We start from the raw sequence: 57,671 nt of genomic DNA, 5'->3' as shown, positions 1-57,671 counted from the left end.
AACACAATCGGGACACCTTGTTCACGCAGTAAAATCAGCGCGTAAGCCAGCGGTTTAAACCAGGGTTGGATCGGCGCTTCAAGTGATTGCAACGGCTGGGTATCATGGTTAGCCACCAACGTAACAGCGTGCGCCGGATCGGCAGAGACCAACGTGTTATCAAAGATTTTACTGAGATCGTAGTCTGCCCCATCGCGTGAAGCGTGATGAAAATTGAGCTGTAACGGTGCGTCAAACAGCATCGTTTTCCCTTCAACCTGGTGAATATATTGTTGCAATATTTCAACGTCATGTGACCAGTATTCCGCCACAACAAACATCGGTTGTTCAGCTTCAGCCTGAATGTGATCGATCCAGTCTTTATAGAACCAGGCCGGAATATGTTTCACTGCGTCCAGACGGAATCCGGTACAGCCCGTTTCCGTTATCATCCAGCGGGCCCAGTATTTGAGTTCCTCATCCACCGCCCTATTCCGGAAATCGACATTGGCCCCCATCAGATAATCATAATTACCGAATTCAGCATCTACCTCGGTATTCCAGCCCTCTGCCGTGTAATCGTTGACGATCTTAAACACGCCGTTTTCGTCCGGATTTTCAATGTGGTCCACACCGCTGAAACAGTGATGATCCCAGATAAACTTGGAATATTTCCCCTGCCGTGCTGGAAAGGTGAAACGCGTCCAGGCATCAGCTTCCAGCACCTCTTCGTCAATCTGGTCGCGGTTATCCTCATCAACGCGGTTAACCTGAATGTGTTCTTTCTCATCGGCTCCCATCTTATGGTTGAGGACCACGTCCATGATCACACCGATTTGCCGCTCTTTCAGCGCATGGATCGCCGTCAATAGCTGCTCTTTATCGCCATATTTGGTGGCGCGGGAGCCTTTCTGGTCGAACTCTCCCAGATCGAATAAATCATAGGTGTCATAACCGACCGAAAACCCGCCTGAAGCCCCTTTATAGGCGGGGGGTAACCACACAGAGGTGATGCCAATTTCTGCCAGGTAGTCGGCACGTGCAGCGACTTCTGACCACAGCTTTCCGCCATCCGGGTAGTACCAGTGAAAGAATTGCAACAGTGTGGGATTTTGCATGGCCATATTCCATATATCATGACAGGGAAATGAAGTATGGAGCAGGATGGATAAAAGGGTTAGCCGATTGTTCAGATTCGGATCCTGTGTTAAGCAGTGTGATACTTTGTGTTATGCACGTATAAATCAGGAAGGAAACACTTTGAACACAAGTCACTTAGGTACTCAATTGACCGCCGCCGAAGCCGTTGACCGGCTGGAAGTGCTCTACAGTGCCGCCGTTGTGGCACTGCGTAAAGCGATTGGCGAGTTTATTATTGATGGCTCGTTGCCTGACCTCAGCTTGCGGACGGCCGGTTTATTTACTTACCCTGAACTCAGCGTCAGCTGGGACGGTTCGGCGCAAAATCCGTTTAAATCGCGCGCCTATGGCCGTTTTACGCGTGCGGGCAAATACACGACCACCATCACGCGCCCGGAGCTGTTTCGAGATTATCTGGCTGACCAGTTGGCGCTGCTGGAAAGTGAGTATGGTGCCAGTTTTGTGGTTAAACCTTCTCAACTTGAGATCCCTTTCCCGTTTGTGATTGACGGTTCAGATTTGAATCTCAACCGCACCATGAGTGCCGCGCTGGCCCACCATTTCCCGACGACCGAACTTTCGCAAATCGGCGATCAGATCACCGATGGCCTGTCTTCGTCTTCCTCGGTCTTCCCGCTGTCGCATTTTGATGCTCTGCGTACCGACTTTTCGTTGGCCCGTCTGAAGCACTACACCGGCACACCGGCGAAACATGTTCAGCCTTATGTCCTGTTTACCAACTACACCCGCTATGTGGATGAATTCGTCAGCTGGGCCTGTCAGCAAATCGTCGATCCTGCCAGCCCTTACGTTGCGCTCTCCTGTGCTGGTGGCGCTTACGTCACGCCGGAGACCATTAATCTGGAAGAGACAGTGTCAGATTTGGCGTGGAAGAAGCATCAAATGCCGGCTTACCATTTAATCGCTCACGATGGCAAAGGCATTACGCTGGTTAACATTGGCGTCGGGCCGTCCAATGCCAAAACCATCTGCGACCATCTGGCCGTTTTACGTCCGCACGCGTGGCTGATGATTGGTCACTGCGGTGGATTGCGTGAAAGCCAGCAGATCGGCGACTACGTGCTGGCCCACGCTTACTTGCGCGATGATCACGTGCTGGACGCCGTATTGCCGCCCGACATCCCTATCCCGAGCATTGCTGAGGTACAACGCGCGTTATATGACGCAACCAAAGCCATCAGTGGAATGCCGGGCGAGGAAGTCAAACAGCGCCTGCGTACTGGCACCGTGGTGACGACCGATGATCGTAATTGGGAGCTCCGTTACTCGGCCTCGGCGATGCGTTTCAACCTTAGTCGCGCCGTGGCGGTAGATATGGAAAGTGCCACGATAGCTGCGCAGGGTTATCGTTTCCGTGTTCCTTATGGCACCCTCCTGTGCGTGTCTGATAAGCCGCTGCACGGTGAGATCAAATTGCCTGGTCAGGCCAACCACTTCTATGAGGGCGCGATTTCGGAGCACCTGCAAATCGGCATTCACGCCATATATCTGTTGCGTCAGGAAGGGGATAAATTACACTCTCGCAAACTACGCACCTTCAATGAGCCGCCGTTCCGCTAATTGATTGAATGACGACATCACCTTGGCGGGGAAGGTTCTTCCTTCCCCGCTATCCGCTGCACATTTCCACACAATTACTGTCAATAACTTAGCGTATTACCCTTGATTTTCCGCGTAAAAATAACCCGGTACCGGCGTATATTCAGCGGGAACGATGGGTATTGCGCCTAACGTCAAAAAACGTGATCAAAAGCAGTTTGTTGAGGTGGGTATGAAAAGGCTATTGATGTTAATCCTGGCTGCTGGAGCGCTGATGTCTGTCACTCAGGCCTCGATGGCGTATGGCTATTATAGGCATGGGTATAATCACGGCTGGTACGGTGGGCCGAACGTAGTGATTGGCGGGCCGTGGGGGCCCCCGCCGCCAATCTATTATGATCCACCACCCGTCATATACGTGACGCCAGCTCAGCCACAGACCTATGTAGAGAAACCCCCCAGCTATGCCTATTACTGCCAGAATCCGGCGGGCTATTACCCGCATGTGCCGCGCTGCTCGCGTGGTTGGATGAAAGTCGTCGTCGGCGATAGCGCTCCCCGTTAAGCCTGAGTGAATAATCCATGAAACGTTTATATCAGATGGTGCCGCTGGCTCTACTGGCGCTCCTCTCCGGCTGTGTTGCTCCGCCTTCCAGCCCGGATGTCACGGTATTACCTGGCAGCAGCAAAAGTTACGGACAGTTCAGGCAGGACGACATCCTATGTCGCAACACGGCGCAAAATAGCGTCAGCGGTGGTGCGCAGGCTGCGGCGAACAATGCCGCAGGTACTGCCGCGGCTGGTACGCTAGTGGGCGCCGCGGCGGGCGCATTACTGGGTGCGGCGTCAGGCCAGGCAGGCCCCGGTGCGCTTATTGGCGCGGGCAGCGGCCTGTTGGTCGGCAGTGCGATGGGCAGTAACGCCGCGGGCATGAGCAACGGTGATTTGCAGGATCAATACGATGTGATCTATACCCAGTGCATGTACGCAAAAGGCAATAAGGTGCCCGTCTCTTACCGCTATGATCAACAGACTGACTCGCGTCAGTCTGACGTCCCACCGGACTATCAGCCAGCTTATCCACAAAGTGATGTCCCGCCGGATTATCACGGCGATACGTCTGACGGCAACGTGCCGCCAGATTATCCTTAAAACTTCACGACGGCACCCAGCTCTATCACTCGGTTAGGTGGGATTTGATACAGGTCGGGTGCCCGTAATGCATTACGTTGTAACATCTGAAACAGCTTGCCTCGCATACGCAGATACCACGGACGTTTATCCAACGCCAGCGTATCGCGCGAGAGGAAAAAGGAGATATCGCTCATGGTACAGCGCAATCCATCCTGCCCACAGCGGTAAAAAACCTCTTCCAGATTGGGCGTCTCGCGCCAGCCGTAGCTTGCCACCACGCGCCAGAACGACGGTGAAAGATGCTCTATGGTGACGCGCTTGAGTTTATGCACATAGGGAGCATCGGCGCTGCTGATGGTCAGCAGTATCACCCGGTCATGAAGTACCTTGTTATGTTTGAGATTGTGCAGCAATACCAGCGGCACGGCATCCGGGGCGCGCGACATAAACACGGCGGTACCCGGCACCCGCAGCGGTGGGGATTTCTCCAGGGAGTTGATGAGTGCACCCAGTGCATCGGGATCCTCTCGCAGGCGACGTAGCAGGCGTGAACGCTCGGTATGCCAGGTCATCATGATCAGCAAAATGCTCAGTCCCAACACCACCGGCAACCAGCCGCCGGAGAATAGTTTGGTCAGGTTGGCGGCGAACAGCGGAATGTCTATCAACAGCATTAGCACCATCAGCAGCAGGCCCCAGCGAGGTTTCCAGCCCCAGTTTTTGATGGCCACAATACTCAACAGTACGGTGGTCAGCGCCATGGTGCCGGTAACAACAATCCCATAAGCCGACGCTAGATCGCTTGAATGTTTGAAGCTGATGATGACAATCAGCACGGCGACATAAAGCAGCCAGTTGACCACGGGAATGTAAATTTGCCCGGATTCAACATCGGAGGTGTACACGATGCGCATGGGGGGAAGATAACCCAACCTCATGGCCTGGCGCGTCAGTGAAAATACGCCTGAAATCACCGCTTGTGAGGCAATCACAGTTGCAAGTGTCGCAATCAGCAATAATGGAACCAACGCCCAGTCAGGCGCCAGCAGGAAAAACGGGTTTTTAATGGCGTCGGGATGAGTCATTAGCAGAGCGCCCTGGCCAAAATAGTTCAGCACCAGGGAAGGGGCAACCAGTAGAAACCAGGCGATACGTATGGGCTTCTTACCAAAATGTCCCATATCGGCATACAGGGCTTCTGCTCCGGTTACCGCCAGCACCACCATGCCGAGCGCGAAGAAAGAGACCCCTTTGTATGCGAGAAAGAAATTTAGCGCCCAGTACGGATTCAGCGCCTGCAATACGCCAGGATTTTTCAGAATACCGCTGATGCCGAGTACCGCGAGTGACAGGAACCACAACACCATGACTGGCGCAAACAATTTTCCAACGCTGCCTGTCCCTTTCTTCTGGATGACAAACAGCAAGGTCAGCACCGCAATCGACAGGGGAATGATGAAAGGATCAAGCGAGGGTTCGATGATCTCCAGCCCTTCGATGGCTGACAACACAGAAATTGCGGGCGTTATCACGCCATCACCATAAAAGAAACTGCCACCCACCAACCCCATAAATACGGTGATAGTAAAGTAGCGCGGATTGATATGGCGCACCGCCAGCGACATCAGCGTCAGTATGCCGCCCTCACCGTCGTTGTCTGCCCGCATCACAAAGCCAATATATTTTATTGAGACGATCAGCATCAGCAGCCAGAAAATGAGCGACAAAAAACCGAAAATCGAACTTTGAGTCATGGTAATCCCCGCCTGCCCGGTCAGACATTCGCGCAGCGTGTAGAGAGGGCTGGTACCGATGTCACCGTACACCACGCCAATGGCTGCCAGCGTGACTGCAGGCAAAGGCTGCTTATTCTTCATATACATAAATGGGGATTCACAAAGTCAGTGGGCCGGAGAAAACCGGACATCTAGGCATTATAGTACCGGCAAGTACCGGTACATCTTTTGATGTAAATATTTTGTAAAAACCGACTTTCTGTCGTGTTTCTGCACTTAGTGCTTGGTTCGCAGTTGTGGATAGCGCTGGAAAATAAAAATACACCAGACCAGCGCGACACACCCCATCAAACCACCGATATAACCAACATTTGCCATGCCGAAATGCAAACTGACCTGATTACCCAGTAAGGCTCCGGCGCCAATGCCCAGATTATAGATACCTGAGAATAGCGCCATCGCCACATCAGTGGCGTCCTGTGCCAGCGTCAGAACACGGATCTGCATCGCCAGCCCGATCGCCATCATCCCCATGCCCCATAGAATGGCCAGGATAGAGATACTCACGGCATGAGTCGCGGAAACGAACAGCAGCAACATGCTCATCGCGACGATAGCAATCGCCCCAACCAAAAATGCTGATGGGAATTTATTGCCCCATAGGCTGAATAATACGCTGCCAAGAATACCGGCACCGCCAAACACCAGCAGCAATAACGTCGTGAAATTATCACCCATATCCGCCACGTTTTGCATAAAGGGTTCGATATAACTGTAGGCGGTATAGTGCGAAGTGACGATAAGCGTCGTCAGCAGATAGATCGACACCAGCGCTGGGCGTTTGAACAACATCGGTAGGCTATTAAGCGATCCACTGTGCTCACTTGGCAATTTTGGCAGCAGTTTCATCAGGCACAATAAGGTTACCATCGCGACAATGCCGATGATCGCAAAAGTAATACGCCAGCCGAGATATTGCCCAATCACTCGCCCGAGTGGCAGGCCAAGCACCATGGCCAACGCCGTACCGGTCGCTAGCATGCTCAGTGCCTGTGTTTTCTTACCCGCCGGTGCGACGCGAATCGCCAGCGATGCAGTGATGGACCAGAAGATAGCGTGCGCCAGCGCAATACCAATACGTGAGATCACCAACGACTGGAAGTCCCACGCCATCACCGACAGAATATGGCTGCCGATAAACAGGATAAAGATGACAGCCAGCAAGCGGCGGCGTTCAATGTTGCGCGTGAGCAACATTAGCGGCAGTGACATCAGCGCCACGACCCATGCGTAGATGGTTAGCATCAAGCCGACTTGCGCGGTTTCCATCGAGAAGCTGCGGGCAATATCCGACAGCAAACCGACCGGAACGAACTCTGTGGTATTAAAAATGAACGCGGCGATGGAAAGCATAATGACGCGAAGCCATTCGGTCTTGCGTGAGACAGGTTGTGTTTGCATGAGGGTATGTAACTTTTTGGTGACGTTATAGTTGCGTGCATGACAGAAAAAATGTCATTTTTTGTGAGCCGTATTGTGTTTTATTTCCTCCTGAATGAAAACTGTTATATCTGGGAATGGTGAAATTATCCTCAGCGATGACTGACTTCAACGTCTTCGGGTTAACTCAGGAGATGCCCAGCCAGCGTAAGGCCGCCGTCACCGCTGCTGCTGCCAGGATCACGACAATGAGTGGCACTTTTCGCCAGGCCAGTATGGCCGCCACCCCCACGCCTGCCAGGCGCGCAAAACCGGCAAAATCCTGCCCTTCCAGCAATGTTGCGATCACTGCCACCGAAAGCAGCAATGTCGCCGCGGCATCAGCGATCAGTGCTCGACTGTTTTCGGTAAAAACCAGGCGGGAGCCGAGTTTAAAACCGGCCATACGCAGCAGATAAGTCCCTGTTGCCAGCAGCGCGATACCGGTGATCACTAAAGTGTTTTGGCTCATATTTTTTTTCTCCTTATGACTAACCCCGCCAGTGAAAACAGTACCGGCATGCCTGTCGGGACAAAAGGCACTGAGGCGAGAGCAATCAGCGCCCCGGAAAAAGCAGAAATAAGGGTTTTGGCATTTTTCAGCGCGGGCAGGATCAGCGCGACCAGAATGGCAGGAAATACGGCGTCCAGGCCTATCGCCTGAGTATCTGGAATGAATTTGCCAATCGAACCACCCATCACCACACCCGCTGGCCAGCACAGGGCAATGCCCAAACCGCATAACCAGAAGGCCGCTTTGCGCTGGCTGTGCGAGGCTTGCGATACGCCAAACACCACGCTCTCATCATTCATAATGTGACAGCCCAGATAATTCAGCGGAGTACGGCCCACCAGATCCTTGACTGCAATACCGAACGGCAGATGCCGCACGTTAATCAATAACCCCGCCGCCGCTGCCGCAATGGGGCTGCCTCCAGCCGCGACAATACCAATAAACAGAAATTCCGACGCACCGGCCAGTACCAGTAAAGACAGCGCCAGCGGCACCCATAGCGGGAAACCACTTCCCGTGGCCAGTGAACCATAGGAGATCCCGACAATCCCGTCGGCCAGGCATACCAGCACAATGGCTTTGACGGTATCCACACTGAGCGAAGAGAAACACCTCAGGGTCATAAAATCCATCCCATAACGAACGATTAGGCTGTTATAATGAACAAATGAAGCGTGGTTTACAAGTCGAACGTTCGTTCGTTATAACACTTTATGCGGGATGATATATGACTCAACCGATCAGCATTATTGCCAAAGCCCTGGTGCGCGAGCGTCAGCGTACCGGTTTATCTCTGGCAGAGGTGGCCCGTCGGGCCGGCATTGCCAAATCAACGCTGTCGCAGCTCGAAGGCGGTAACGGCAATCCGAGTCTGGAGACTCTGTGGGCGCTCTGCGTGGCGCTGGATATCCCGTTTGCGCGATTGATGGAGCCGCAGGTCAATCAGTCTCAGGTGATTCGGCGCGGTGAAGGGCCGTCGGTGGTGGCGGAGTTGGCGAATTACCAAGCGGTGTTGCTGGCAACATGTCCGCCGGGCGCCCGGCGGGATATCTATTTGCTGATGACTCAACCGGGAGCTGACCGCGTTTCGCTGCCGCATTCACCGGGCTCTGTCGAACATATCATCATTACCCAGGGACAGGCGCTGGTCGGTCTGGTTGCTGAGCCGTTTACCCTAAATGCTGGAGATTACATCTGCTATCCCGCCGACCAGGAGCACATTTTCCGCGCGCTGGAAGCGGATACTCAGGCGGTGTTGGTGTCTGAACAGAATTGAATGTTTGAGAGGGGAATGCTGTACCCGATGGACAATAAAAAACCCATAACGGCAGGCAGCCACCGGCCATTCACACGGTTGTCGGGGAGATTCTGTTGTTATGCAGTAAATGCACGGCCAATGCCAGCAGGAATAACAGCGCCTGAATCAGCACAATAGTCGGCCCGGTGGCGGCATCGATATAAAAACTGATGAAGGTACCGCTGACCGCGGATAAAAGTGACGATGTCACTGCAATGACAACCATTCGTGGCAACGTTTTGCAAAGAAGCAATGCCGTAATGCCTGGCGTGATCAGCATCGCGACAACCAGCACCACGCCCACCGCTTGTAACGCGGCCACGATAGTCAGCGCCAGCAGGCACAACAACGCATAGTGATAGAAACGCACTGGCAACCCTACGACTCTTGCCTGGACAGGATCAAAACAAAACAGGACCAGATCTTTAAATTTAATGATGATTGCCAGGGTAACCAGCGTCGCGATGATCAGCGTTTGCAGCATTTCGCCGTCTGTGACGCCCAGCACATTGCCGAACAGAATATGACTCAGATGTTGTTCCGTATTTACCCGCGAAAACAGCACCAGACCCGCGGCAAACATGCCAGAGAACACAATGCCCATCACCGAATCCTCTTTAACGCGGCAGTGCTCCTTGATGAAACCGGTAGCAACGGCGCAGAACAGGCCGGAGCTGAACGCGCCGATGACCAGAGGAATACCCGCCAGATAGGCCAACACAACACCGGGTAAGACAGCGTGAGAGATAGCATCGCCCATCAACGACCAGCCTTTAAGCACCAGAAAGCATGAGAACAAAGCGCAGACAATGCTAATGGCCGCCGCAGTCAGCAGCGCACGTTGCATAAAGGCAAAGCCCATCGGCTCCATCAGCAGGTCAATCCATGACATCATGCCCCCCTTCCCGCGCGTTTTTTTATGTGAAAGTGGTTAACCAGCCAGCCGTGTTTCGGGGCAAACAGAAAGGCCAGCAGGAACACGGTAGTTTGCAGGCAGACAATGACGCCACCAGTGGCGCCGTCAAGATAGAAACTCAGCCAGGCACCTACTGCGCTGGTGGTTGCACCGATGACCAGTGAGATAATCAACAAATGTGAAAACCGATCGCTGAGGAGATAGGCCGTGGCACCGGGTGTGATCACCATAGCGATCACCAATATGGCTCCAACGGTCTGCAATGCCGCCACACTGCAGGCACTGAAGATCGTGAAAAAAATCACTTTCAGCCACAATGGTGATAGGCCAACAGAAACTGCGTGCGCTTCATCAAAAAATATCGCCAGCAAATCGCGCCAGATCACACACAACACCAGCAGTGAGATACCGACGATAATCTGCACTTGCAAAATATCCGCGTCATCAATACCCAGAATATTGCCAAATAGGATCGACTGAACGTTCACCGATGTTGGGGTCAGTGAGACCAGCAGCAAACCCAGGGCGAAGAAGGTCGAGAAAACAAAGCCAATGATCGCGTCTTCCCGCAGTTTGGTATAATGGCGTAACAGCGTCATCGACAGCGCTGCCAATATACCCGTGCTAAATGCCCCAATGGCGTAAGGAAAGCCAAGTGCGTAAGCGCCCGCTACGCCAGGCACCACAGAGTGCGATAGCGCATCGCCCATCAGCGACCAGCCTTTGAGCATCAAATAAGCGGATAAAAACGCACACACCGCACCAACCCCGGCACTGACCCAAATGGCTTTAACCATGTAGTTGTAATGGAAAGGTTCGAGCATCAGTTCAATCATTGCGCCAACCTGACTGACGTAGGACGATTGTGGTTCAGATAACGGATGTTGCGCAGCGCCCCGCCAAAGGTATTTTCAAGATTTTCTGCAGTAAACGTGGTTTCCAATGGGCCATTGGCAATCACGGTTTTATTGATCAGTACCACTCGGTCACAAAATTCCGGCACGCTGGCAATGTTATGCGTCGACACCAAAATCAGATGCCCCTCATCGCGCAACTGACGAAGCAATTCGACAATGGCATTTTCGGTTTTGATATCGACACCGGTAAAAGGCTCATCCAGTAGCATCACGCGACCTTGCTGCACCAGTGCGCGAGCCAGAAATACGCGTTTTTTCTGCCCGCCGGACAACTCACCAATCTGGCGCTGTGCCAGGTCCGTGAGGCCGACGCGGGCTAATGCGTAAGCCACCTGCTGTTTGTCCTCTTTTGACGGAATGCGTAAAAACGACATCTTACCGTAGCGTCCCATCATGACCACATCTCGCACCAGCACAGGAAAATTCCAATCGACCTCTTCCGACTGCGGCACATAAGCAATAAGGTTTTGCTTCAATGCTTTAGCGACGCTGAGCCCATCAAGAGTCACCTGGCCTTGCGTCGGGCGGATGATTCCCATAATGGTTTTAAATAACGTAGATTTACCGCTGCCGTTGACACCAAGCAATGCACAAATTGAGCCACCGCGCAGTTGGAATTCGGCGTTTTGTATCGCTGTGTGGCCATTGCTGTAAGTGACGGAGATATTATCAACGTTGAGATGAAGCGCCGTATCACTCATTGCCCAAACCCTGCTGCAATCGTGCCAACCGTGACTTTCAGTAAATCAATATAAGTCGGTACCGGGCCGCTGGGGGTAGAGAGGGAATCGACATACAACACCCCGCCATATTTTGCGCCGGTTTCTTTGCTGACCTGTTTGGCTGGCTTGTCTGAGATAGTACTTTCACTGAATACCACCGGAATGTTTTGCTGGCGCACCAGGTCGATCAAGGTTTTAACTTGTTGCGGCGTGCCCTGCTGTTCGGCGTTAATCGGCCAAAGATAGGCTTCACGCATATCATAATCCTTCGCCAGATAACTGAACGCCCCTTCACTGGTGACTAACCAGCGCTGCCCGGAGGGGATTTCCGCCAGACGTGCTCGCAATGGGGCATCCAATTGGATAATTTTTTCTGCGTAGTTTCTGGCATTGCGGTCGTAGATCTGCGCATTGCCTGGGTCATATTTGACCAGTGCTGCCCGGATATTTTCCACGTAAATAAGTGCGTTTTTCGAGGACATCCAGGCGTGCGGATTGGGGTTTCCCAGATACGGCCCGTCTTGAATTGGCAGCGGCGTAATGCCATCGGTAACCGTGGCGGATGGCACATTCTTGATATTTTCGAAGAAACGTCCAAACCAGCGTTCCAAACCAAAGCCATTCCACAGAATCAGATCGGCTGACTGCGTTTTGACAATATCGCGCGGAGTGGGCTGATAATCATGGATTTCTGCGCCGGGTTTGGTGATTGACTCTACCGTAGCCGCATCCCCGGCCACATTCTGAGCGATGTCTTGGATCACCGTGAAGGTGGTGACGACTTTGAACTTCGTTTTGTCTTTTTCATCTGCCTGCACAGTACCGCTTACCAGCGCCGCAAGCATGCCGACCAGCATCAGCCGCAGACGGAAAGGCGAATAATTCATCCATGTTGACATCATTTGGCTGAACGCAGTCCGTTTTATAACCCCACGAATGATAGAGTTCCGGCCTCTTTCCATGAAATTCCTCCTGAGAATACAACGGCAGGTGATGGTGATTTATTCCTCATATATAGCATAGGCTATACTACATAGCCAAGGTGAAATTTTCAATAATTGGTACTGGAGGCCGCTTAGTTTACAATGACACGCCTTTTCGCTGGCAACGCGGCAAAGGCAAAAACCATTGAGCAAGAAAGAGGCAAGCATCGTGAATAATAAGAAGTTGAATCCGCTACTGGATGCTGAAGAGCACGCTCAGGGTTTTTTACAGGTGCGTGAAGCGCATCGCCGGGAATTGATGGATGACTACGTTGAACTGATCTCGGATTTAATCCGTGAATTCGGCGAAGCACGACAGGTCGATTTAGCCGCACGTCTTGGCGTTTCACAACCGACGGTGGCGAAAACCTTGAAACGCCTGGCCAGTGCCGGACTGGTACGCCAGTTGCCATATCGGGGCACGTTTCTGACGCCGGAAGGTGAGAAACTGGCAGCAGAGAACCGCGAACGTCATAACGTGGTTGAAGATTTCTTTATCGCACTAGGCATTAGCCCGGAAACCGCTCGCCTCGATGCCGAAGGTGTGGAGCATCATGTCAGCGACGAAACTCTCGACGCCTTCCGCCGGTTTACCGAACAGAAAAAAACAGAATAATGAGGCATATGCCGATGGCATGTTGATTCGGCATTGTGGTTTTTTAGGTGTTGTAAACCTGAGAGTCAGCCGCTGCAGGCCATATCCCTTCGCACAGTATTTTTGCGCAAGCAATGCTGTGCTGATGGCGAAGAGCGGCATCTGTTGGCTCTTCACGCATCTGATCGAGCATGCCGACAAAACAGCGCGCCAGCCATTGGGATGAAATGTCTTTTCTGAACAGCCCGCTTTCCTGACACACCGCAAAATTGTCACTGATGGCGCTGAGCAACATGCTTTTAGCCTGCGCGTCAAATGCCGGCTGACCGGATTCGTCCTCCTGCGCCAGAAAGTTAAGCAGTTTGCGAAAGCTCAGTGCCACACGGTCCAGCACCTGATTGTCCGCCACTTGTGGGGGAATATTCAGCGTAAGGATGAGTGTCGCCAAGCGCTGGCGAAAATGCGCATCGGGGTTATCGGTTGTCATATTGAGCCTGGAAGAGAACAAATTCGTGATGGCTGAACCTCACCCCATTTCCCTGTTTATCAGTGCAGTTCCTGGGATAAGAGGCGTCAATGCCATTATTAAAGAAGTGATGAAGTGACAATGTTTCACGCCACCGGAATATAGTATTCACAGGTAATGCCGTTTTTCGCCGAGACCTGTGAGTATTTTTCCAGGTCATGGCTGATGCGAAACTGTAAGCCAAGCGTCGGTAGAAACACCGAGTAAACGTAAAGTATATAGTCGTTCAGGCGCCCAAGCTCGTGCGGATAGTCAATTTTCAGATAACGTCCGGCCGGGATTATCAGCGAGGTTTTCTGGTCATCATTATAACCCGGCACTTTTTCACGCCCGACGGTATAGACTATTTCCATCATTGAGTTCTGTTCTTCACCTGGTCCACAGTCTGATAATCCCCAGACTTCTCCCTGCAATGACGCGGGCTCTTTCAGATAGTGGTGTAATGCGTCACGGTGAACGTGGTTTTTCGGATTAAACAGCGCCTCAATCGGATAGTTATGGCGCGTGGTCTGGCCAACAAAGGCCATCTGCGGCAATTCAACAATTTCATAAGCAGGCTGCGGGAACTCATTAAGTAGCAGCGGCGCAGTGATACCCCCCATGTTCCATTCCCTATTACGACGGAATACGGCCGGGGTCTCGGCGAAATTCTTTTTAAACGACCGGGTAAACGTCTGTTGTGAGTCGTAGGAGTAATAAAGCGAGATATCAAGGATCGGCATATTGGTCAGCCGCAGCGCAATGGCTGCCATCGTCAGGCGGCGATCACGGATATATTTCCCCAGTGCATAGCCGGTTTTACTCTTGAACAATCGCTGCAAATACCAGGGTGAATAGCCGGTTTTCTTCGATGCGCTTTCCATGGTCAGCCGATCGTTCAGGTTCACTTCGATCCAGTACAATAGCTCTTTAATGAGTTCGTCATGAAAATCGGGTTTCTCTATGTTGTACAAAATGAACTCCAGACTGTCCTGATAATGAAATTAACGTCCGCGCTGTCGCGCGGTAAATCGGTTATTTGTAGTATGACTTAATGCGCAATCGATTTTGAAAATACATTCACCACGATGACGCCCGCAATGATTAAGCTCAGACCCAGGAGCGCTGGGGTATCGAGTTTCTGCCCGTAGTAGACCCAGCCTATTGCTGAGACCAGCACGATGCCGACGCCCGACCATATTGCGTACGCGATGCCAGTAGGTAGGGTGCGCAGCGTCAGGGAAAGCAAGAAAACGGCTAATGCGTAACCGATAATGCACAACAGGCTTGGCCCGAGCCGGGTAAAACCCTCTGAACTTTTGAGACTACTGGTGGCGATCACCTCCGCCACTATGGCGATACAAAGGTATAAATAAGTGGTAATCATCCAGTGGTTCCTTGCGTCAGAATGGCTTCAAAAGTTGAAGACCGGCGTAATTCGATGTCGATGGCGCGGTTAATATTATGGGCCGAGCGTTGTTCAGTAAGGCCCAGAGAAGTAAAACGCGACATAGCATCCAGGCTGCTACTCAGACCAATCAGCCGCCAGGCGATGTCATCCGCGCATTCTCCCTCTGTAAAATCTCCATTCTTACGACCATCGTCAATCACTTGCCTGACCTGCGCGTGCCAGTCAGATAATGAACTCGCGAAAGCGGCTCGCATTAACTCATCTTGTTCGGTTAACAGCATGGCTTCGTGCCACAGGCGAATGGCACGAATGTATTCTTCATCCTTGGCATCTATCAGGTAAAGCTGGATGCGTTCAAACGGTGTCAGGCGTGCGCTGCTGATCTCGATTGACTGCTGCAGGTTTTGCATTACGAGCAAGTAAGCTTCTGCACGCAGCGCAGCTGCACTGGAAAAATGGTGATGAACCTGCCCCGCTGCCGTGCCCGCGGCATTGGCCACGCGACGAACCGTGGTTGCCGCCAGACCTTCGTCCAACGCCACCCGTGCCGCCGCCTGTAATATGGCGTTTTTACGGTCTTCTTTACACAGATAAACCACGATAGTAACCCGCGGGGAAAGGGAGTAGCGCTGCATCATGCCAAATGTTGGACGAATGTTCAAGTTTTGAGAACGCTCGTTCACGAGCATGACAACGTTATCATCGGGATCTCGTCTTGCCGGGAAGTGATGATGTCGTGTAGTGCTTATTTTAGTTACAACATACATATATAATGAACCACATAAACATCCACGCTCAATGCCAATACTGTGCATAAATAAATTCTCTACAGGAGTCTGTCGCTCAGTAGAACTAAATTTGTAATAATATTGCTGCGCAGAAACGGATCACGGGATCACGAAACGGCTAGAATTATTGGCTCGAAGAAGCGCAGATGAGATCATTCAGGTTCCAAAGGGTCACTAACTAATAAGAGTAACAGGCCGGAGATATCGGCGCTTCCGGCTTAGCTGCTTAGGCAAAGCGCATTTACCCTGTTTGCCATTACAAGACATTTTAGGAAAATTGAATGAACAGCCCTTATTGGTTGACGAAAACACGGGTCATTATTTTATTTACTGTCATGCTATTAACCGCTTTTATGCTCATCAGTTGGAGCAGTTACGAAGTCGCTCGGCAGTCCCTAAATAATGAAATTGAAGAAAATATCCTGCCGCTAACCAGTGATAATGTCTATTCAGAAATTCAGCAAGACCTGTTGAAACCCATTCTTATTACATCGTTGATGGCTCACGATACGTTTGTTCGTGATTGGGTTTTAAACCATGAACAGGATCCTGACGCAATGATTCGTTACCTCAAGGAAATAGACCACCGTTTCGATACCGTTTTTTCCTATTTCGTTTCTGATAAAACCTACCGTTACTATGACCCCAAACGCGTCCTCGAAACAGTCTCTGAAAAGGCCCTGCGGGACCGTTGGTTCTTCCAGGTTAAAGCGCTGCCCGCGGACAAACCCTATTCGATTGATGTTCGTCCAGATCCAGAAGATCACACCCATCTTGATGTATTTGTTAACCATAAGGTCGATGACTATAAAGGTGACTTTATCGGGGTTACTGGTATTGGTATTTCAGTGGAAAAGATTAAGGTGCTGATTGAAAAATATGAGCAACGCTATAGCCGGACTATCTACTTTGTAGATAAAAGCGGACAGGTAGTCCTGCACGGGCAATCCTTCCAACGTGCAGCGAATATCAGGCAGCAACCAGGATTAGGCCCACTGACTACCGCTATTCTTACTGTTCCCGGCGGAAGCTACCGATATCAGGTACAGGGTCACCAAGTATTACTCAATACCCGTTTATTACCCGAGTTCGATTGGTATTTGATGGTAGAACAAAGCAATCATCCTCTGGAAAAGGTGCTTTTCATCACACTGCTGAAAAACCTGAGCATCGGCATTGTGGTCAGTGTGCTGTTTTTATTATTGCTATGGCTGACCATCGGCGGATATCAGCGCCGACTGGAGCAAATGGCCACCAAAGATAAGCTCACCGGTGTCATGAACCGCCAGGCATTTGAACACCAGTTCCTGCGTATGCGCTCAAACATGTTGCAACAGGGCAAGCTGGCGAGTTTGACGATAATCGACATCGATTATTTTAAACCCATCAACGATCTTCATGGTCATAGTATTGGCGATCTGGCCATTGAGCATATCGCCAGGCTGATACAAACCTCTCTGCGGTACTCCGACGGCATGTGTCGCTGGGGGGGTGATGAATTTCTGGTGTTGATGCCGGAATGCAACGGCGAACAAGCTGTGGCGCGTATGCGAACCCTGTCCGAGCGCATTGAACAATCACCGTTAATCTCAGGAAACAAAACCATACCGATCACCATAAGCTGTGGAATTGCAGAGATCCAGGGCAAAGAGGAACTGAGATCCTTGGTTGAGCGCGCAGATACTGCGTTATATCAAGCTAAGCGGCAGGGGCGGAATTGTGTCGTGAAAATGGAGGGATAAACCGGCAGGCAGCGGATTGATGGGCCGCCACGATGCCGATACTCATCGTTTCTAGGTTAGAAAGGGTTTTACATCACTAGGTAAAACCCTTTGATTATAGGTGTCATTGACGGCGATTTGCTTCAAATACTGCATATCATCAGCTAATTTTAATTGCTGCCCTGCGCGCGCCAATGCCAATAAAGAATGACGTCTTGCATTGATTCCGAACGCAGAGGGATCCATTTGCGCAAGGGCATGCAATGCTTTTTGCAGGCGAACCTGCACTTCAATCAAGCTAGCACCATCCCGTGCGATTGGCGTAAAAATGTCATCAAACAAATCTCGAGTCTCGATGGGACGAACATACACATGCGGGAAACTGATATCACGGGAGGAGACGCATTCATTGACTTTCCAATAGGAGAGTAATCGTACCGCCCTGCCAATGACATCGATAGCCGTGCCTGGATCGTTTACCGCTGGAGACAGCGCACGCGATGCTATCTCCGAGAGTACACAGAAGCCAAAGCGCGGGTCCTGATCGAATGAACGCTCAGTGCTGATAGTAAATGCGCGCATTAATGGGTCTGTATCCGGCTCTTTGGGTATGGGCTGTATCCACAATATGGGTGTTGCAAGATGGACAAATGCTCCCGGCATAGATGCAACAAAAAATATACTTGAACTTTGTTGTGCACACTCAGAAAGCAATTTCATATCAACATGTTGCACGTAACCAATATCTTTTGCATAAACTGGCCAGGCGTTGAGTGTGGAAATATCCTGTTCGTCCCAATGCCGCCCACCCAAATAGGGCTCCTCTATCCGCTGCACAAGTGCATCCTGAGTGGCCTCTTCCACACGCCGAGTGGTCTCCTCCATGCGGCCAAAATGTGAGAGATGTTGTATCCATCGCAATAACGTCAAAACGATTAGCAAAATGACGGCCAGTGTCACGATAAACAACACGACTCGCCCTTGCTCGCCGTACGCTCCCATGCTCAGAGCAATGATGCCGACCAGGCTGAACACAAAAGAGCCAATGAATGTCGCCAGAACATTCTGCGTCGTGCTGTCTTCAACCAAGAGTTTAGTCGCGCGCGGCGTCACGCTGGAGCTGGCTGCGTTGTATGCTGAAACCATGATGTTCAGCGAGAACGTCGTCACAGCCAGCATACTTGACGCTAATATACCGAGCAGTTTATCAACCGCTTCACTGCCTACCAACCCAGAGAGTGAAGGAGGAATAAAAGACTTAATGCTGATAGACAATAACGCCGTGGCCACGGCCAAAATGGCAAAAAGAGAAGTACGGAACCATAACTTGCGAGTAAATCTCCCAAGTAACCAATGCCATTTCGATGTCATAACGCTTTTCCTTTGTAAGCAGGTCCTCTGCACCTGGAGTAATGTAAGCAACCGTCAGTGGCTGTCCCTGCAACCCGCGCTTTGGGTTAGCGTAATGAATATAAACAGCAAATAATCGTTTATCCTCACAGGAAATCACCAAATTCACAGCACTGCGCTTTTTGCCGCAGTGCTGTGTTTACCTCTACGCCTGCCGTTTGATTGCCGCCATAGTATCAACGAGGCGATGCTTATCTGCGTCACTTAAATACGGTGCGGTCAACTCGCTCAAAATAGCCGACTTGTCCGCCTCACTCAACTTGCCCACCAATAATCTCTGGCTGAGTGAATGAAGTATTATATTGTCTTGGTCTGAGATAATCGTTCTTACCTCATCAAGGCTTCTTGCATGCCAGTCTTTTGGTGGCTGAGATAACCAGTCAGCGAGATAACGATACTGAACGGCTTTCGCCACATCCATCTGAGCCTGGATAAAGGGCACCACTGACTGAGGATCAAGGCCTGCGGCCATCGCATCCTCTGTAGCTAAAGATATCACTTTTTGCTCACGGGCAAGGTTCTCTACCGGTAAATGATGCTCCGCTTTGTAACCCGCGACATCTTTCATCACGAGCAAGCGCTGGTTCATGGCCGAAGAAAATGACGGCAGCGAAACGGCAATGACTGAGTTGGCGAAAACGGATTCAACCATAAATAATGACGATAAAAACAACACAATATAGCGCATAGGGCCTGCTCCTGGGGACAGTATCAACAAAAATTTAGCATACAAATGAAATAATACCGTAGCATTACAATATATATATAAATATCTGTTAACTGGCCTGGTGGGAGCGAAGCTGCAAAATGCGACATCTGGCTTTGTTGAACGGGATTTGAGTAGAAAACTCGCCTGTAAAATGGTTGCCACAGTGGTTACCCATTGAGGATTCAGGGAGTTAGATTGTCACAGGATCAGACTTTTGATGACAGGAAGGTGTCGAGTTTGCTTGCTGATACACTTCCCCTGCTTCCTGATATAACCGATACAGGTCCAACTGAAATTCCGACAAGTAGGGGTTCTACGCCGGAACCGCCGAAATTTCCGTTACCCCAGTTTCAGCCCAGCGACCAACACATCAAGGTCAATAATTTCATTGCTGTTCTGGAAGGTATAATGCCCGTTCAGCAAAATGTGTTGCCAGGCCACCGGCGATATCCGGGGCAGATTCTCAATACCTTTGTCGTTACCCTCTGCTTCCAGTCGCTCCAGTAGTCGTGACAGGATCGCGGAGTTGTAATAAACGATCGCGTTGGAGATCAACCGCCCGCATTGATTACTGATCTCTGTTTCAATGTCATTTTTCCCGGTTAACTCCTTCTTTCCGCCGACTTTGGCGACTGCGGCACGCAGTTGGTGATACGATTCAATCCGGTTCTGGGAACGACGGATATTGCGTTCCAGTTGCGGGTCTCGCAGATACTTCAGCGTGTAAATGCTGCGAACCAGCCGGTCATATTCAAATACCGCCTGCCTTGTCGGATTGGTTGTTGTGTACGTACACAATTTGCGGATCAGCGTTCCCTGCGTCATTTCTTTCAGCCCCAGCGTGGCGACGATGCGATCGAGGTTGCGTTTTTCGCGGATGATAAGGTTCAGGTCTATCTGTCCGGCAGGCTGAATCAGGCAATTTTTATATGCCGATGGGTCTCTGGTGCAGTGCAACTCCAGCAGTTGCTTGTTCAGATCAGTAAAATGAGGTTCAAAGCGAAGGCCAAACCAGTGCAGGATTGCAAAGTTGGCTTTGTTGATACTGTGCATGTCACCGGTGATGGCCGAGGGTTTCACTGCTGAGGTGTTCCGGTACCAGATATCAAAAATATGATGGCCTTCGTAGTCGTTTGTGCCAATCAGGTATCCGTTAATCGGAATATGGTTGCACAGCAGCGTGTAAGCCACCATACCTTTACCGCGACCAAAGTATTTACGCGAATACCTGGCCTTAACTGTCGGACGCTCAACACCAAATTTCTGTCCGTCAACGGCACCATAAAGTGTCTCTGGATCAAATGAATAGAGTGGGAAAACCGGCAGGGCCTCTATTGCATCGGTGATACAGTCATTGGCCGTGAGCAGCGACGCCAGCCGGAGGTACTGTTCGTACGTGGTCTCCAGTACATGGAACGGTATATCGCTGGTTCTCGCCATGACATGATTGCCATGATTCATCGCCTGAGCAACGATGACCGCCATCAGGCTGTCTGCATCGGCTTCTTTTTTGGCATAACGGGGTTGCAGTGGCTTCATGGCGGGGAGGAACCGGCACTGTCCGTTAACAAAGCGGAAAACATCGGTCACATCGCAGAATGGCAGTTGCTCGTAAAAACGCGTCTCCTGTGCCTTATGGCGACTGACCACCGATTTATGCCAGGTCAGTTTCTGCGTTTCTTTATCGTATTCCAGATGTTTCAGTTTCCCCTGCTTCAACTCACGGTTAAACGCTTTCCACTGCCGGTGCAGTTCGGACGACAGCTCCTTTAGCTGCGTTTTAACCGGTTTCTGCAGAAAGGGAATATTCATTTCAGCCAGCACTGCGGCCTGTTCCCCTTCCGGTACAAGTTCATCAGAAAGATGGCGGTGCCGGAGACTGTCGTTGAGGTGGAATTCACCCGACTGAAAACGCTTTCTTATCTGACGATATAACCAGAACTCATAGCGCCCGGCATTCAGGCCTGTGGGTTCACCATCCTCACCGTATTCCAGCAGGTACGGGCGCAGTCGCGCTGGTAACGTTTCTGACGGGCATTCCGCCACCGGTCGCTGCGAAAGCGTCTGCTTTTTGCTGAACACTATTCTTAGCCAGCTCAACGCCTCAGCCCAAGGGCTGTCCTGGACCACACTGGTGAGATCGAGTGACAGATATAATGGTCGCAGGTGACGCCGGATTAATGCCGTCATACCGTCCACGGCCTGCCACTGTAGCGCCAGTTTACTGACGGGTTTTACACTCATCCGCTGTGCGGTACTTTTCAGCGCCTCCCGCGGCATGATTTTCCAGGCGCGACGACGGACTTCGCCAAAGGTGGTGGGATCCGGAACGCTGTCGTCAACATAAAGCGACAACAGACGTCCTATTTTAGAGGTTTCACGCCGGTGTTTTTCCTGCACGTCAGCCATAAGCTGTTTGGCTACGCTGCGGCTCTCATCCTCAAGCTGCTTCATATGGAAAAACATCGCATCCACCAGGTTGTCACTAAACTGGCGATAACGAACCCAGGCATAACACAGCAGGTAAAGACGGGTCTGCTCTGACTTCAGATTGCGGAGATCGTGAACGGTATAGAAATTAGCCAGACTGGCGTAGTACAGCTGATTTTGCTGAGAAATATTCAGTATCGGTAAAATGTCGCAGGCTTTACGGTGCAGCGGCTCCAGTATGGCCCGCTTTTCCCGTTCATGGACCATCTGGCGCCAGCCAAAGTCACGCGCATCCTGCCTGAGGACCGCGAGTCGGGAAAGGGTATCGTCGCGTTCAATCAGTTTGTCCAGACCGGCAATAGTTGCATCATCAAGCTGTTCCGTCAGAATACGTCCCAGCCGTTGCCTTTCATCAGAAAGAACCTTCCTTACCAGCTCCTGGAGAGTGGTGTAACCGGGCCGGATAATTTTATGCGCGTTGAGCCAGATAATCAGCTCGGTGGCGACAAAACTAGGAGTTACATCGCGGTGAACAATGTGGGCAGCCTGTTGCTCAAGTTGTGAAGACAGCGAAGATGCCCACGGCCGGTAACCATATAGTGCGCAGATTTTTTCCCGCTGCGCATAGCGTTCATGCTTAGTAGGAGACTGGTCCGGAAGTGACTCACCATGAAAATAACGGCTCAGGATAAAGTTGCTGTCGTCCGTAACATCACTCCACCCGAAGCGGAAAAACAGGTGTTTGGCTTTAAAGTAAGCGATCTGAAGAATGCAATAAATCTGGGCAGGAAGCCCCTGACGACTACAGGCCAACGCCAGTTCGGATTCATCCAGCGCCAGAAACTCCAGCCGCTGTGCATCATCGAAATCAGGGAGGCCATACAGCGCTTCCTGCTCAGCACTGTTTAAAACCGCCAGTCGTTCACTTTTGCCTGTTGCTGTATCACGAGTTGTCATCCTGACCTCGATTAATCGTGTCCGTAAGAGGATCGTTCAACGGACAGTTAAATAAATTTTCGCATCTGCCATAAATCGCTGCTGAAGTTGTCTCATATAACTGGTACGGTATCAATCTCTTTCATGGCCCCTTAAACGTACACATTTATGACTGAAATACGGATCGGCTATGCTCGGTGCTCCACCGATAAGCAGGATTTGACCGCACAGCAGGAAGCGCTGGTGAAACTCGGTGTTTCACCGGACAGGATTTACCTCGACAAAGGGCTGACCGGTTCAAACCGGCAGAGACCCGGTCTGGACCAGGCACTGGCCGCTGTTCGCAGTGGTGACACACTGGTCGTGCCAAAACTTGACCGTCTGGCCCGTTCGGTACCGGATGCGCGTCAAATTGCCGATGCCCTGCAGGCCAGAGGCGTAAAACTGGCACTGGGAACCAGCATCTATGATCCGGTAGACCCGATGGGTAAAATGTTCTTCAACGTACTGGCCACTTTCGCCGAGTTTGAAGGTGATCTGATAAGGCTGCGCACCCGGGAAGGAATGGCCATTGCGCGTGCGAAGGGAAAGTTACGAGGAAAACAGCCAAAATTATCTGATAAACAACAAAAAGAATTGTGCCGGATGCATGAAACCGGGCAGTACTCGATCAGCGATCTGGCTGAATTATTTTCTGTTTCGCGGCCAACTGTTTATCGAACGCTTGCTCGTAAGGTAGTTGGGTAGGTGTGATTTAATGTAATTTCAGACTTAACAATCAAATTAACTACATTATTTTAGAGGTAAAAATGGATTCGCTCTTAGCGATTTTAGGTGGGGTTGGTTTAGGCGCTATTTTAAAATCAATTGTGGATTATTTTTTAAATAAAAAATCCGGAAGAAATAAAACTCAATATGCCGAAACATGTGATGCATATATCGGGATTCTTTTGGCGTTACATAAGATATCAGTCATAAAAAATCACGAGACATCTAAAGATTTCGGGCTTGCACACATGAAGGTCAAGCTATTTGGTTCAGACAAAGTTGCAAGTCTGATAAGTGAAGCTGTTTATACTGATGATGAAGCTAGGAAAAATGAAATCTTAGAGAAAGACATGATTGATGCGATGAAAGATGATTTACGTAGTAAAAGGACATAATCAAAATCCCTATCTAAAAGGTGACAAAATTTTGGCGGATTACGGCTTACAACCCTATTTCTTAAATACATTGGAAAAAGCTGGCTACCTTGTTCAGATAAGCGATCGTCAGGCTTGAAATGTGGATGTCGAGAAGTTGTAGCGCTTCCACAAAAATCTTATATAATTCAAATTGTAACCTCATATCAAAGTGGGGTTTGTAACCAAATTTGGTGTGGAGAAGGTGACTATGAGTAGACAACGGGTATCAAAAGGTAGTGTTATACCGAAAAAAGAATTCAAAATAGCAACTGTGCTATCTTCCCTTCCTGTTGGTTGTGATTTCGATTCTTTCTTTTCTGAGTTTAAACGTGTCTATCCGAAGGATTGGGAAAGAGTTAATAAGCGCTACCAGGAGCATGAGAGGTTAACAAAACCTGGTAAATCGCACCCGATGGCTCATCCTTTATCTTATATGCGAACTGCATTTCGTAGTTTCCAACAAAATTTAGTTAAAAATTCCATGTCAGCAGCAGATTACTTAGTTTCACTTGAAGAACCTAAAGATAAATATATAGAATCTGAGCCAACAGAAAAAGCAAGGAAAGAAATAATAATAAATAAAAACATCGTATATTCATTTGAGAAAAGAATGCTGGCTATTCATTTGCTTGGAAAATATAAATGTCAGCAGTGTATCGATACCCTGATTGATTTGATGAATAACGACCATATTTTTGATGTGAGAGAGTTAGCTTATGAAAAATTGATTCGGTTCGGGTTAGACGTCGGCCCTCAATTAAAAAAACCTTCACATCACACGGATCCTCAGATAATGCAAAAAATAGCATCGGTAGGTTTTTCCTCTGAGCAAGTGAAAACAAAAGAAGGGTGTGAGCGAGCAATCAACGAGTTCCGTAAAAAGTACCCTATTGAATACGACCTGTACACTCACTCAAAACGCAATCAGTTCAAGGCTTGGTTTAGAAAGCAGATCAGCTAACTCGGAGGGGGGGCACTATTTCCGTTCTCCAAACAGTCCCTTGGATGCGCTAGCAGTCGGGCTGAAATGGCGTAACGGAAATTTCGGCGGTTCCGGCGTAGAACCCCTCTTTGGCCGAAACGTCCGGAAGTATTCGCGCAGCCGGTGAACGTAGGCTTCATCAAACAGCGGCACGATCCGCCGCAGTTGTTCACCGGCTTCCGGACGGCCACGCCCACGGTTGCGCTGTTTCAGGGTTTTGATCACGACGAACGGGCGCGTTCCGTTCTCGAGCACGAAGTCGCTCGGCTTAAGAGCCAGGCACTCGTTTAACCGTGCGCCGGTGTTCCACAGCGTTTCGCCAAAAAGCCGCTGGGTGAGATCCAACAGGTAGGGCAAAAGCTGGCCGACTTCCGGAGCCAGGAGGTAGTGCGGCATACCGACACCGGCCACCAGTGCCATTTTCCGCAGGGACAGCGCGTCCTCGTAGTCGAAAAACGCGCCGGTAACGCTACGTGAATTCTGAGAAAGTTCGTGAGGGATGATGCTCAATTTTTTAATCTCCGCAATCTGCGTACAGCAGCCGGTGATCGGCGGCGATTTTAGGACGTGGGAGACAGTTTGCCGAATTCGGCGGCGGGGATCGACCAGAATAAATACCAAATTGGTGATCGGGTCATTTAGGGAGTTTTCGGGAATAACGGGTAAAAACCTAATTGTTGCAGAGGGGGATTTGGCGGTCAGCAACGCCCCGTTATTGCCGCCAAACCGGATCAGACGGTATGCAAGCCCCTGAATCCAAATACATTATATCGCAGATCATGCAAAAACACCTCACTATGACGTCATCAGGAAATCTCTCCACCTAAAAAGGCATTAAAACACAACATATGGTAGCTGTCGCAGCTGGTCGGTACACTACATGTAGTGTTTTTGGGCGCTGCCTGGCCGGTGTTGGTGAAAGGGGTTAGGTAGTCCTGGTGTAAAGCCTAATCCGGTGAAAACAGTATTGGGCAGTCTAGGGGGAAACCCCAATCCGGACAGCAGAGAGAAAAGCGCGTATCCGGTGAGAGGCCGTAGGGTGATCAGATCAGACTGACGTGGTTAGCGGTATCAGAATCAAGGTCAGTTTTGAGTTGGCTCAGTATAAAGATTTATATAGGGCTGATTCATGCCAACGTCTGAAAATTTAAACGTATTCGAATATAGCTTGATGGGGATTTCACCCTGACCGCAATCTTTACTGGTGAATGCGATCTTCGAGAAATAATCTTTATTTATTAGCGAGGTGTTTTCGAAGTCGCCAAAATAAACACACTGATCACTTTTAAGAACCAGCTGCTTATGGTCGCCTAATTGTCTGGCAGGGAAGGAAGCATTTTCACCTTTTAGAGATATCTGGTCATAAATGCCAAATGTAGAACGAAGAAATAAGCCGTCTTCATTATATTTCATATCACCAATAATATAGCTCGTTGGGCTAGCACACTTCACAGTAACGGAATCAATAACTAACGATTTCTTGCTGGATTTTTCATTATTCAGATCATCTACGTAGGCAACGTTATTGTCACAAATGAATAATGCGCGGCCATTTTTTAAATAAATGGGATAATATGTGGAAGGGGTGTTTGTTTCTGTATTGATAGCATGTCTGTCGTGATAATTAGAGGATGGAAACAGAATCGGCAGAGTATAAAAAACTGATGCACCAACTACAACAAAGATCGGAAGGAGAAATAAAATTATCGGTCTATCATAAACATATTTAAAAAACTTGTTCATTATTTTAAATACCCATTAATATCAGCCAACGTGCAAGGTAGTAGCAGCCGGTTATGAGACAAAAAATCTTACTCATCAATATTTTCAAAATATTTAAGTAAGTTTAGAACAAAAAACATAGCCGCATTAGCAACCACAAAGCACATAAGTACTTTTGTTATAACTGATCCCCAATATATCCAGAGAGGCGATGAATACGAACTGCTAGTGTTGGTAGAAATTACGAGTAAAAACATACAAAAAAATAAAACCATCAAAAAGCATGAAATCAATACTTTGTTTTTTGGCTTATTTGAACGAATCAATTTATCTCTCCATTGTTTGATACATAACGGCTTCATGCTCCTGTTTGGTCATTTTCTCTTCATCGTTTCCCTCTGACCTATCCGGCAAACCATTACCTGCGGCGATCCTGGTTTGCTGTCGGGGTGAAATATCCCACCGCTTAGCCAGTGCCTCCAATTCCCAATCATCACCTTTGACGTTATTCATCTTCTTTTATGAAAAGGTAATGCCAACATGTAAATTCCGGCAACATAAAAGCATACTATAACAATACAACTGGTTATCTCTGTCAGATCATTACTGGAAATAAATTTTAAAATTAAGTCAGGAAAAAAATCCAATATGTGAGTAAAATCCTGAACAAAGTCATTCATGAATTGACCTCAACACTTTGTTAACCTTCAAAATAATTCTGAGTGACTCCCTACACGGTATAACCTCAATTCCGTATCGGTTCTTTGGTATATCAGGAGCAAATCAGGCATTCCGTGGCACTCAAGATAACCGATGTAATTACCAATCAACGAATGTTCCTTATACCTTTCTGGTAGCGGATTGCCTGTTTGAAGAATCGCAATAGTTTCCAAAATAACCTTTTTAGCTTTCTTATTATTTTCATACCTTTTGGCGTCTTTTTTAAATCTACTTTGATAAACAATAGTCAGCATTTTCACCAGCCTAGGTCACGTTTAAGTTCATCAACCGTACCTACGCGGCAAACCTCGACATTATTTTCTAAATCGCGAATGGCTTGTAAGGTCTCCTGATTAGGTTGAAGTAGATCTTTTGGCAGCTCAGCGTTCACAGCTAACCTATTCACAACCATTCGGATCACGGTAGACAGATCCAAGCCTAGCGCTTTCGCGTTGGCCATTGCTGCGGCTTTTGAAGCCGGCGATACTCTTGCGCGAACTACGGTGTCAGTCATATAGCCTCCATATGTAATTCACTTACTGTAGCCACATTGTAGCTACAAGTCAAGCATTCCTAGTTTTAGGCCTACTCATGAACCATTAGAGCAGTGTCCTTGATGCTCCTGAAGGAAGAATTAACTCAAAACGTCCATTCTCTTCCTCATAGCGATGGATATAAGCAATGACCTCTTTATTAAGAGCACAAAAGAGAGAAATCAGTACAGCGATTAACTCCCTAATAAAACCTCGCTCAATAATAATATTACCGTTGGAAATACGAATTTCTTCATTTTTATTGCAAAATCCATTTATCTTTATGGATATTTTGGTTTTTCTTTTATCAATCTCCCCCTCTGAATGCGACAACGTATTTCGTATGAGTTTTATAATCTGCAAATATTGCCAATTTTTGTCTATTTTATCAAAATTAAAACCGGCAGTATGAGTTAGTAATTTTCTAAAGGAATTTAACACATCTCTTTCAGGCCACTTATCGTCGATATCATTTTTTGGCTGTAGCTTATTAACTTCACGACACAATGTTTCGACTTGGCATTCGTAAAAGTTATAGAGTGCTATCAGCATGGTTTTACGATGTATAGGTGTATAAATGTTTTGGAATGTATTGAAATCGAGAGCGTAAGAACCATAAATGTCTTCATGATACTTTTCTTCGCTTTCCTCTAACGCATGAGTTAATGCAAGCCCCACGTCATTGTCACTTGCCTTAAGATTATCCTCAGAATACATATCATAGCTAAGATAATTGTTTAGATCATCCTGCGTGAAATCGCATAGATGTAAAAGTGTAGTGCCAAAAAAATCAATTTTATTTGGGTAGGAAAATTCAGAAGACTCAAGCACAGTTAACTCCAGAGATTGATGCTGATAAGGTTATATCTAAAAGATAAATATTTAATTTAACGATTTTAAAATGCATCTATTCGATTTTCCCTTTATAATAAACCTTACATTAATCATACACAACCTGTACAAAATGAACATAAGTGAAATAAAGAAAAATTATCGTAATGATATTGACGGACTTCGAGCTATTGCTGTTATTTTAGTGATCTTCTTCCACAGTGGCTCCATCATTTTTCCATCTGGATTTATAGGTGTAGATATCTTCTTTGTGATATCTGGTTACCTCATTACAGGCATTATCCTGAATAAAATCCGCACAGATGAATTTAGTCTTTCAGAGTTTTTTGTGCATAGATTGTGGAGGATCCAGCCGGCTTTAATAGCAGTCAGTCTAGTAACGCTTGCCGCTGCAGCAGTCTTTTTTTTGCCAGTAGACTTCATCGATTTTCTGAAAAGCGCGAAATATAACTCCCTTTTCCTTTCTAACCAGTATTTTGGAAAGATGTCAGCGACGTATGCATCACCTGACACGAACATTTTACCTCTCTTACATACCTGGTCACTTTCAGTCGAATGGCAATGGTATCTATTTCTACCACTCTTCGTACTGGCCGGTTCCCTGATTACCAAGCGTTTAGCGCTAACAAAAAATAGGGACCAGAATGATCGCTCTCTGTTGTGTATCTGGGTGGTCGTAACTGCTGCGCTGGCTACTTTTTCTCTGGTATTTACGAAAAATCATCCGGGTGGAACCTATTACTTTCTAACAGCACGCGCATTCGAGTTCACAGCCGGCGGAACGGCATTTCTTCTGACGCGAATTTTCTCTTCTGTGCGGGGTCCAGTTGCAAGCCTGTTAAGCCTTTTTGCATTTGCCATACTGATCGCAGTCTCGTTAAAAAACGGCCTACTCGACATCTATCCGAATGTCTACACGTTAGTAGTGTCCGCAGCTGCCGCTCTTATTCTGTTCTGCGGTCACTATCGCGAAAAGGTCTTAGGAAGTTTGCTTTCAACGCCTCCAGTAACATTCATCGGCAAGCTCTCATATTCACTTTACCTTTGGCATTGGCCTGTCTTTGCTTTTTTCAGGTACATGAACGTTTCTCTTACAGGTATGCAGCTTTTCCTTGCCCTGGGAATTATATTTGCTCTGGCACTTTCGAGTTACTTCCTCATTGAAGCCCCTCTACGTCGCCGGCGTCCATCTCTGAAAATATCGGTAATTCAGCTGGTAATACTGCCGATCATATTGTTCTGTGCGCTTTACCCAGTGGGCAACCGCTATGAAGGATTACCTCAACGCCTGGGTTCACAATACTCGAGCCAGTACATGACGCTCAAAAAATACAGCGACTTGGCAACAAATCGTGAAGAATGCCTTGAAGGTCATCAGGATCCTGCAGAATGCCAGTTTGGAGATTTGAGCAGTAATAAAAAGGGACTTCTGATAGGAGATTCTAATGCAAACCATTTTTGGGGTTTCTTTGATGTGTTAGCTCAGAATGCTCATATTCGAATGGAATCACTCACCAGCTCATCCTGCCTTACTCTCCCAGGAGTATGGCAATACGATTGGTGGAAATATCGTAACGAGCCTTATACGCAATGTCATGAGCATACCGAACACTACTATCGCTTGATAAAAGAAAATCACTATGACTATGTAATTCTCGGCGAAGTTTGGGAAAACTATGCGGGCGGCTCACACCTCATCAATAACGAGGGAGATGAGCGTTCAGATGCACTTACTCAATCAAGAATGAAAAAAGCATTGCAGGATGCTCTCAACAATATCATTGCGTCGGGTGCTAAGCCGGTGATCATCACAACGGTTTACTCTATGCCTACGGGCTATATGGAATGCCACCGCAGCCGGTCAATAGCTAGAGGGCCTTATTCAGAAAGTGACTGTGATACACCAAGGCCAAGAAATGAAGATAACGCTTACACCCATAATCTCTTTGCGCAGATGAAAAAGGAATATCCTACTTTGACGCTGATCGATGTGAAAGACGTCCAATGCCCGGATGGGCGCTGTCTCAGTGAGATAAACACCATTCCGGTTTATCGTGACGTTGGCCATATTACCGATTACGCCTCTTATCATTTCGGCCATGATTATCTCAAGAAATTCGGAAATCCATTCAAATAAACACCTTGTATCATCCCTGGAGGTTGCCATGTATGAAGAAGTAGAACTGAAATGGGTTGTTAGCAGTAACATCAATTTTTATACGAGTGTTTGGGGAACGGTGCTTTTTTGGTTAAGCATACCTGTAGCCTTACTGTCCTACGAGTTAGGAAAAACGATGTTTACAGGCGCCATGTTGCTGCTTGGTGCGCAGCTGCTAAACAACAAAATTAGCATAGGTAAATGGTTGAACTAATCTAACCTTAAAATCATCTATATAGGGGTCCGCTTGGAAAACGGAAAATATCCTACGCTAAGCCTGTTTTTTGTACAGACTGACATCAACTACGCGTAACGGTCGGTATTTACCGGATCCCAGCTTAAGATTATTGCGCCAGATGTAATCTCCGCTCAGGTTGATATGCTCCCAGCCGAGAGGGGACAGGTGAGAAACCAACGGCTCATTAATCTGGATCCTCTTTCGTTTTAGCGATTCGATGGCCCTTTCTATATACACCGTATTCCACAACGTGATCGCCGCAGTTAACAGCGTCAGCCCGCTGGCGCGATAGCTTTGATTTTCCAGCCCCCTGTCTCTTATTTCACCCAACCGATGCATAAAAACGGCCCGCGCAAGCGCATTGCGGGCTTCCCCCTTATTTAAACCGGCTTGCACACGACGGCGCAGGGCCGGATCGCGAAACCAGTCCAGCATAAACAACGTTCGCTCGATACGGCCAATTTCCCGTAATGCTTTTGCCAGGCCATTTTGTTTGGGGTAGCTGGCCAACTTTTTTAACATCAGCGATGCAGTTACCGTGCCCTGCTTGATCGAGGTCGCCAGGCGCAGTACCTCATTCCAGTGTGTCTCAATTTCTTTGAGATTCAGACTGGTCGTGGATATGATCGACTGAAGCCCAGAATATTTTTCCGCCTTTCCATGAATGAATAGCCGTTTGTCATGGAGATCCCGGATCCTTGGTGCAAATGCAAACCCAAGTAGATGCATAAGCGCAAAAACATGTTCAGTAAAACCCGCTGTATCGGTGTAATGCTCCGTAATTCCCAGGTCGCTTTCGTGATAGAGCAACCCATCAAGCACATGGGTAGAGTCCCTGACCCTGCTGATCACTTTGGTATAAAATGGACTGTATTGGTCTGATATATGGGTATAAATCTGCACACCGGGTTCCTGACCGTACTTTAAATTCACCTGTCCAGCATAGCGGCCGTGACTTCCAACTCGAAAATTTTGTCCGTCGGATGATGATGTTGTACCGTCCCCCCATGATGCTGCCAGTGGGCACTTTTTTTGAGCATTCACCAATTCGGCAAGCGCGGCTGCATACGTTTCATCCCTGATGTACCATGCCTGAATGCCTTCCAGAGACGATTTTGTGGTTCCTGGGCAGGATTCTGCCATTTTAGTCAGCCCCAGGTTGATACCATCTGCCAGGATGGTGGTCAGCAACAGCTTTTTGTCTTTTGGTCTGACGTGATTATTTTTGAGGTGAGTAAAGTGGCGGGTAAATCTCGTCCAACTGTCCACTTCATCTAATATCTCGGTAATTTTCGGGTGCGGCAACATGCCGTAAACCAGGTCGGCAAATGGAGATACAGCCGCAGGAACGCTGTTATCGAGAGGCGCGACTTTCACACCTTTGTCCGATATATCAACATCAGGCAAATCACCGGCAATCGCCATCGCATTGACCTCTTCCAGTCGCGACGCCAGCAGTGTCATACGGGAATGAAGGTATTCCTGGCAGTCTGTTGGAATGGCAAGCTGTAACTGTTTCTCTTTGAGTGATTTTTCAAAATCAGCAGGAGGAATGAGGTAATCGTCAAAATTCCTGTAGCGTCGCGATCCTCTAACCCAGATATCACCAGATCGCAATGCGCCTTTCAGCTCATTTAGTACGCAGAATTCATAATACCGGCGATCGATACCCGATGGCGTTATTACCAACTTTTTCCAGCTCTCAGGAATAAACTTTACCGGCGCTGATGGAAGAACCTTGCGGAGTTGTTTGCGATACATTTCTCTGACGGTATCCAGCGCATCACTGAGTGACAGTGCGGCAGGGGCAGCACTGAACTGCAATGCAGACAACAAGCGGGGCGCATATTTACGCAGCGTGCTGTATTTTTCGGTGATCAGATGAAGCGGATCGAAATTATCCTTTCGGGCCAGAAACTGTGTTTCCTCCAGACTGGTGATAAATTCCGGCCAGGGAAGTACGTCTTCTATCGCCGCCCAGGGATCTTCTCCAGACTCCCGCGCGTTTAGCAGCGCCTGGCCAACAGTAAGATATTGCCTTAACTTGCTCTGGATGAGTTTTCCTGTTTTCTGAAGCCGTTCGGCTTGTGTGCGCTTTGCCCTGCTGAACAAGCTGCCCAGGATACGTTCGTGTAGTTCGATAATTTCATCGGTAAGCGTGGCCCTTGCTTCTGAGATAATACAAACCAGCATGGCATAACGACGTGTGCCGGAGAATTTTGCCAAGTCCCTGCTACTCATTTTCCGGCCTTCGCGTGCCAGTTTCAGCAGTCGGTTCTGGTGAACGGAAAGCGTAATACCTTCCGGCAGTGCCAACCCCTCAATGGCATTTAACCGATCAATATGTTGCAGCACGTTTTTACCGTTAATTTTACCTGGGGGCTGAAGCAGCCATGCAAGACGGGTGAGCTGCTCATCACCTGATGCAAGCAGATTGTCGAGTGCTGTTTTATGTCGCTGTTCCAGTTGCGTGGTAAGTGCAGAAAATACGGCTCTGTCGGCAAGCGTAGCGGCTTCAGCAAGGGTTCGCTCCACCACATCAACGGAAGGGAAAATAACGTTGTTGTTGTGCAGCCAGGTGAGCATCTCTTCAGCTAGAATCAGGCCTTTGTCGGTCCGCATGGCATGCGGATATAAATGGCGGATGCTTGTTTTTTGCAGTGACCTGCTGAAAGGCGCTAATCGCAAGTAGCGATAGAGTTCGGCAAGATGCTCCCAACGGGTTTCCTCCCTCGCTGCGTACTCTCGCCATAAATCAGGTTGAAGTTTCAATCTCTCTGCCACCCTGGACATAACGCCATCGTGAGGGAGACTGTTTTTGTCTGGAGTAAAACCCGGTCCCCGCAGATAACAGAGTAAAATGGCAAAGCCCAGGCGGTTAGCGGGTCTCCGGTGTTTGTTGATGAGAACCAGATCCTGCTCACTTAAAAAACACATCCTGGTTAGCAGGATGTCATCATCCGGCACAACCAGTAAGCGTTCTTTTTCATCACTGCTCAGTATCTGTCGCCTTGGCATAAATGCACTCCCTGCATACGGACACTGTCCGCTTGGACGTTCAAAATATACGCATCAAGAACATGCTTTAAGTTTAACAATGCGTATAACCGTTCGTTCTGAAACGCCACACAACCTCGCGGTGTCACGGATGCTCTGTCTGTTTTTAACCCGAAGCTCTATGATTTTTTCATGCAATTGATTATCTGCCTGACGTCCCCGGAATTTACCGGCCACCTTGGCTTTCGCTATCCCTTCCTCTTGGCGCCGGCGACGATCCTGATAGTCTTTGCGAGCTATGGCGGCCAGCATATCAAGCATCATTCCGTTAATAGCCTTAAGCATTACAAGGGTAAACTCATCACCAGCATGTGTTGCAAGAGCCATATGGCTCGTTGGGAGGTCAAGACTGACAACCACAAGGTGTTTTTCCTGGATAAGATGCTTTAGTTTTTGCCAGCCCTCCTCATCCAGGCGCGAAAGGCGATCAACCTGCTCGATGAGAATAATGTCACCAGGTGCAGCATCATCAAGTAGCCGTAAAAGTTCTGGCCGTTGAAGTGATGCCCCGGATACATTTTCGGTGTACCAACTAGCCAGTCGAAATCCTTTTTCTTCAACAAAGGCTTTCATCCTATTTTTTGCTCGGAGAGCATCCTGTTCTTTTGTTGATGCGCGGAGGTAACCGTGAATGTACATTTTTCACCCATTGATGACGTTTAAGTGATGATCATAATGTACGTGACAGATAAGTGATGATCCAAGGGGAAAATGGTGGAACTTTAGGCTATGACATTGGGGTATACATTAATAGCACATTTAATCCGTGATTGACCCTGTTTCAGTTTCGTTTATAGTAATACGCGGTTTGCCCTGGCAGACTTCGCGGCCAGCCTTGAATATCTTCATCTGGTTTATCTGATCCCTGAAGGTGTACACACCGACCATCAAGGAGTAATAAAAACGACCATGCGTATTACGCCACCCTGAGTTCCCCCTTCTCTGTCGTTCTGAGTAACCCTCAGCGCGCACTCTTTAACATCACGTCAGCGGATGTGCTTTACCGTATCTAAATTTTTGCCCTTTACGGGCTGACTGTATTCAAAAACTGAGAAAATACTATGTTGCTGTCCTCGACGCGTAAGGACTGGCTGGGTAACGTCCGTGGTGACGTACTGGCCGGTATTGTTGTCGCGCTTGCGCTTATTCCCGAAGCGATCGCCTTTTCCATCATCGCCGGCGTTGACCCGCAAGTCGGGCTCTACTCTGCGTTTTGTATTCCGCTGATAATCGCTATCTGCGGTGGTCGTCCTGGAATGATTTCTTCGTCAACCGGCGCGATGGCACTGCTGATGGTGACGCTGGTGAAAGACCACGGCCTACAGTATCTATTGGCCGCTACTGTGCTTACTGGTGTGATTCAGCTTATTGCTGGCTATTTAAAGCTTGGCAGTCTGATGCGTTATGTTTCGCGCTCGGTGGTTACCGGCTTTGTCAATGCCCTGGCGATCCTGATTTTCATGGCGCAGTTGCCGGAGTTGACCAACGTCACCTGGCACGTCTATGCCATGACAGCTGCTGGTCTCGGCATTATTTACCTCTTCCCCTACCTCAATAGAACCATCCCCTCGCCATTGGTCTGTATCGTGGTGCTGACCGGGATATCCATGTGGTTGCATCTGGATGTGCGTACCGTCGGCGACATGGGCAAGTTACCGGACAGCCTTCCGGTATTTTTGTTGCCAGATGTTCCATTCAATCTCAATACTTTGTTGATTATCCTGCCTTATTCAGCTGGCCTGGCCGTCGTTGGGCTGCTTGAATCGATGATGACCGCCACCATCGTGGATGACATGACTAATACCCCAAGCGATAAAAACCGGGAGTGTAAGGCTCAAGGGGTTGCCAACATTGGCGCTGCATTTATTGGCGGTATGGCCGGATGCGCGATGATCGGCCAGTCGGTGATCAACGTGAAATCCGGGGGGCGTGGGCGTCTCTCCGCACTCTCCGCAGGCGCCGTCCTGCTTTGTATGGTGGTCTTCCTGCGTGACTGGGTTTCGCAGATCCCAATGGCGGCCCTGGTAGCGGTGATGATAATGGTTTCTATTGGCACCTTCTCCTGGCGCTCTATTACCAACTTGCGCAACCACCCACTGTCAACCAGCGTCGTCATGCTGGCTACCGTAGTCGTGGTGGTAGCAACGCATAATCTGGCGTATGGCGTATTGACTGGTGTGCTGATCGCCTCACTGAACTTTGCCAGCAAAGTGTCCCGTTTTATGACCGTGTCATCCGAACTCAAAGCGTCAACGCGGACATACGCCGTAACCGGCCAAGTATTTTTCGCCTCTGCCGATCGGTTTATTAACCACTTCGATTTTCGTGAAGCGGTAGAACGTGTAGTCATTGACGTCTCGCATGCCCACTTCTGGGATATTACGTCGGTCAGCGCACTCGACAAAGTGGTCATTAAGTTCCGTCGTGAAGGTATGGACGTAGAAATTCGCGGCATGAATCAAGCTACCCGCACTATTGTTGACCGCTTCGGGGTGCATGACAAACCCGAAGAAGTGGAAAAATTGATGGGCGGCCATTAACAATCAGGAGAATATAGATGAATAATACCGTTATTGCCTGTGTTGACGGCTCGCCGTCTACCCGTCCGGTGTGTGAGTACGCGGCGTGGGCCGCTGCTCTGCTGGATGTACCGCTGTCCCTGCTACATGTCCTGGAGAAAGACTCTCATCCTGCCGTTTCAGATTTGACTGGAAGCATCGGCATTGATAGCCAGGCGTATCTCACCGAAGAGCTGGTAAAAGTCGAGGGAGAGCGTAGCCGGTTATTAATGGCGCAGGGCAAGGCCATTCTGGCTGGCTGCGCGGAGTTATTGAATGAAGTCGGTCATGCTGATGTTCAATTACTGCAAAAACATGGCGCGTTGGATGAAATTCTGGCTGATTTGGGGGATGTTCGCCTGATGGTGCTGGGCCGCCGAGGAACGCAGAACCCGGTTGGCAGCCACCTGGAAAGCATCATTCGTCTGCAGAAGAAACCAGTGCTTATCGTGCCGGAGGTTTATTCTCCGCCGTCCAAAGTTATGTTCGCCTATGATGGCAGCGATGAGAGTCGCAAAAACCTGACGCGCCTGTCGCTTGGTCCGCTACTCAATGGCCTGGTTTGCCACATCGTGATGGTGAAGGGGGATGCGCGAGCCTTGCAGGAAGCACAAAATGTGCTGCAAGCGGCCGGCATCGCCACCGAAAACCATTTACTGGAAGGGACATCCGTTGCCGAGGCGCTCTGCCGTCATGCTAATGAAAATGGCATTAACCTGATTGTGATGGGGGCCTATGGCCATTCGCCATTGCGGCGATTCTTTATCGGCAGCAACACCACCGCCATGTTGGAAAAAACACAGATCCCACTCTTAATGCTGAGGTGATTTTTGCCCCCGGAAGTAACCCCGGGGGCAAATAAATACGTTCAATTGACTGGAGTGAACATGAAACATGAAATTGCGGTAAGTGTAATAATTCCCATATACAATGCTGAAAAAACAATCAAACCCTTGCTCAAGGATATATTGATAGAAGACAGAATCAGCATTGAAGTTATTATTGTTAACGATGGATCCACAGATGATACGTCTGCGATAATTAATACTATAAGGGATGATAGGATTCAGGTTATCGAACAACGTAATGAAGGGGTGTACGCAGCCAGAAATAATGGACTAAGTAACCACCGGGGTCGTTGGGTCATGTTTCTGGATGCCGATGACGATGTGTCCGAAGGATTCATATATAACAGGTATATCCAGGCATCCAACCATGGTGTCGATGTTCTTATATCCAATGCGTGGAAGCTTTGGCATGAAAGCGATAATAAAAAACCCATACACACCAACCAACCATATGATGAAATCTTATCCGGCAATGCGTGGGTAAGTCATGCAGTAAAAGTCAGGGAATGGCCACATTACCTTTGGTTACAGTTAGTTAGGTCTGACTATATCACGAATAACAATCTGTCATTTCATGATGGCCGAAGTCACAAAGATATTTTATGGACGATGGAATTAGCATTAGCTAATGGGCGTTTCTACATATCAAAAGATATGGACTACACCTACAAGTACAATAATGAATCCATCACAAATCGTGGTGATTATTTCGACGTCAGAGCAGAGTGCTATATTGATGTAATATCGAAAACTATCAACCATGCTAAGTCGATAAAGAAAGCTGACTTTAGCATATCACTTTTCAGGCACGCTCTTTATGAAGCCAGACACTTTCTTGGTTTATATAGAAAAAAGGTGAGGGACAAAGAAAGAATCAGGCGGTTATTTGTAAGTAAAATAGCATATAGAGATTTAGTAAAAGGCGTATATAGCCTTAGTGATATTTTCTTTTTACTGAAGGTTTTTGTAAAAACACAAAAATTCACTGGCGCTAGCCCGCATTTAAAATGGGTAATTATATTGCTATTGGCTTAACAGGGGGAAATACTCATCTCGCTGCGAATGCCATAGTTAATCAGGTATTTGGCTGGCGGTTAGTAATTTATAGCACGGGCGGGCGGACGACATTGTTGGGTATCAACAAGCGAGGAAACAAAAAGATACGAGCCTTACTGGTTCAGTGTGCCAGGGTATTCATACAAAAACTGGAACACCAGTCTGGCAAGTTGGCCGATTGGGTAAGGGAGTTACTGTGTCGGAAAAGTAACTTTGTCGTGACTTGTGCTCTGGCGAACAAGCTGGCCAGAATAGTCTGGACACTGACAGCACGACAGCAAACTTACTAAGCATAACAAGAAATACAGCTGTTTAAACAAATACTCATCTGGTTTTGCGAATACTGATTATTGATGATACGAACGCCCCACTGGCCTGTTGAGGAACCTGTAAAACGGAAAGGCTCGCTGAAGCCGTATATTTTCTGGAGGTTCATCAGGCGCGGAACTCATCGAGGCGCGGGAATAAAATTCCATTCAGACAGCGGATAGATTCAAGCAAGCCAACTTATTGTCAAAATCGGTGTTGCAAAAACGGGAGTGACCATAGATCCGTTTTCCAGGCGGCCCCCTATTAATAGTCTCGATGAACTGTTTTAAGGAATTTTATAAATGGATGGATGGATGTATCTGGTGATTGCTGGCATAGCCGAAGTCTTTTATGCCGCGTCAATGCCCCGAACTGAGGGATTTACGCGAATCTACCCCAGTCTTTTTTGTCTGACATTTATCGGTGTAAGCATGTACTTTTTGTCCCTGGCAACACGGACTATTCCTGTAGGAACAGCTTATGCTGTCTGGGTCGGGATTGGTGCTTTAGGGACTGCGGCCTACGGTATGGTTTACTTAAATGAAGATAAGGGACTGTTACGCATTGCCTGTTTCGGACTGATTCTGGCGGGTATTATTGGCTTAAAAATACTGGCAGCAGACAAGCAGCTATAGATTCTCTTCAGGGGTATTCATGCGTCAGCTTTTTCGGTTTATGTTTCATAACGCCTCTCACCTTACGTTCGGTGCGCTGCTGATGGCTATGTCCAGCTTTGGACAGACCTATTTTGTCTCACTTTACGGGCAGGATTTTCGTCAGGCCTTTGGGCTCACCGACGGCGGGCTGGGGGGGCTGTACGCGATAGGAACGGTAATGAGCGCCATTACGCTGACCTGGGTCGGGCGGACGATTGACTACACCACCACCCGCCGTTTTACGCTGGCGGTTACCCTGCTGCTGGTCACGGCCTGCCTGCTCGTTTCCGGCGCACAGGCGGCGTGGATGCTCTGCATCGGGTTTTACTTTCTGCGCCTCGGCGGTCAGGGACTGATGGTGCATACCGCGCTGACCGCAACAGCGCGTCAGTTCCCCCTTGATGCAGGCAAGGCGCTCGGCGCCATTGCGCTGGGGCTCTCGCTGGCGCAGGCCGTTTTTCCTGTGATTGCGGTGCAGATAAGCGCGCTAACAGGATGGCGGGCTGCCTGGGGCATCAATGCCGGTATGCTTGTTGCCGGCGTAGGGGTCGCGCTGATGTTTTTGCCCCGCGGAAAAGAGAAGCCGCTGCGCTCGTTCAGAAAGCGGGGTGAGGAGAAGCAAAAAGAGGCACCGGTATGGAAAAACCGCAACCTGCTGCTGGCGCTGCCGGTCGTGCTGGCTTCCCCCTTTATCACCACCGGATTCTTCTTCCACCAGGCCAGGCTGGCGCAGGAGAAAGGCTGGGAGTTGTCGTGGGTGGCGGTATGGTTTATTGCCTACGCCATTACCCAGGCGGTATCGCTGCTGTCGTTTGGCCCGTTGATTGACCGACTCTTACCACGCAGGCTGCTGCCGTGGTTTCTGATGCCACAGGCCCTAGCCATGCTGGCGCTCTGGCTCAGCAACAGTCAGTGGGTGACGCCTTTTTACCTGATTATGACCGGCATATCGTCGGCAATTGCCTCAACGCTTGCCACTGCGCTCTGGGTACAACTGTTTGGTCCGGCGCAGCTAGCCCGGGTGCGTTCGGCGGTTGAGGCAGGTACGGTAATTGCCAGCGGGGCATCCCCGGTAATCATGGGCGTGCTGATAGATCATCATGTCACCCTGCATCTTCAGGCACTGTTCTGCCTGGTCTACATCCTTGGCGCCAGTCTGCTGGCCACCGGTATCAGGACGGATACACCGCAATAACGCGCCGCACCGCCACGCTCTTTTCCCGTAACACCATTCATATCCTTCCCAAAGGATAAAGCTCTGCTCTCTTTATGGCTCTGATAAAGCTCGCTGTTTCAGAAGGTTGCTTTCTTAACGTAGTTTTTCGCACAGTTGCGACTTCAGACCTCTCAACATATTCGTGGGGTAGTTTTGATGATTTTTTGGTCACCATCAGGGCCCGTGAAGCAACCTGTACAAAAAACAGGCTTAGCGTAGGATGTTTTCCGTTTTCCAAGCGGACCCCTTAAAGCTGACATCCCCGAGGGCTGGTTTTTCGATATCTGGCAGCCGGAAACCCTGTCGCAGCGTGGAGAACGGATCCCCTTCGTGGATGTGCCGAATGCTGTTTTAGCGAGCACTCCCGCCTGCTGGTTATTGCGCTCTGGCGAAAAATGGCATGGATTTGACGACTTGCCCGATGGTTATGCGATGTTAGACCCCATTAAGGTGACGATCACCTGTCCGGGTTTAAACGCACAGGGTGAAATGAACGATTTTGGTATTCCTGCTCCTGTTGTTTCAAAATATTTGGATACGCAGCGTATTATTCCCGCCAGAAATGGTGACTACAATATTCTGATCCTTTTTGCACTGGGTTCAACACAAGGGAAATGGAATACCCTGATCGATTTACTGATGATGTTTAAATATCATCACGATGAAAATACGCCTCTGGCCTCGGTACTTCCCCTTGTTTATGACTCTGCGCCTTGTTATCGGGATATAGGGCTGGGCGATTTATGTCGCGCTATACATCAGTCCAATATCGAGTTAAACATTGCTCAGCTGTCGGATTTAGCCTGTTCCGCAAAAACAGTTCCTGTCCTTTCCCCTTCACAGGCCTACGAAGCGCTAGTCGCTGACCAAACGGAATTAGTGAAAGTTGCTGATATCCGAAATCGAACCTTAGGCGTGATGATAACCCCATACCCACCGGGCATTCCTCTCATCATGCCCGGTGAGCAAATCATCAGTGAGTCTCAGGCTATTAGTGACTATTTGGTTGCATTACAAATTTTCGGGCAGAGATTTCCGGGATTTGAACATGAGTTACAGGGCGTAGAAACCGATGAGAACGGCTTTTTTTGGGTACGTTGCATCAAGCGATCCCAATAATCCAGCATTCACTCATTTTGGCTTAATTGCCTTGTCAAATAATGGGTGTTGCAGCACCCATGAAAATGCTCGGTAAGCAATGGATAATAGGAAAGGATATGGATCACATTAATAAAAACGCCGTAAAAAAGATGGGATTAGTGGCTCTTACATTGGTAACGGCTTCAAATATGATGGGCTCAGGTGTGTTTATGCTACCGACTAACCTCGCCAATGTCGGTTATATTTCAATATACGGGTGGGGCATAACAATCTGTGGGGTGATTGCTCTGGCACTCGTTTTCGCTAAAAATAGTCTGATTACCCCTCGAGATGGCGGAATTGTTGCTTATGCCAGTGACGCTTTTGGGCCGTTTATCGGCTTTCAGACTACGATCTGCTACTGGATCAGTGCCTGGGTGGGCAACGTTGCGCTGCTCGTCGCAGGTGTCGGTTATTTAAGCTATTTCTTCCCCATTCTGAAAGATCCTGTGTTCAGTAGCATTGCCGCTATTATTATTTTATGGGCTTTTATCGCTTTCTCAAGTTTAGGGGCGCGGGTAGCTGGACGTTCACAGTCTTTTACCGCGTGCTGCATGTTGGTCGTGGTTCTGGGGATTGGTTTCATTGGCTGGTTCTGGTTTAAACCGGCGCTATTTACGCAGGTCTATAACGGCACGAAGGGAAGTGATACCTCTGCGATTTTTTACGCCGCCTCTTTGGCGCTTTGGGGTTTTCTGGGAGTTGAATCCGCCGTGGTGTCTTCAGGTCAGGTAGATAACCCTGAATCTACGGTACCCAAGGCTACCGTGTTAGGCCTTCTCATCGCCGCAATATGTTACGTAAGCAGCTGTACCGTTATCATGGGGCTCGTACCGCATAAGGAGTTAGTTAATTCAGCGGCACCTTTTGCGGATGCTGCCCGTTATATGTTTGGTCCTGTTGCGGGAGAAATTGTGTCTACATTAAGCATTATTGCGTGCTTTGGATCTATTTCTGGCTGGTTAATCCTCCAATCTGAAGCCCCAAAAGCGGGAGCCAAGCAAGGGTTATTTCCGAGTTTCTTTGCTGATGTCAATAAAAATGATGTGCCCATCAAAGGGCTTATCGTTTCGGGTATCCTAATGACGGTTGTATTACTGACCACTGCATCGCCCGATCTGGCTAAGCAGTTTCAAATTATCATTCTGATGTCGGTATTTGCTTCCTTGTTACCCTATATGTATGCGCTTATTTCACTTCCCATTATCATGGTGGCTAAATCCTTAAATAAAGGTTTTAGCTTTGTTTTCTACTGCACCCTGGCCGTCATAGGTATCGCCTACTGTCTGTTTGCCCTCTTTGGTTCAGGTGAAAGTGCCATGTTCTGGGGAGTATTAATGATGCTTCTCTCCATACCTCTTTATGCATTAGTCGCAGCAAAACGTAAAAAAGCGGGAGATGAGATTCTTTATAGCAGTCAAGATGAATAATTTTACCGGCATACCTCTATATATTAAAAATGTAACAATGAATATCTAGTTTTTAGATTATTACTATCAGTTTTCTGGTGTATTAAAATTATTTTTATAAGAATATAGTATTCCAGACAAGAGTGAAATAATGACAACTTGCTACATGTCTAAACAAAAGGATGTATTATGGAAACGAGCTTATTAAAGGAAATGTCTAACGATCTCTCAGACTTCGTTGGCACCCATTTTGTTTATACTTACGATAACGGATGGAAATACGAATGGTATGCTCGTAACGAGCATGCCTGTGATTATCGTATACATCATGGATTAGTGGGCGGCCGGTGGGTTACAAACCAGGAAATGCATGCTGTACAATTTGCACCTGGTATTTTCAAAGTTGACTGGCACGAACCCACTGGCACTTGCGTCAGTCTCCTTTTTGATCTGAAAAGAAAACTTGTTCATGGAACGATCTTCTTCCCTCAGTGGATTGCCGGTGAAGGTCAACATCCGGAGAAAACCATTTGTTTCCAAAATAGCTTTATTGAGGATATGCACCGTTTCAGAGACGAGGGGCCAGCATACCCTTATGTGATTATTCCCGAGTTCGCTGAAGTCACCTACATGAAAAATGAAGGGAAAGATAACGATGAGGTGATAAGCATGCCTCCGGGCCAGCTTCCGGATGATTTTTTTGACGGTAAATGATCCAACGGATTTTATTACATCATTAAGAAAAGGAGTTTTCTATGGGATTATCCACAAAGGTTTTTGTTAGTAGCGATTCTCATGATGGTTTCGGGGTAATTTCGACCATTATAATGGGGGAGAAGGAAGCAATACTGGTCGACGCACAATTTACTATTGCCAATGCACACCGGCTGGTTGCTGAATTAATTGAAACCAAAAAAGAACTCACTAAAATATTCATAACACATTTGCATCCAGATCATTTCTTAGGTCTGGAAGTGGTCAAAGCCGTATGGCCTGACGCCCAGGTTATAGCTTATAAAAAAGTGGCTGATGACGTGAATGATGCTTATGATTTTAAAATCGCATATTGGGGGAATACTATTTTAAAAGAAAATGGTGCCAATATTAAATACGACATCACCATGATTCAAGATGATGTTATTTATCTTGAGGGAGAAGAAATAAAAATCCTTGGTATGATGAGTGGAGACTGTATTACCATTTCACCATTATGGATCCCTTCATTGAGAACCCTTATTGCGTCTGATGTCGTTTTTGATAATGCTCACGTCTGGATTGCTGATATGCGCAATGAAGAACGCCAGCAACGCTGGATGCACGACCTTGATGTACTGGAAGAACTCTCTCCTGAAGTGGTTATCCCTGGTCATGCCCCGCTAAACCCATCACTGAGCCCTTCAGCAATCAGCTTCACGCGCCAATATATTCATGACTTTAGAAAGCAGATGTCTAAAACTTCAAATAGTGATGAACTTATCGCACAGATGGACCGTATCTATCCGAATCTACCTGTACGTATCTGCTTGGAGTACAGTGCAAAGATTCTCAAAGATCATTACGTCTGGCCCGGTGACTGGCCCGTGTCATTACGGAACATGCCAGTCGAGATTTAACCCTTGTGAATCTTACCCATCACTAGCCCTGCTATAGGTTGACACTTTTCAGCCTTAAAACGCCTGATGAACTTCATCGGGCGTTTTACAGTTTCGCTCCCACGGGGCCTAACTGAGTCTTTTAGGGCTGAACGACATCGTCTGAGTTTTTGTTTGCAATGGTGCTCAATTGCTTTCACTTATGCTTAGTGTGACGGCTTTACTGTGTGCGTTCTAACCTGAAAACGCTTAAGCCGCAGTGCATTGCCGAGCACGAAAACGCTGGAAAGCGCCATCGCGGCTGCGGCAAAAATCGGCGACAGTAAGGTGCCGTTGAGTGGGTAAAGCACACCTGCCGCGACCGGAATAAGCAAAGCGTTGTAGGCAAAGGCCCAGAACAGATTCTGCTTAATATTGCGAATTGTCGCTTGGCTAAGCCCGATGGCATTCGGCACACCACATAAGTCGCCTGACATAAGGACGACATCCGCCGCCTCGATTGCCACATCCGTTCCCGTACCGATGGCGAGCCCCACATCAGCTTCAGCCAGCGCGGGGGCGTCATTAATACCGTCACCCACGAAGGCAACTCGCGCGCCATTGACCCGGAATTTCTTCAGCGCAGCAACCTTGCCATCGGGCAGGACTTCGGCTGCGACTTCATCAATACCGAGCTGTCTGGCGATCGCCCTCGCCGTCCGCGCATTGTCTCCGGTGATCATGGCGACCTTGAGTCCGAGCGCGTGCAGCGCTCTGATCGCCTCAGGTGTCGTTTCCCTGATAGGATCGGCAACGGCAATCACTGCCGCCAGACGACCATCAATCGCGGCATAAAGCGGGCTCTTACCTTGGTTGCCAAGACGCTCGGCAACCTGCATGAAGCTTGTGACATCCAGACCAAGCTTCGTCATAAAGCGGTCTGCACCAATGGCGATAGTTTGTCCGGACACCTTCGCCGACACGCCAAAACCGGGCATTGCCTCAAAATCTTCAATAGGTGCCAGCGTGATGTTCCGTTGCCTGGCGGCTGCGACGATCGCTTCGGCGATCGGATGTTCTGACCGGCTTTCGACCGCAGCAACGAGCGCCAGAACATCATCGTATTCGAAACCCTCTCCGGGAACGAGGTCGGTCAGTTCGGGATGTCCTTTAGTCAGCGTACCGGTCTTATCGAGCGCGATGACGCTCACATCGCGCAGGGCCTGCAATGCTTCCCCTTTGCGAAAGAGAATGCCGAACTCGGCCGCACGCCCCGTACCGACCATGATTGAAGTCGGCGTGGCCAGTCCCATCGCGCACGGACAGGCGATAATAAGCACCGCGACCGCATTAACCAGCGCGAAGGTCAGTGCCGGGGATGGACCAAAGATCAGCCAGATCAGGAAGGTCAGCGTGGCAGCTGCCATCACCGCCGGCACGAACCACATGGTGACCTTATCAACCAGCGTCTGGATTGGCAGTTTGGAACCCTGCGCTTCCTGAACCAGATGGATGATCTGCGCAAGCACCGTATTAGCACCGACTTTGGTGACGCGGAAATTGAACCCACCCGTCTTATTGATCGTACCACCGACAACTGCAGTGCCCTCCCCCTTCGACACCGGCACCGGCTCACCCGTAATCATGCTTTCGTCTACATAAGACGCGCCCTCAACAACCAGGCCATCAACCGGGATTTTTTCACCCGGCCTGACGTGCACAACATCACCGACGGTTACCTGGTCTAGCGGGATATCAACCGTCTCGCCGTTGCGCTCGACCCGGGCGGTCTTGGGTTGTAGCCCGACCAGCCGTTTAATGGCCTGCGAGGTTCGCCCTTTGGCGCGCGCCTCCAATGTCCGTCCGAGCAGAATCAAGGTTACGATGACAGTTGAGGCTTCGAAATAGACATTGGCAGTGCCTTGCGGTAGCACTCCGGGAAGAAAAGTGGCGACAAGAGAATAACCGTAAGCGGCCGCCGTGCCGACTGAAACTAGCGAGTTCATATCAGGAGCACCGCGCAGTAATGCCGGTACACCTTTGCGGAAGAAACGCAGACCCGGTCCAAACAGTACCAGGGTGGCGAGCACAAACTGGATATACCAACTGGTCTGCTGACCCAGCGCACCCATCACCCAATGGTGCATCGCGGGGATCAGGTGGGAACCCATCTCAAGAATGAAAACGGGTAAGGTGAAGATGGCAGCAATAAGTAACGAGCGCCGCAACGACCGTGACTCTTTTTCATGACGCTCAGTGTCTTTGTCATCCGCGTCAGCGGTTTCGCGCGACAAGCGGCGTGACGTATAGCCTGCCTGTTTGACAGCATTTTCCAGATCCGTCATGGAGACGACACCGGAGAGATAACGCACTCGTGCTCGCTCAGTCGCCAGATTGACATTGGCTTCGAGCACTCCCGGGACTTTTGAGAGCGCTTTCTCAACCCGACCCACACAAGATGCGCAGCTCATGTCTTCGATCGCCAGCTCGGTGGTATCTTCGCGGACGGCGTAGCCAGCCCCTTCGATAGCGCGGACAGCCAAGTGCGGGTCGGACTGGTCGTTGAAGGTAATATCAGCACGTTCGGTGGCGAGATTGACCGTAGCCGACAGCACGCCGGGGACCGCTTTCAGCGCACGCTCAACCCTACCAACGCATGATGCACAGCTCATTCCTTCGACCGGCATGCTAAAACGAGTCACTAAGGACGCGGATGGATTGGAATCTGGTTGGAGAGCCATTGACCTACCCCCTTAAAGAGTTATATTGGGGAGAAGTTTAAACCTTCCTGTCAGGTGAAGGTCAACTAAATATTATGTTGATATAAAAGGATTTTTTTCAGCACAACCCACAACGCAACCACACTTCGATATAAAGCCCGTATTTTGCGGGCTTTTCTTTGTCAAAAAACATCCGGATGGCAGGTGATGTGTTCTGTATTGGCATGACATCAGAAAGGTTTGCTAACCGTGCGAGGTGGGGTGCGGCAGGCTGCCAGAGTGGGTGATGTTGCCCATCATCACGCCACCCTGTTTGACCTCCAGCGAGCCGGTGGTCTGCTTGATGCTGAACATGCCTTTTATTTTTTCGGCGAAGCTGGTCAGCAGCGTGTCCGGGAGTTCTTCAAATTCCAGCACCGCCAGCCACGATTGATGAGCGCCTTGTTGTAGGCTGCCCAACTGGTCACTTTGAACTTTTGTTTTGCCACGGGGTACCGCGATATTGTCAGGAATGTGGGGATCTGATCCTGATAACGACCAAAAGTTCGATTTATTCAACAACACCTCTCAGCGCTGCTCTTTTGCAAAGAAGGTCATGGCCTTTTTTAGGATTTCCTTCAGCTGTTTAAGTTCTTCATTTTCAGCACGAAGGCGGCGTAGTTCAGCGTCAAGTTCGCTGCGTGGCCTTTCCCCAGTGCTGATATTGCTCATAAGCAGTGACCCAACAGCTGATGTTCTGGTCAGCGATGTTCATTTCGACACATTAAAGGCCTTGCCGACAAACAAGTTTGGCGGCTTCAGTTTTGAATTCTTTGCTGTAATTTCTGCGTGTAGTTCTGACCATAGGCACCTTCATTTCAAGGATGATATCCTCTTAAGTCGGTGTCACCGATTATTAGGCCAGAGAATTCAGGATTAACCCCAACTCTCAGCTAATCATTATTCAACAAAGCCCGTTCTTGATTAATGGGGGTTTGTCGCCAACCTTATATAAAGGCTTAGCGAAAAACACCCACGGCGCAGACCAGTCGGTCAGCTTGTTGCTTCAAGCTAGATGATGCAAAAGCACCTTCCTGTACCTGAACTGAATTCTGATGGGTAATACGATCTAACTCCTCAATGGCTTTGGCTATATCCAACAGTCCCAAATTTTGCTCACTGGTCGCATTGCGGATTTGTCCAATCAGTGAAGAAACACCCCGTACCTGAGACACAATCTCGGTGATGGTTTCTCCTGCTAACTCAACCTGCTTTGATCCTGAAACCACCGTCTCCACGCTTGAATTGATCAACCTCTTAATTTCGCTAGCGGCGGTAGCGCTGCGTTGCGCTAAGCTGCGAACCTCGCTCGCGACGACTGCAAAACCTTTACCATGCTCACCGGCCCTCGCAGCCTCTACTGCCGCATTAAGGGCCAGAATATTAGTCTGGAAAGCGATGCCATCAATAACGCTGATAATAGTAGAAATTTGGCGTGAGCTGTCAGTAATTTTCTGCATTGTGTCGATAACTCCATGCATCGCATTACTGCCTTTTTCCGCTATCTGGCGGGCATTTGATGAAAGTTTATCGGCTTCGGCTGCTGTTTGAGTATTACTGTCAACCGTTGTGCTTATTTCATTCATAGCCGCCGCAGTTTCTCCAATATTGGTCGCCGTTTGTTCAGTACGCTGACTCAGTGAATCGTTGCTATTTGCCAGAGATTCGCTGGACGCGTGAACTTTACGTGCCTGATCGCTAACATCATCTACCATCCAGCGGCAAACCAGGCCCAGTTGCCCCACCGAACGTAATGCCACACCAATTTCATCCACTCGGTTCAGTGGTTCGATAGAATGACTGGCACCGCTGGCAACGCGTAATGCCTGATTGCAAAGGTATTCGACTGGTCGGGTGACTTGCCATTCCAGCCACCATCCCAGTAACAACGTTGAAAGAATATTCAGGCCAAAAGCGGTCATCATTTGCATCTCTGAAAGTGCGGTGAGGCTAAGAATTGACAGAGAGTTGACCAGCAATAAGACAAATAGACTACTGCGTATCCTCCAGCGAACAGAGAGTGTTTTTAGGATGGATAATCCTCGGGTGAGGCCCGTACGAACGAGTAATCCTCTATACAGATGACGGTTTTTCAGTTCGCCACGCTTCATTTTATCGTAAAGCTTCTGCGCATCCGAAACATCTGCTACGGAGGGTTTAGTTCTGACAGACAAATAACCGCAGGTTTTTCCATCTCGAATAATAGGTACTACGTTGGCGCGAACCCAGTAGTGATCGCCATTTCTGCGGCGATTTTTTACCAGTGCTGTCCATGGAATACCTTTATTCAAGGTTGCCCACATGTCTTTGAATGCCTGCTGAGGCATATCCGGATGACGGACAATATTATGAGGTTGACCGATAATATCTTCACTCGCAAAACCACTAACATCAATAAAAGCATCATTAGCATAAGTAATATAACCATCGGCGTCAGTTGTCGACATTAAAGTAGCATCATCCGGGTACTGATATTCATGCTGTGATACAGGTTGATTATTGCGCATAGTGACGTTTCCTTGGTCAGATTGTAACTTATGTAATAACAAATCCTAAGTTACTAACATATCGGCAATCCGTATAATCTACTTTAGTTGAGAATTCCATTGATGTGAGATCTGCAAGAACGGCATAAACTATTCGGCATCGGTGGGGCTTTGTTGAATAAATCGGGTTTAGGTAAAACGACCCGCTATCCGTCACTTCCGCAGGCAATCCGTACACTTTCTGGCATGCCTGCACGCGTCATTTTGTTCAATGCACGGATCGCGCATCAAGGTACGGTTTCCACCAGACGCGGTGCTTTCCCTCGATCTTTCCTGCACAGTGTGTCCTGCTTTAACACCGCACGCAGATCAGCTTTTCGTCACCCGTGACCCGTGTTCATCAGTGACAATTTCACCGTCTTCTTTGATAAATATTAACGTTTTTTTTCACGCGTTACTGTTGGCAGCACATGCCTTTACCTTGATTCAGACGTTTAGCTAGCCGAGCAATTTCGACAAACTGGCATGCTGAAATCTGCTCAAGGATAGTGTCGGCCCAAATAGGCAGATGTGGCGAGAGTCGATAATGAATCCATTTACCTTCACGACGATCCAGCAATAAACCGGACTCACGAAGCATGGCAAGATGGCGAGAGGTCTTAGGTTGTGCTTCCTGAATGGCCGTCGTGATGCCACAGACACACAACTCACCGGTTTCCCGAAGTAATAACATGATGTTAAGGCGCGTCTCATCTGACAAAAGTTTGAAGAATTGAAGCGGCGTTAGCTGAGACATATAAACCCCCGTGGTTGAACCGAAGATACGACTCAGCGGGATAGTGATGTCAAAAATATATATGGAATAACGAATATATTATGTTTCTAAAACACAGAACGGACATGAAACGGGCAGTCATTAACCTCTGCCACAGGGCGGTATTGGCAAAAGCAGTCAGGAAGGAAACGTTGTGCAGAATATGAGGATGGCAGGCCGTGCTGACTAGCACGTCTGCCCTTTCGTCATTAGCGTTTACGCCACACCGTTAGCTGCGCCACAGTATGTTGATATTTGCGTGCCGTTTCGCGGATCACAAAAGGCACATCCACAGGTGCCTGGACTTCGGTAAAATCAGCCGCCAGCAAGCGTTGCAGTGCCTGATACGTGGTGAGTGCTTCACCATTTTCTCGTACACCACCTATCCAGTTACCTTTCGGCGTGAACTCTTCCAACCAGGTATAGGGTGATGACAGTATCAACAGACCGCCGGAAGAAAGCATCGACGCAATATCCTGCAAAAAGCGTTTCGGATCGCGCAACCGGTCGATGAGATTTGAGGCCAACACGAGATCGTAAGGATTTTTTTGCGGTTTCAGGTTACAGGCATCACCTTGCATAAAGCGCACTTTTCCCGCCTGCTCGGCACTGATTCCAACATCCGACAATCTCGCCTGGCAATACTCCATCAGATCACCCTCTTCTGGTATCAGATAACGCAACGTCTCGCCGCTGGCCAGAGATAGCGCTACGTCGATAAAACGCGCAGAGTAATCCATGCCGGTCACCTGATCGAACAGGCGTGCCAGTTCGAAGCTGGCGCGGCCGGTAGCGCAACCGATATCCAGTACGCGATGACGCTTTTCGCACAGTTTTTCAGCGATATCCACCAGGGCGCGGGCATAGTTATTCACGCCGAAATAGCTTTCCCCATATTGAAAATCAAGGTATTGCGATACCAGCGTGTCCGTTTCATAGGGGTTTACGACCAATTTCTCCTGATGCGTTGATACGACATAGCGAAACCCCGCATGCTGGAAGAAGTGACGGCGGAAAGCATAGCGTGCAGAACGCAGCGCTTCGTTGCCGGTGGAGATCCAGCTGCCACCTTTGATGATCGAATGCTTGCCATCAAAGGTCGGCGTCGAGAAATCGTCATACAGTGGATGGACGCGGAAACCGTCAAAACCGCCTATTGGCGTCGTCGTCCACTGCCAGACATTACCCACTACGTCGTAAAAATCACCTTGAGGAAACTGGTCTATCGGGCAGGAAGAAGCCCACCATGACAGGTTGATATTGCCAGGCGCCAGCTGCCAGTCAGGCTGATCACCCTCCACCTGCTCACGCAGTAGGTACCATTCTGCTTCGGTGGGTAGCTGGATTGACTTACCCGTCTCATCCGCTTTCCAACGGCAAAATGCGGCAGCTTCCAACTGATTAACTTCAGCAGGCCAGTCCCACGGCATTGGAATTTCCTCGGTCATAAGGCGCAACCTGAGCTCCTCCGGCTGCACCAAAGAACCGACCCAGAATGTTGGTATGGTGGCACCAGAAAAATCGCGCCAGCCCTGACCTTCGTCATCCCACCACTGTGGATTCTGATAACCGCCGGCCTGCACAAACTCGAAAAACTCCGCATTGCTGACCAGCATCTTGCTGGCTTTAAAGGGTTTCACATCGCAATGCGCGGTGCCGTATTCATTGTCCCAGCCGTAGGTATCGTCCCTTTTCCCTAACGTTAACTGCCCACCTTGCAGCGTAACCAGCGAATTTGGCGGCACGGTAGTGCGGTCTTCACGGACATGAGGGCAAGCTGGCCAGTGCGCCTGAGGTTTTACCCATTCGACAGGCAACTGGCGAATCAGCACGCTGGATGTCTCAAGGTGAATACGCTCATGCTCGATGCCCATCAAGATAACCCATGCAGGGCTTTCCCAACTGAGTGGCAGAGACAGGGGCATATTTTCAATAAAATCAATTAAAACGGAGCGAACTTTGCGGCGATAATCGCGTAACTGCGCGACACCCGGCCAACTGTATTCGCTGTTATCGAGGTCATCCCAGCTCATTTCATCCACGCCAATCGCCAGCATGGCCTCAATACCGTCATCAATACGCTGAGAAATCAAACCGGCAGCCATCAGCTTATTGATGTAAAAAGTGGCGGTATGACCGAAGTAGAAAATCAGCGGATGACGCAGGGAGATAGCTTTATTAAAGTAAGCGCGCTCATCGTCCAGGCAATCGAACAGGCTTTCGTACAGGTTCCAGGTCTGGTTAAAGTACTCAAGAATTTCATGACGTTTTTCGACAGCGCTGCTTCCGTTCAGACATAATGTTTGCGTCGGCTCAGGTAACCCGGTTGTGGTTATTTTTAGGGGATTCATGGATATTTCCTTTGTTATCTGACGAAGCAAATGAACTGCAAAGTGTAGCATTTATTCATTTAATCATGCTTTCATGAGAAATTTCGACACAATTCAATCGGTATAATGACCGATTAATCGAGCATAAACAGCAGGGAACGCTCAGTAAGTTGCAAGGGTTCACCATCAAAGCGATGACGCAAAGACTGGTAGGATCCCGCAGAGATAATACGTTCGATATCGGCGGACAATGTGTCCAGTGCCTGCTTCATTTGCGGCAGATAATCATGCGTGTCATACACCCGGTCGATGCCTTCCAGTGAATGGTTCATTATTTTACGCGCGACATCGTTGGCAACACTGAGTGATGCCAGTTTTGAACGGGCAGTACGGCGCAGATCCCTTGTGGTAAACGGCTCGATACCCGGCCCTCTTTCAGCACGGACCACGCGCCGCAGCGCCTGAGTGATCGCGCCACGCGACAGCGGTTTTTGCCCATCGGCAGGCGATGGCACCAACCAGGGACTGTCGGTCGGGCTGGCTTTAAGCAGCGCTTGAATACAGCGGATCATCAAAGGTGTCAGCGGCAAACTGTGGTCACGCCGCGATTTATTGCGCAAACCCTGCCGCCATATGCCGATGCGTAAATGAAACTCCTCTTTGCGCGCGCGCACGACTTCATCAGGGCGTCGTGCAGTGAGCAAACAGAGACGCAGCGCCCAGCGGCACTGCTCTGAAATATCCCATAAATCAAGGCTATGCCAGAAAACCCAGATTTCCGCATCGGTCAGCGAACGCTCGCGTGGAGGCGTATTACGCCCGCCGACATCGCGACGTTTCATCGAACCGATCGGCGAATGCTCCAAATATCCCTGGATTTCAGCCCAACTTAGAAACTGTTTACACAAAGCAAAAACACGTTTAGCTTCGGCAATTTTCCCCTCTGCCAGCAGCACGTTAAACAAGCGGTTGAGCCGAAGGCGGCTAACTTTATTGAGCGGCAACTGACCGATCGCTGGCAGTACGTGATTGAGTAACGAGGATACCGCGATCTCCGGACGCCGGCGGGTGATCATCAGCGACAGCTTTATCCACACCTTCATTGCCTGCTCGACGGTCGCGTTGATTTCTTCGTCAGCGTTGTCAAGTTCTGCCAGTGAAGCATTTTTGATCTGCATAAGAAAATGGATCACATGACGGCCAACCTGTTCGGCGGCGATATCGGGTTCGGTCACAGCAGTATTCATTCTGGCGATTTCAACAGGGCTAAAGTCCGGGTGGCAGTTATAACAATTCAGCGGATCAGACGCAAAAGCTTTATGACTCCAGACCTATTAAGTCTGGAGTCATAAAGAGTGCGGAGAATGAAAAATAGCAATGCTATGCCTGTCATTTTAGCCAATGTATTCTGGAGGAAATCGTGTTAATTGGGCTTTGTTGAATAAATCAGATGTAGATAAAAAATCCGCTAGTGACTCACTTTCTCAAGCCACCCGTACACTTTTTGGTATACCTACACGTGTGATGCATGGATCGTCGCCATCACCTCTCCATCCTGAGCAGAGTAACGTCATCTCGCCATGTCAGATGGCTACCGAACACCGGTTGTTAATCTATTACCCGACAGCGTATCGTTTTCAGCATTGGGAATAATAATATAAAAATAGCCGTATTAATTTATAACTTCGAGCTAAAGGTGCATAGTGAGCGGTTAAAAATAATTTAATATAATCACTTCATTGCTAACTTTCTTATTTTTCATGACTATCACTTGATGATTCAGACATTAAAAAACCAAAAAATGAACGTATGCCTATATTTAAAACATTGAATTGACCGCCGTTGAAAATTCAAATTTTCCCCGGAGAGGTGGAGCAAGAAAAAAAGTGAAAGTGATGGTGATAATAGTCATGTTTATATACCTTTGAGGCTTATCGCCGGGCTAAATCCGTTGACGTTCTGCATAGTACCAAGATTCAAACGCATCCGGCACTAATGGCTTTGAGTAAACATACCCCTGTACCTCATCGCAGCCTAATGAGCGTAATATGTCCACCGTCAGATCATCTTCCACCCCTTCAGCTAACACCTCATAGTCAAGTTGTTTAAGGAGCTTGATAACATTACGAACGATGATCAGACTGCCTTTATCTGTGGAAATATTTAAGATAATAGAACGATCGAGCTTAATAATATCCATCGGGATCTGACGTAAGTAATTAATATTACTGTGGCCTGAACCAAAATCATCCAAAGATATCTTGAATCCCCGCAGCTTGAGCATCTCCAGTCCGTGAAGAGCAGATTCGCTTTCGAGCATCTTCTCCGTTTCTAAGCACTCCACTCCCAGCATGGCGGGATCAAGTCTGGCATTACGCATTTTTTGCGCAAGTATGTCGGCAAAATCAGGGCGGGAAAAGTCACTGGCCGACAGATTGATGGAAATGGGCAGAGTAAGGCCTTTATCACACCAGAGGCGTTGTTGTTTGATCGACATATCGATGACCCAGTCCGTCAATTCTCTCATCAGTCCGGTTTTTTCGACCAAAGGGATGAGTAATCCGGGCAATATTTCGCCCATTTTCGGATGTCGCCATCTTAGCAGCGCCTCAACACCGGTCACTTGGCCAGTAACCAGTGAAACCTTCGGTTGGTAAACCAGGTAAAGTCCCTGCTCTTCTTGAAGCGCCGTTTTCAGATCAGTCAGGAGGTTGAAATCATTCTTTTTCTGGCGATCGACCTCCACATCATAGGTCATAAACCTGTTGCCCTGCCTGATCCCTTCATGAAGTGCGCTGATTGCACGTCGCAGGATCTCACCCGGCATCAATATCTTAGTGCAGGGGCCTGAGTCGCCGATATGGATATTCAAGTCCAGCGGAATTTGTGGGTTCATTCTCGCCTGGATCCCCTGCAATTTTACGGAGATATTTTCTAGTGTGATGTTTTCTCCAGCAGTTATCAGGAAGGCAAACCGCCCCGTAGCGACAGCATAAAGTAGCCCTGGTAAATTCAATACACTTTGAACTTGTACCGCCATGTCCCGGAGTAAATCCTCAACGACGGTCATCCCAAGCGAGCGAGCCATTTCATAGGCAAAGGGCATATCAATGCAGTCAATAATTGTCAGCTTGAAAGGAGCGTCATTCAACGAAGCAATATCTTTTAGCAAGCGCTGCCGGTTTGGCAATAAGGTGACAATATCGACATAACCGATGGTATGCCAGGAGGCGATAAAACCAGAAACAAGCTCGGCCATTTTTTCAAAAATATCGACCTGCTCGTCAGTGAGTGTGTGCGGTTGAGTGCTCAGGATACATAACGTGCCTATGATAACGCCCTCTCGGGTTCGAAGGGGGCATCCGCCATAAAAACGGATATGTGGTGCATGCTTTACCAGTCGATAATCTTTAAAATTAATATCTTGCAATGTGTCAGAGCAAATAAGCATTTTGCCTGCATTGACCGTGTGCACACAGAAAGCGTCGCTCAAGCTCGTTTCTGTGATTGAAGTATTCTGCGCGGATCTTATATGTTGTTTTTCATCATCCAAAACGGAGACAAAGCAAATAGGCACGTTGAGTAGTATGCAAGCCAGACGGGTGTAGTTCTTCACGGCCTCGTCCCGCTCCTCATCATGATTTATAAGAGCATTGATCACGGCATGTTTTTTGATCTCACCACAGTTCAAATGCGTCAACATAGTCATCCCCCCAGTCCAGTAAACTTTTTACACCACGACACGAGTGATGATAGCCGTATCATGCAGAACAAAACTGTCACTTTTTCGCATATTGGTGGAGTAACTCACTGAACTGAGCGGCATCAAGCGGTTGGCTCAGATAGTTTCCCTGCACTATCTGACAACCAGCCCGTATCAGATGATCAAGCTGATTCTGCGTTTCCACGCCTCCCGCCGACGTCATCAGGCCCAGCTGTCTGCCCGAAGCCACTATGGCACTCACGAGCTTAGTGACCCGCATATTGACATCTATATCGTGAGTCAGTCGTTTGTCGATCTTGAGAGATGAAACGAATTCCTGGCACAGCAGACTAAGTGCCGCAGTATGTTTCCCAAAGTGATCGACAGTGATTTGCACACCTAAATGGTTTAATGCATGAAGCCTTTCCTGCATGATCACGTCGGTACTGACCAGGACAGCTTCATCTACCTCAAAATTAATGAAGGAT

Annotated in this window: 54 protein-coding genes (2 of these 54 cut by a window edge); 21 read left to right on the top strand and 33 right to left on the bottom strand. The window is 48.8% G+C overall.

The window, feature by feature from the left end:
- Nucleotides 1-1,097: the 5' portion of an alpha-amylase gene (gene amyA / locus IEV89_RS17305; RefSeq protein WP_188474765.1), read on the bottom strand. 394 nt of this gene lie to the left of the window's left edge; only the first 1,097 of its 1,491 coding nucleotides appear in the window; it begins with the start codon at nucleotides 1,095-1,097; its stop codon lies off the left edge, out of view.
- Nucleotides 1,098-1,239: 142 nt separating this feature from the next.
- Between amyA and IEV89_RS17300 the strand changes: the two genes are divergently transcribed.
- From IEV89_RS17300 to IEV89_RS17290, 3 genes are all read left to right on the top strand, one after another.
- Nucleotides 1,240-2,700: an AMP nucleosidase gene (locus tag IEV89_RS17300; protein ID WP_229746518.1), complete on the top strand. Its 1,461-nt coding sequence runs from the start codon at nucleotides 1,240-1,242 to the stop codon at nucleotides 2,698-2,700.
- Nucleotides 2,701-2,854: 154 nt separating this feature from the next.
- On the top strand, nucleotides 2,855-3,244 hold the full coding sequence (locus IEV89_RS17295; RefSeq protein WP_229746517.1) for a hypothetical protein: 390 nt from the start codon (nucleotides 2,855-2,857) through the stop codon (nucleotides 3,242-3,244).
- Nucleotides 3,245-3,261: 17 nt separating this feature from the next.
- Nucleotides 3,262-3,831, top strand: a complete 570-nt coding sequence (locus IEV89_RS17290; RefSeq protein ID WP_188474763.1) for a glycine zipper family protein — start codon at nucleotides 3,262-3,264, stop codon at nucleotides 3,829-3,831.
- Here IEV89_RS17290 and kup read toward each other — a convergent pair.
- The 4 genes from kup to IEV89_RS17270 form a co-directional block, all read right to left on the bottom strand.
- Entirely contained in the window at nucleotides 3,828-5,696 is a 1,869-nt protein-coding gene (kup, locus tag IEV89_RS17285) for a low affinity potassium transporter Kup (protein WP_188474762.1), read from the bottom strand. The two genes, IEV89_RS17290 and kup, sit on opposite strands and share 4 nt — an antisense overlap.
- Nucleotides 5,697-5,825: 129 nt before the next feature.
- A complete protein-coding gene (locus IEV89_RS17280; protein WP_188474761.1) occupies nucleotides 5,826-7,010 on the bottom strand; it encodes a sugar transporter in 1,185 nt (394 codons plus the stop codon).
- 166 nt (nucleotides 7,011-7,176) lie between these two features.
- Nucleotides 7,177-7,500, bottom strand: coding sequence for an AzlD domain-containing protein (locus tag IEV89_RS17275; protein WP_188474760.1), 324 nt, complete (start codon nucleotides 7,498-7,500; stop codon nucleotides 7,177-7,179).
- Nucleotides 7,497-8,165, bottom strand: coding sequence for an AzlC family ABC transporter permease (locus IEV89_RS17270; protein ID WP_188474759.1), 669 nt, complete (start codon nucleotides 8,163-8,165; stop codon nucleotides 7,497-7,499). Before IEV89_RS17270 ends, IEV89_RS17275 begins: the two co-directional genes overlap by 4 nt.
- Nucleotides 8,166-8,269: 104 nt before the next feature.
- Between IEV89_RS17270 and IEV89_RS17265 the strand changes: the two genes are divergently transcribed.
- Nucleotides 8,270-8,818: a helix-turn-helix domain-containing protein gene (locus IEV89_RS17265; RefSeq protein WP_188474758.1), complete on the top strand. Its 549-nt coding sequence runs from the start codon at nucleotides 8,270-8,272 to the stop codon at nucleotides 8,816-8,818.
- A 70-nt stretch (nucleotides 8,819-8,888) separates the two neighbouring features.
- On the opposite strand, the gene IEV89_RS17260 is transcribed toward IEV89_RS17265, so the two are convergent.
- The 4 genes from IEV89_RS17260 to IEV89_RS17245 are packed head-to-tail and all read right to left on the bottom strand — an operon-like array spanning nucleotide 8,889 to nucleotide 12,281.
- Complete coding sequence (locus tag IEV89_RS17260; RefSeq protein ID WP_308420890.1) at nucleotides 8,889-9,734, bottom strand: metal ABC transporter permease; 846 nt, start codon at nucleotides 9,732-9,734, stop codon at nucleotides 8,889-8,891.
- Nucleotides 9,731-10,591: a metal ABC transporter permease gene (locus IEV89_RS17255; RefSeq protein ID WP_188474757.1), complete on the bottom strand. Its 861-nt coding sequence runs from the start codon at nucleotides 10,589-10,591 to the stop codon at nucleotides 9,731-9,733. Before IEV89_RS17255 ends, IEV89_RS17260 begins: the two co-directional genes overlap by 4 nt.
- The gene (locus tag IEV89_RS17250) at nucleotides 10,588-11,373 is read right to left on the bottom strand and encodes an ATP-binding cassette domain-containing protein (RefSeq protein ID WP_188474756.1); all 786 of its coding nucleotides are present in this window, start codon (nucleotides 11,371-11,373) and stop codon (nucleotides 10,588-10,590) included. The genes IEV89_RS17255 and IEV89_RS17250 overlap by 4 nt, the downstream gene beginning before the upstream one ends.
- On the bottom strand, nucleotides 11,370-12,281 hold the full coding sequence (locus tag IEV89_RS17245) for a metal ABC transporter substrate-binding protein (RefSeq protein ID WP_373283412.1): 912 nt from the start codon (nucleotides 12,279-12,281) through the stop codon (nucleotides 11,370-11,372). The genes IEV89_RS17250 and IEV89_RS17245 overlap by 4 nt, the downstream gene beginning before the upstream one ends.
- A gap of 265 nt (nucleotides 12,282-12,546) precedes the next feature.
- Between IEV89_RS17245 and mntR the strand changes: the two genes are divergently transcribed.
- Nucleotides 12,547-12,993: a manganese-binding transcriptional regulator MntR gene (gene mntR / locus IEV89_RS17240; RefSeq protein ID WP_188474821.1), complete on the top strand. Its 447-nt coding sequence runs from the start codon at nucleotides 12,547-12,549 to the stop codon at nucleotides 12,991-12,993.
- 43 nt (nucleotides 12,994-13,036) lie between these two features.
- Here mntR and IEV89_RS17235 read toward each other — a convergent pair whose 3' ends face one another.
- The 4 genes from IEV89_RS17235 to IEV89_RS17220 form a co-directional block, all read right to left on the bottom strand.
- Nucleotides 13,037-13,459: a hypothetical protein gene (locus tag IEV89_RS17235; RefSeq protein WP_188474755.1), complete on the bottom strand. Its 423-nt coding sequence runs from the start codon at nucleotides 13,457-13,459 to the stop codon at nucleotides 13,037-13,039.
- Nucleotides 13,460-13,584: 125 nt separating this feature from the next.
- Entirely contained in the window at nucleotides 13,585-14,451 is an 867-nt protein-coding gene (locus tag IEV89_RS17230) for a helix-turn-helix domain-containing protein (protein WP_188474754.1), read from the bottom strand.
- A 77-nt stretch (nucleotides 14,452-14,528) separates the two neighbouring features.
- Nucleotides 14,529-14,861, bottom strand: coding sequence for an SMR family transporter (locus IEV89_RS17225; RefSeq protein WP_188474820.1), 333 nt, complete (start codon nucleotides 14,859-14,861; stop codon nucleotides 14,529-14,531).
- Entirely contained in the window at nucleotides 14,861-15,577 is a 717-nt protein-coding gene (locus tag IEV89_RS17220; RefSeq protein WP_229746514.1) for a TetR family transcriptional regulator, read from the bottom strand. The genes IEV89_RS17225 and IEV89_RS17220 overlap by 1 nt, the downstream gene beginning before the upstream one ends.
- Nucleotides 15,578-15,957: 380 nt before the next feature.
- On the opposite strand from IEV89_RS17220, the gene IEV89_RS17215 reads away from it, so the two are divergent.
- Nucleotides 15,958-17,418, top strand: coding sequence for a sensor domain-containing diguanylate cyclase (locus IEV89_RS17215; protein ID WP_188474753.1), 1,461 nt, complete (start codon nucleotides 15,958-15,960; stop codon nucleotides 17,416-17,418).
- Between the two features lie 51 nt (nucleotides 17,419-17,469).
- Here the strand turns inward: IEV89_RS17215 and IEV89_RS17210 are convergent, their stop codons facing one another.
- From IEV89_RS17210 to IEV89_RS17200, 3 genes are all read right to left on the bottom strand, one after another.
- Nucleotides 17,470-18,768: a DUF2254 domain-containing protein gene (locus IEV89_RS17210; protein ID WP_188474752.1), complete on the bottom strand. Its 1,299-nt coding sequence runs from the start codon at nucleotides 18,766-18,768 to the stop codon at nucleotides 17,470-17,472.
- A gap of 184 nt (nucleotides 18,769-18,952) precedes the next feature.
- The gene (locus IEV89_RS17205; protein ID WP_188474751.1) at nucleotides 18,953-19,495 is read right to left on the bottom strand and encodes a chorismate mutase; all 543 of its coding nucleotides are present in this window, start codon (nucleotides 19,493-19,495) and stop codon (nucleotides 18,953-18,955) included.
- A gap of 360 nt (nucleotides 19,496-19,855) precedes the next feature.
- Nucleotides 19,856-22,903 (bottom strand): Tn3 family transposase, encoded by a 3,048-nt coding sequence (locus IEV89_RS17200; RefSeq protein WP_188474750.1) that lies wholly within the window; start codon nucleotides 22,901-22,903, stop codon nucleotides 19,856-19,858.
- A gap of 147 nt (nucleotides 22,904-23,050) precedes the next feature.
- On the opposite strand from IEV89_RS17200, the gene IEV89_RS17195 reads away from it, so the two are divergent.
- From IEV89_RS17195 to IEV89_RS17185, 3 genes are all read left to right on the top strand, one after another.
- Entirely contained in the window at nucleotides 23,051-23,629 is a 579-nt protein-coding gene (locus tag IEV89_RS17195; RefSeq protein WP_023332878.1) for a recombinase family protein, read from the top strand.
- A gap of 62 nt (nucleotides 23,630-23,691) precedes the next feature.
- Entirely contained in the window at nucleotides 23,692-24,045 is a 354-nt protein-coding gene (locus tag IEV89_RS17190) for a hypothetical protein (protein WP_188474749.1), read from the top strand.
- Nucleotides 24,046-24,274: 229 nt separating this feature from the next.
- Nucleotides 24,275-25,027 carry a HEAT repeat domain-containing protein gene (locus IEV89_RS17185; RefSeq protein WP_188474748.1) on the top strand — a complete coding sequence of 251 codons (753 nt, stop codon included), beginning with the start codon at nucleotides 24,275-24,277 and terminating at the stop codon, nucleotides 25,025-25,027.
- Nucleotides 25,028-25,042: 15 nt separating this feature from the next.
- On the opposite strand, the gene IEV89_RS17180 is transcribed toward IEV89_RS17185, so the two are convergent.
- The 6 genes from IEV89_RS17180 to IEV89_RS17155 form a co-directional block, all read right to left on the bottom strand.
- A complete protein-coding gene (locus IEV89_RS17180; protein WP_229746513.1) occupies nucleotides 25,043-25,753 on the bottom strand; it encodes a site-specific integrase in 711 nt (236 codons plus the stop codon).
- 378 nt (nucleotides 25,754-26,131) lie between these two features.
- Nucleotides 26,132-26,791 carry a hypothetical protein gene (locus tag IEV89_RS17175; RefSeq protein WP_188474747.1) on the bottom strand — a complete coding sequence of 220 codons (660 nt, stop codon included), beginning with the start codon at nucleotides 26,789-26,791 and terminating at the stop codon, nucleotides 26,132-26,134.
- A 306-nt stretch (nucleotides 26,792-27,097) separates the two neighbouring features.
- Complete coding sequence (locus IEV89_RS17170; protein ID WP_188474746.1) at nucleotides 27,098-27,283, bottom strand: hypothetical protein; 186 nt, start codon at nucleotides 27,281-27,283, stop codon at nucleotides 27,098-27,100.
- A 194-nt stretch (nucleotides 27,284-27,477) separates the two neighbouring features.
- Nucleotides 27,478-27,744: a type II toxin-antitoxin system RelE/ParE family toxin gene (locus IEV89_RS17165; RefSeq protein WP_188474745.1), complete on the bottom strand. Its 267-nt coding sequence runs from the start codon at nucleotides 27,742-27,744 to the stop codon at nucleotides 27,478-27,480.
- 2 nt (nucleotides 27,745-27,746) lie between these two features.
- A complete protein-coding gene (locus IEV89_RS17160; RefSeq protein ID WP_188474744.1) occupies nucleotides 27,747-28,004 on the bottom strand; it encodes a type II toxin-antitoxin system RelB/DinJ family antitoxin in 258 nt (85 codons plus the stop codon).
- A gap of 85 nt (nucleotides 28,005-28,089) precedes the next feature.
- On the bottom strand, nucleotides 28,090-28,854 hold the full coding sequence (locus IEV89_RS17155; RefSeq protein WP_188474743.1) for a hypothetical protein: 765 nt from the start codon (nucleotides 28,852-28,854) through the stop codon (nucleotides 28,090-28,092).
- 133 nt (nucleotides 28,855-28,987) lie between these two features.
- Here IEV89_RS17155 and IEV89_RS17150 point away from each other — a divergent pair, with 133 nt between their 5' ends.
- Nucleotides 28,988-31,012, top strand: a complete 2,025-nt coding sequence (locus IEV89_RS17150; protein ID WP_188474742.1) for an acyltransferase family protein — start codon at nucleotides 28,988-28,990, stop codon at nucleotides 31,010-31,012.
- A gap of 28 nt (nucleotides 31,013-31,040) precedes the next feature.
- On the top strand, nucleotides 31,041-31,247 hold the full coding sequence (locus IEV89_RS17145; RefSeq protein WP_188474741.1) for a hypothetical protein: 207 nt from the start codon (nucleotides 31,041-31,043) through the stop codon (nucleotides 31,245-31,247).
- Between the two features lie 57 nt (nucleotides 31,248-31,304).
- On the opposite strand, the gene IEV89_RS17140 is transcribed toward IEV89_RS17145, so the two are convergent.
- Both IEV89_RS17140 and IEV89_RS17135 read right to left on the bottom strand, forming a co-directional pair.
- Entirely contained in the window at nucleotides 31,305-34,289 is a 2,985-nt protein-coding gene (locus IEV89_RS17140) for a Tn3 family transposase (protein ID WP_188474740.1), read from the bottom strand.
- Nucleotides 34,290-34,343: 54 nt separating this feature from the next.
- Nucleotides 34,344-34,967: a recombinase family protein gene (locus tag IEV89_RS17135; RefSeq protein ID WP_188474739.1), complete on the bottom strand. Its 624-nt coding sequence runs from the start codon at nucleotides 34,965-34,967 to the stop codon at nucleotides 34,344-34,346.
- 422 nt (nucleotides 34,968-35,389) lie between these two features.
- On the opposite strand from IEV89_RS17135, the gene IEV89_RS17130 reads away from it, so the two are divergent.
- The 10 genes from IEV89_RS17130 to IEV89_RS17085 all read left to right on the top strand — a co-directional run bounded on the left by IEV89_RS17130 (nucleotide 35,390) and on the right by IEV89_RS17085 (nucleotide 45,133).
- Nucleotides 35,390-36,868, top strand: a complete 1,479-nt coding sequence (locus IEV89_RS17130) for a SulP family inorganic anion transporter (RefSeq protein WP_188474738.1) — start codon at nucleotides 35,390-35,392, stop codon at nucleotides 36,866-36,868.
- Between the two features lie 17 nt (nucleotides 36,869-36,885).
- Complete coding sequence (locus IEV89_RS17125; protein ID WP_188474737.1) at nucleotides 36,886-37,713, top strand: universal stress protein; 828 nt, start codon at nucleotides 36,886-36,888, stop codon at nucleotides 37,711-37,713.
- 60 nt (nucleotides 37,714-37,773) lie between these two features.
- Nucleotides 37,774-38,769 carry a glycosyltransferase gene (locus IEV89_RS17120; RefSeq protein WP_188474736.1) on the top strand — a complete coding sequence of 332 codons (996 nt, stop codon included), beginning with the start codon at nucleotides 37,774-37,776 and terminating at the stop codon, nucleotides 38,767-38,769.
- Complete coding sequence (locus tag IEV89_RS17115; protein ID WP_268235670.1) at nucleotides 38,742-39,080, top strand: transposase; 339 nt, start codon at nucleotides 38,742-38,744, stop codon at nucleotides 39,078-39,080. The genes IEV89_RS17120 and IEV89_RS17115 overlap by 28 nt, the downstream gene beginning before the upstream one ends.
- A 321-nt stretch (nucleotides 39,081-39,401) precedes the next feature.
- Complete coding sequence (locus IEV89_RS17110) at nucleotides 39,402-39,734, top strand: DMT family transporter (protein ID WP_188474735.1); 333 nt, start codon at nucleotides 39,402-39,404, stop codon at nucleotides 39,732-39,734.
- Nucleotides 39,735-39,753: 19 nt separating this feature from the next.
- Entirely contained in the window at nucleotides 39,754-40,950 is a 1,197-nt protein-coding gene (locus IEV89_RS17105; RefSeq protein WP_188474734.1) for an MFS transporter, read from the top strand.
- Between the two features lie 279 nt (nucleotides 40,951-41,229).
- A complete protein-coding gene (locus tag IEV89_RS17100; RefSeq protein ID WP_268235671.1) occupies nucleotides 41,230-42,090 on the top strand; it encodes an Orn/Lys/Arg family decarboxylase in 861 nt (286 codons plus the stop codon).
- 98 nt (nucleotides 42,091-42,188) lie between these two features.
- Nucleotides 42,189-43,541 (top strand): amino acid permease, encoded by a 1,353-nt coding sequence (locus IEV89_RS17095; RefSeq protein ID WP_188474732.1) that lies wholly within the window; start codon nucleotides 42,189-42,191, stop codon nucleotides 43,539-43,541.
- Between the two features lie 168 nt (nucleotides 43,542-43,709).
- Nucleotides 43,710-44,234: a phenolic acid decarboxylase gene (locus tag IEV89_RS17090; RefSeq protein WP_188474731.1), complete on the top strand. Its 525-nt coding sequence runs from the start codon at nucleotides 43,710-43,712 to the stop codon at nucleotides 44,232-44,234.
- 41 nt (nucleotides 44,235-44,275) lie between these two features.
- A complete protein-coding gene (locus tag IEV89_RS17085) occupies nucleotides 44,276-45,133 on the top strand; it encodes an MBL fold metallo-hydrolase (RefSeq protein ID WP_188474730.1) in 858 nt (285 codons plus the stop codon).
- Nucleotides 45,134-45,318: 185 nt separating this feature from the next.
- On the opposite strand, the gene IEV89_RS17080 is transcribed toward IEV89_RS17085, so the two are convergent.
- The 9 genes from IEV89_RS17080 to IEV89_RS17040 form a co-directional block, all read right to left on the bottom strand.
- A complete protein-coding gene (locus IEV89_RS17080) occupies nucleotides 45,319-47,832 on the bottom strand; it encodes a heavy metal translocating P-type ATPase (protein WP_188474729.1) in 2,514 nt (837 codons plus the stop codon).
- 222 nt (nucleotides 47,833-48,054) lie between these two features.
- On the bottom strand, nucleotides 48,055-48,369 hold the full coding sequence (locus IEV89_RS17075; protein WP_188474728.1) for a hypothetical protein: 315 nt from the start codon (nucleotides 48,367-48,369) through the stop codon (nucleotides 48,055-48,057).
- Nucleotides 48,370-48,378: 9 nt separating this feature from the next.
- Nucleotides 48,379-48,522, bottom strand: coding sequence for a hypothetical protein (locus IEV89_RS17070; RefSeq protein WP_188474727.1), 144 nt, complete (start codon nucleotides 48,520-48,522; stop codon nucleotides 48,379-48,381).
- A gap of 287 nt (nucleotides 48,523-48,809) precedes the next feature.
- On the bottom strand, nucleotides 48,810-50,357 hold the full coding sequence (locus IEV89_RS17065; protein ID WP_188474726.1) for a methyl-accepting chemotaxis protein: 1,548 nt from the start codon (nucleotides 50,355-50,357) through the stop codon (nucleotides 48,810-48,812).
- 433 nt (nucleotides 50,358-50,790) lie between these two features.
- The gene (locus IEV89_RS17060; protein ID WP_188474725.1) at nucleotides 50,791-51,132 is read right to left on the bottom strand and encodes a metalloregulator ArsR/SmtB family transcription factor; all 342 of its coding nucleotides are present in this window, start codon (nucleotides 51,130-51,132) and stop codon (nucleotides 50,791-50,793) included.
- A 227-nt stretch (nucleotides 51,133-51,359) separates the two neighbouring features.
- Complete coding sequence (gene ovoA, locus IEV89_RS17055; protein WP_188474724.1) at nucleotides 51,360-53,501, bottom strand: 5-histidylcysteine sulfoxide synthase; 2,142 nt, start codon at nucleotides 53,499-53,501, stop codon at nucleotides 51,360-51,362.
- 113 nt (nucleotides 53,502-53,614) lie between these two features.
- Nucleotides 53,615-54,727 (bottom strand): tyrosine-type recombinase/integrase, encoded by a 1,113-nt coding sequence (locus IEV89_RS17050; protein WP_188474723.1) that lies wholly within the window; start codon nucleotides 54,725-54,727, stop codon nucleotides 53,615-53,617.
- Between the two features lie 695 nt (nucleotides 54,728-55,422).
- The gene (locus tag IEV89_RS17045) at nucleotides 55,423-57,183 is read right to left on the bottom strand and encodes a sensor domain-containing diguanylate cyclase (RefSeq protein ID WP_188474722.1); all 1,761 of its coding nucleotides are present in this window, start codon (nucleotides 57,181-57,183) and stop codon (nucleotides 55,423-55,425) included.
- Between the two features lie 76 nt (nucleotides 57,184-57,259).
- Nucleotides 57,260-57,671 carry the 3' end of a putative bifunctional diguanylate cyclase/phosphodiesterase gene (locus IEV89_RS17040; RefSeq protein ID WP_188474721.1) on the bottom strand. The gene runs 1,757 nt beyond the window's last position, so the window shows 412 of its 2,169 coding nt (coding positions 1,758-2,169); its start codon lies beyond the right edge, outside the window; its stop codon occupies nucleotides 57,260-57,262.

This window comes from Hafnia psychrotolerans (assembly GCF_014639435.1).
GTDB classification, from domain to species: domain Bacteria; phylum Pseudomonadota; class Gammaproteobacteria; order Enterobacterales; family Enterobacteriaceae; genus Ewingella; species Ewingella psychrotolerans.
This window is presented reverse-complemented; position numbering and strand designations above follow the sequence as displayed.

Bases quoted from the DNA above. Each gene is read 5' to 3' on its own strand.
- ovoA (WP_188474724.1), bottom strand. From the start codon at position 53,501: ATGAATCCCCTAAAAATAACCACAACCGGGTTACCTGAGCCGACGCAA.
- IEV89_RS17210 (WP_188474752.1), bottom strand. From the start codon at position 18,768: ATGACATCGAAATGGCATTGGTTACTTGGGAGATTTACTCGCAAGTTA.
- IEV89_RS17205 (WP_188474751.1), bottom strand. From the start codon at position 19,495: ATGCGCTATATTGTGTTGTTTTTATCGTCATTATTTATGGTTGAATCC.
- IEV89_RS17150 (WP_188474742.1), top strand. From the start codon at position 28,988: ATGAACATAAGTGAAATAAAGAAAAATTATCGTAATGATATTGACGGA.
- IEV89_RS17130 (WP_188474738.1), top strand. From the start codon at position 35,390: ATGTTGCTGTCCTCGACGCGTAAGGACTGGCTGGGTAACGTCCGTGGT.
- IEV89_RS17050 (WP_188474723.1), bottom strand. From the start codon at position 54,727: ATGAATACTGCTGTGACCGAACCCGATATCGCCGCCGAACAGGTTGGC.
- IEV89_RS17135 (WP_188474739.1), bottom strand. From the start codon at position 34,967: ATGTACATTCACGGTTACCTCCGCGCATCAACAAAAGAACAGGATGCT.
- IEV89_RS17270 (WP_188474759.1), bottom strand. From the start codon at position 8,165: ATGACCCTGAGGTGTTTCTCTTCGCTCAGTGTGGATACCGTCAAAGCC.
- IEV89_RS17215 (WP_188474753.1), top strand. From the start codon at position 15,958: ATGAACAGCCCTTATTGGTTGACGAAAACACGGGTCATTATTTTATTT.
- IEV89_RS17070 (WP_188474727.1), bottom strand. From the start codon at position 48,522: ATGAGCAATATCAGCACTGGGGAAAGGCCACGCAGCGAACTTGACGCT.
- IEV89_RS17110 (WP_188474735.1), top strand. From the start codon at position 39,402: ATGGATGGATGGATGTATCTGGTGATTGCTGGCATAGCCGAAGTCTTT.
- IEV89_RS17175 (WP_188474747.1), bottom strand. From the start codon at position 26,791: ATGAACAAGTTTTTTAAATATGTTTATGATAGACCGATAATTTTATTT.
- IEV89_RS17115 (WP_268235670.1), top strand. From the start codon at position 38,742: ATGGGTAATTATATTGCTATTGGCTTAACAGGGGGAAATACTCATCTC.
- IEV89_RS17295 (WP_229746517.1), top strand. From the start codon at position 2,855: ATGGGTATTGCGCCTAACGTCAAAAAACGTGATCAAAAGCAGTTTGTT.
- IEV89_RS17105 (WP_188474734.1), top strand. From the start codon at position 39,754: ATGCGTCAGCTTTTTCGGTTTATGTTTCATAACGCCTCTCACCTTACG.
- IEV89_RS17120 (WP_188474736.1), top strand. From the start codon at position 37,774: ATGAAACATGAAATTGCGGTAAGTGTAATAATTCCCATATACAATGCT.
- IEV89_RS17185 (WP_188474748.1), top strand. From the start codon at position 24,275: ATGAGTAGACAACGGGTATCAAAAGGTAGTGTTATACCGAAAAAAGAA.
- IEV89_RS17165 (WP_188474745.1), bottom strand. From the start codon at position 27,744: ATGCTGACTATTGTTTATCAAAGTAGATTTAAAAAAGACGCCAAAAGG.
- IEV89_RS17235 (WP_188474755.1), bottom strand. From the start codon at position 13,459: ATGACAACCGATAACCCCGATGCGCATTTTCGCCAGCGCTTGGCGACA.
- IEV89_RS17250 (WP_188474756.1), bottom strand. From the start codon at position 11,373: ATGAGTGATACGGCGCTTCATCTCAACGTTGATAATATCTCCGTCACT.
- IEV89_RS17195 (WP_023332878.1), top strand. From the start codon at position 23,051: ATGACTGAAATACGGATCGGCTATGCTCGGTGCTCCACCGATAAGCAG.
- IEV89_RS17125 (WP_188474737.1), top strand. From the start codon at position 36,886: ATGAATAATACCGTTATTGCCTGTGTTGACGGCTCGCCGTCTACCCGT.
- IEV89_RS17065 (WP_188474726.1), bottom strand. From the start codon at position 50,357: ATGCGCAATAATCAACCTGTATCACAGCATGAATATCAGTACCCGGAT.
- IEV89_RS17090 (WP_188474731.1), top strand. From the start codon at position 43,710: ATGGAAACGAGCTTATTAAAGGAAATGTCTAACGATCTCTCAGACTTC.
- IEV89_RS17060 (WP_188474725.1), bottom strand. From the start codon at position 51,132: ATGTCTCAGCTAACGCCGCTTCAATTCTTCAAACTTTTGTCAGATGAG.
- IEV89_RS17280 (WP_188474761.1), bottom strand. From the start codon at position 7,010: ATGCAAACACAACCTGTCTCACGCAAGACCGAATGGCTTCGCGTCATT.
- IEV89_RS17080 (WP_188474729.1), bottom strand. From the start codon at position 47,832: ATGGCTCTCCAACCAGATTCCAATCCATCCGCGTCCTTAGTGACTCGT.
- IEV89_RS17265 (WP_188474758.1), top strand. From the start codon at position 8,270: ATGACTCAACCGATCAGCATTATTGCCAAAGCCCTGGTGCGCGAGCGT.
- IEV89_RS17160 (WP_188474744.1), bottom strand. From the start codon at position 28,004: ATGACTGACACCGTAGTTCGCGCAAGAGTATCGCCGGCTTCAAAAGCC.
- IEV89_RS17220 (WP_229746514.1), bottom strand. From the start codon at position 15,577: ATGCTCGTGAACGAGCGTTCTCAAAACTTGAACATTCGTCCAACATTT.
- IEV89_RS17290 (WP_188474763.1), top strand. From the start codon at position 3,262: ATGAAACGTTTATATCAGATGGTGCCGCTGGCTCTACTGGCGCTCCTC.
- IEV89_RS17255 (WP_188474757.1), bottom strand. From the start codon at position 10,591: ATGATTGAACTGATGCTCGAACCTTTCCATTACAACTACATGGTTAAA.
- IEV89_RS17085 (WP_188474730.1), top strand. From the start codon at position 44,276: ATGGGATTATCCACAAAGGTTTTTGTTAGTAGCGATTCTCATGATGGT.
- IEV89_RS17095 (WP_188474732.1), top strand. From the start codon at position 42,189: ATGGATCACATTAATAAAAACGCCGTAAAAAAGATGGGATTAGTGGCT.
- IEV89_RS17190 (WP_188474749.1), top strand. From the start codon at position 23,692: ATGGATTCGCTCTTAGCGATTTTAGGTGGGGTTGGTTTAGGCGCTATT.
- IEV89_RS17140 (WP_188474740.1), bottom strand. From the start codon at position 34,289: ATGCCAAGGCGACAGATACTGAGCAGTGATGAAAAAGAACGCTTACTG.
- IEV89_RS17145 (WP_188474741.1), top strand. From the start codon at position 31,041: ATGTATGAAGAAGTAGAACTGAAATGGGTTGTTAGCAGTAACATCAAT.
- IEV89_RS17200 (WP_188474750.1), bottom strand. From the start codon at position 22,903: ATGACAACTCGTGATACAGCAACAGGCAAAAGTGAACGACTGGCGGTT.
- IEV89_RS17245 (WP_373283412.1), bottom strand. From the start codon at position 12,281: ATGAATTATTCGCCTTTCCGTCTGCGGCTGATGCTGGTCGGCATGCTT.
- IEV89_RS17275 (WP_188474760.1), bottom strand. From the start codon at position 7,500: ATGAGCCAAAACACTTTAGTGATCACCGGTATCGCGCTGCTGGCAACA.
- IEV89_RS17260 (WP_308420890.1), bottom strand. From the start codon at position 9,734: ATGATGTCATGGATTGACCTGCTGATGGAGCCGATGGGCTTTGCCTTT.
- kup (WP_188474762.1), bottom strand. From the start codon at position 5,696: ATGTATATGAAGAATAAGCAGCCTTTGCCTGCAGTCACGCTGGCAGCC.
- IEV89_RS17045 (WP_188474722.1), bottom strand. From the start codon at position 57,183: ATGTTGACGCATTTGAACTGTGGTGAGATCAAAAAACATGCCGTGATC.
- IEV89_RS17170 (WP_188474746.1), bottom strand. From the start codon at position 27,283: ATGAATAACGTCAAAGGTGATGATTGGGAATTGGAGGCACTGGCTAAG.